Source organism: Leifsonia shinshuensis (assembly GCF_013410375.1).
Taxonomy (GTDB): domain Bacteria; phylum Actinomycetota; class Actinomycetes; order Actinomycetales; family Microbacteriaceae; genus Leifsonia; species Leifsonia shinshuensis.
In genome coordinates this window covers 2,361,858-2,419,528 of the sequence record NZ_JACCFL010000001.1, presented here as the reverse complement: position 1 = coordinate 2,419,528, position 57,671 = coordinate 2,361,858, and the positions used below count along the sequence as shown (strand labels likewise).

The following is a 57,671-nucleotide window of genomic DNA, read 5'->3' as shown; positions in this document are numbered from 1 at the left end:
GGGTCAGCACGTGGGCGAGGGCGGTCTTGCCCGCGCCGGTCGGACCGGTCAGCACGACGCGCTCGCCCGCGGCCAGCCGCAGCCGGAGGTCGTGCAGCACGGGTGCGGCCTCCCCCGGCCAGTGCGCCGTCCGGAGCTCCAGGACCACGTCGGGGACGCCCACCACCGAGAGGGTCGCGGCGTGCGGAGCGTCCACCGGGATGCCCTCGGGGAGCTCTGCCGGGACGGTGTCCGCGATCCGCTCGGCGCTTGCGCGCACCCGCCGCCAGGCGCCGAACGCGAGCGGCAGCGTGCCGAACACCTCGAACACCGCGAGCGGCAGCAGGGCCACCACCGCGAGCGCCGGCCCGTTGAGGCGCCCGGACTCCAGGGCCGGGATGCCGGTCGCCAGTGCCAGGACGGTCGCGATCCCGGCGAGCAGGGAGACCGCGCCGGCCGTGAGCCCGAGCCCGGCCGCGCGGGTGCGGACGGCCGCGGTGAGCCGCGCGCTCGCCCGGCGCACTCGCTCCCTGGCCTCCGGGAGCGCGTCGAAGGCGATCAGCAGGTCCAGGTCCGTGACCAGCTCGTGCAGGGCCGCGGCGAGCTCCGCCCGCAGCGGCGCGATCCGCCGTTCGGCCGAGCCGGACGCCCATCGGTTGACGAGCGTCCCCGCGACGAAGGCGGCGGCGAGCGTCAGCAGCAGGGCGACGCCGGCCGCCGGCAGCAGCAGGAAGGCGGCGACCGCGCTGGCGAGGACCACCACGCCGCCCGCCACCACCGGCTGGACGACGCGGAGCGCGTAGTCGGGCAGCTCGTCCGCGTCGTCGGCGAGGCGCGTGAGCAGTTCGCCGCCGCGGGCGCGGTCGTCGCGCCGGTCGCCCGCGCCGACGCCGTCCGGTCCGAGCGGGATGAGTCGGGCGAACAGGTCGGCGCGGATGTCGCCGAGCCGGCGGAAGGCGGCGTCGTGGCCGGCGAGCCGTTCCAGGTAGCGGAAGAAGGCGCGGCCGAGGGCGAAGGCGCGGACGCCGACGACGGCCATCGAGATGTACATGAGCGCGGGCTGCTCGGCCGCGCGGGTGATGAGCCACGCCGACACCCCGAGGAGGGCGACCGCGCTGCCGCCGCTCAGCGCGCCGAGCGCGATCGCGGCCCACAGCCGACGCGCGGGAGGGAGGGCGAGCCGGAGGATGCGGCGGGTCTGGGCGCTCTCGCTCGTGGTGCGGTCCGTTGTGGCGCGCACGGGGCTAGTGACGGACATCGGAGAGCCCTCCGTTCTGCAGGACACCGGAGCGCTCCAGAACCCCGTCGCGCTCGTGGACCCCCTCGTGCTCCGAGACTCCATCGCGCTCCAGGACCCCGTCGCGCTCCAGGACCCCGCCGAGCTCCAGAACCTCATCGGCGGCCGCCACGACCGCCTCCCGGTGGCTGACCACCAGCACCGCCACCCCCTCCGCCGCGACGGCCCGCAGCGAGGCGACCAACGCCCGCTCGGTGTCCGCGTCGAGAGCCGACGTGGGCTCGTCGAGGATGAGCACGCCGCACGACCGTGCGCGCAGCCGGTACAGAGCGCGCGCGACCGCGACGCGCTGCGCCTGGCCACCGGACAGTCCCGTCCCGCCCGCACCGACGAGGAGGGCGGGATCCAGCTCCGGCGCCGCCGCCGCGCGCAGTGCCTCCGCGACCGGAGCAGTGTCCGGTGCGGTCTCCCCCAGGGCCACATTCTCGGCGATCGTGCCCGCGCGCAGGCCCGGACGCTGGCCGGCCCAGGCGATGGCCTCCCGTCGGCCGGCGGCGTCCGCGCGTCCGCCGGCGGAGATCACGCCGGTGCAGGTCGCGAAGCCGAGCGCCGCCGCCACCAGACTGGACTTGCCCGCGCCGCTCGGCGCGCTCAGCGCCGCGAGCGTCCCCGGCCGCACCGCGCCCGAGAACGGTCCGACCACGGGGATCCCGTCGTAGCTCACGACCACCTCGGAGAACACCAGGCCGTCCCCGTCCGCGGCGGCCGCGGCCTCCGGCACGGCGTCCTGCGCGGCGTCGAGCACCTCGAACGCCTTCGCCGCGGCCTCCATGCCCTCCGTCGCCGCGTGGTAGCTCGCCCCGACGTTGCGGAGCGGGAGGAACGCCTCCGGCGCGAGCAGGAGCACGAACAGGCCGACGGAGAGGTCGAGCGAGCCGCCGAGCAGGCGGAGGCCGATCGCCACGGCGATGAGCGCGACCGACAGGCTGGCCGCCAGCTCGAGCACGAACCCGGAGAGGAACGACATCCGGAGCACCGTCATCGTGCGCGCCCGGTACTCCTCGCTCACCCGCCGGATGCGCGCCTCCTGCCGGTGCTGCCGGCCGAACAGCGTGAGCGTCGGCAGCCCGGCGACCACGTCGAGGAAGCCGCGTGACAGCGTGGACAGCGCCGCCCACTGCTTCTTCTGCGCGGCCTGCGTCGCCCAGCCCACGAGCACCATGAAGACCGGGATGAGCGGGAGGGTGAGGACGAGGATGATGCCGCTGGTGAGGTCCTGCCAGCCGATCACCAGCACGAGCAACGGCATGGCCACCGCGGTCCCGATGAGTTGCGGCAGGTATTTGGCGAAGTAGCCGTCGAGCGCGTCCATCCCTCGCCCGGCGACCAGAGTCAGGTCGGCGCTGCTGCGCCCGGCGAGCCCCTGCGGCCCGAGGCGGCCGAAGGCGTCCACGAGCTGCTCCCGCAGCTGCGCTACGACGGTGGCCCCGCCGCGCGCCGACACCGCCTCCGCCAGCCAGAGCAGCACACCCCTCGCGACCACCACGAGCACCAGCCAGGCGAACAGCGCGGACAGCTCGGGGAACGGCGCCCCCGCGATCGCGCGCACGACCAGCCGGGTGACCAGCCAGGCGAACGCGACGACCGCCGCGGTCTGCAGCACCGTGACGAGGGCGCCGGTCGCCAGCGTGACGCGCGTCGCGCCCGCGTAGCGGAGGAGTCGGGGGTCGAGCGGGCGCACGTCAGGCGGCCACCGGTTCGGGATCGGCGGGCTCGGCCGGCTCCGCCGGGATCTGCGAGCGCGAGACCCGCTTGCGGAAGACCCAGTACGTGAACGCCTGGTACGCCAGGATCAGCGGCAGGAAGATCACCGCGACCCAGGTCATGATCGTCAGCGTGGTCTCCGTGCTGGAGGCGTTGGCGATGGTCAGGCTGTTCTCGGGGTGCGGAACCGACGGCATCACGTTCGGGAACAGCGCGGAGAACAGCGACACCACGGCCAGCGCGATCGTGACCGCCATGAACGCGAACGACCAGCCCTCCGCCCCGCGGAGGTTCAGGATCCACGAGACGATCAGCGCGACCGCGGCCAGCGCGGCCAGGACCAGCAGCGCCACCGAGAAGTGCGCGATGACGGTCCAGGTGAGGAACGCGGCGGCCACCACGATGGTGAGGATGCCGGAGCGGACCGCCAGCCGACGCGCCCGCACCCGGATGTCGCCCTCCGCCTTGAGCGAGACGAAGACGACGCCGTGGGTGAAGAACAGCAGCAGGGTGGTCAGTCCGCCGAGCAGTGCGTAGCCGTTCAGGAGGTCGAACAGCGTCCCGGTGTAGTTGTGGCCGTGGTCGAGGGCCACGCCCTGCACGATGTTCGCGAAGGCGACCCCCCAGAGCAGCGCGGGCACGGCCGAGCCGACCACGATCATCCCGTCGAACCAGCGCTTCCACTGCGACTCGGGCCGCTGGTGCCGGTACTCGAACGACACCCCGCGCAGGATGAGCGCGATCAGGATCAGCAGCAGCGCGAGGTAGAAACCGCTGAACAGGGTCGCGTACCACTCCGGGAACGCGGCGAAGAGCGCGGCGCCGCCGACGATCAGCCAGGTCTCGTTGAGGTCCCAGACCGGGCCGATGGTGTTGATGAGCACGCGGCGATCCGTCTCGTCCCTGCCGAGGAACGGCAGCGACATCCCGACGCCGAAGTCGAACCCGTCGAGCACGAAGTAGCCGATGAAGAAGAAGGCGATGATGCCGAACCAGAGGACTGCGAGATCCATGTCGATGCTCCTAGTAGACCGTGGCGACCGGGACGTGCTTGCCCTCGTCGTCGAGGTGGTCCTCGGCGGGGGCCGGTCCCTTCTGGGCCGCGCGTTTGATGAGCTTGAACTCGACCACGGCCAGCGTGCCGTAGATCGCGGTGAAGGCGATCAGCGAGATCAGGACCTCCAGTCCGGTGGTACCGGGTGAGACGCCGTCCTGCGTCTTCATCAGGCTGAACACGATCCAGGGCTGCCGGCCCATCTCGGTGAAGATCCAGCCCACGATCATCGCGCCCAGGGACAGCGGGAACGCCCAGATGGCGACCTTCCACATCCACGCCCACGGCGGCGTCCGGCCCTTTCGGGTGAACCAGAGACCGACGACGGCGACCAGGACGTGCAGCAGGCCGAGGCCGATCATCCAGCGGAACGCCCAGTAGGTGACCCAGATGATCGGGGTGTAGTCGCCGGGGCCGAACAGCTCCTGGTAGTGGGCGTTGAGGTCGTTGATGCCCTCCACCGTGCCGTCGAGCGAGTGCGTCGACAGGAACGACAGCAGGTACGGCACCCGGATGGAGAACAGCTCGTGGACGCCGTCCGGCGTGCCCAGCGTGAAGATCGAGAACGACGCGTCCGCGCCCGTGGAGGTCTTGTAGAGCGCCTCCGCCGCGGCCATCTTCATCGGCTGCGTCTGCACCATCGCGAGCCCCAGCTGGTCGCCGCTGAACACGCTGCCGATCCCGGCGACCACCATCATCCAGAGCCCGAACTTCAGGGCAGGGCGCATGGTCTCCAGGTTGCGGTTGCGGGAGAGGTGCCAGGCGGCCACCGAGATGAGGAGGCCGGCCGAGACCATGAAGCAGCCGAAGATGGTGTGCGGGAACGCGGCCAGCGCGACCTTGTTGGTCAGCACGGCCCACAGGTCGGTGAGCTCCGCCCGGCCGCGCGCGTGGTTCAGCGTGTAGCCGACCGGGTTCTGCATGAACGCGTTGGCGGCGAGGATGAAGTAGGCCGAGAGGATCGTGCCGGCCGCGGTGATCCAGATGCAGGCGAGATGGATGCCGCGCGGCAGCTTGTCCCAGCCGAAGATCCAGAGCCCGATGAAGGTGGCCTCCAGGAAGAACGCGAGCAGGCCCTCCAGCGCGAGCGGGGCACCGAAGATGTCGCCGACGAACCGGGAGTAGTTCGACCAGTTCATGCCGAATTGGAACTCCTGCACGATGCCGGTGACGACGCCCATCGCGAAGTTGATCAGGAAGAGCTTGCCGAAGAAGTGCGTGAGCTGGAGGTAGTGGACCTTGCCGCTGCGGTACCACGCGGTCTGGAAGATCGCGACGACCGTGACCAGGCCGATGGTGAGCGGAACGAACAGGAAGTGGTAAATCGTCGTCAGTCCGAACTGCCAGCGCGCCAGCAGTAGCGGATCGAGGATCTCGTTCACGCAGCCCACCTTTCCGGTCGTTGTTCTACACCTTGTAGAAGACTACTTCTACAGAGTGTAGAACATTCACAGCCTCGTCGCGCTACTCTGGATCCGTGGCGAATCTCGGAGAACTCGAACGGGCGGTGATGGACGCCCTCTGGTCGGGCGACGCCCCGATCACCGCCAACGAATTGCGCGACAAGCTAGCGGCCACCCGCGACGACGGCAAGACCCCTGCGCTCACCACCGTGCTCACCGTGCTCTCCCGCCTCGAGCAGAAGGGGTTCGTCGACCGCGACCGCGACGCGCGCCCCCACCTCTACTTCGCCACCCTGAGCCGGGCGAACCACGTCGCCGACCTGATGCGCGAAGTCCTGGAGACCTCCACCGACCGCACGGAGGCCCTCGCGTACTTCGTCGGCTCGGTCGACGAGTCGGAGGCCGCGATGCTGCGCCGGCTCCTCGACGCCCGCAGCTGACCGGGATGCCCGTCGACTCGACCGCCATCCTCCTCGGCGTCCTGGCGGTCGCCCTCGCCTGGCCGGTGCCGCTGCTGCTGGCGCGCGCGAAATGGCCGCCCGCCGCCCCGGCGCTCGCCCTGGCGCTCTGGCAGTCCATCGCGCTCGCCGGCGGCATCTCGATGATCGGCTCGCTGCTGCTCGCCGGCCTGCAGCCGTTCGGGTACGACCTCGCGAGCCGGATCTCCGGAGCGGCCGCCACCCTGTTCAGCGGGCCGCTCCCGGCCGGCGTCTCGCTGCTGCACACGTTCTTCCTCAGCGCCGCCGTCCTGCTGACCGCGCACCTGCTGCTGAACCTCGCCCTCACCTCGGTGCGCAGCCGCCGCCAGCGCCACCGCCACATGGAGCTGCTGCGGCTGCTGAGCTCGCCGCTGCCCGACGAGCCGGCGACGCGCATCATCGACCACCCCGCCCCCGCCGCGTACTGCCTGCCCGGCGCCCGGAGTGTGACCGTGCTGTCCGAGGGGATGATCGAGCTGCTCACCACCGAGCAGCTGGACGCCGTCATCGCCCACGAGCGCGCGCACCTGCGCCAGAAGCACCACCTCCTGCTCGACGCGTTCCGCTCCTGGAAGCGCGCCCTGCCGTGGTTCCCGATCGCCACCCGCGCGCAAGACGCCGTGGCCCTGCTGGTGGAGATGCTCGCCGACGACACCGCCCGGCGGGCCTCCGGCGACCCGGTGCTGGCGGACGCCATCCGGATCGTGGACTCCACGGGCTCGGCCGGGACGGCGCTCGGCGCCCCGAAGGACCCGCGCACGCCCGAGCAGCGCCGCTCCGCCCTGATCGCCCGCGAGGAGCGTCTCACCACCGGCCACCGCACGGTCGGGACCGGCGTGCGGCTCCTGGTGGTCACGGCGACCGCGCTGCTGGTCGTGGTGCCGCCGGTGCTGGTCCTGACGAGCTGACCGGCTGCCGCCCACTAGCCTGGAGCCATGCCGGAACGACGCGGATACGCCAAGGGGATCGCCAAGCGCGAGGAGATCCTCGCGCGCGCCCTGGAGGTGTTCGCCGAGAAGGGCTACCGCAAGGCGTCCCTGCGCGAGATCGCCGACTCCGTCGGGCTCAGCCAGGCCGGCCTGCTGCACCACTTCTCCTCCAAGGAGGAGCTGTTCGCCGAGGTCCTGCGCAAGCGGGACGAGGTCGACTCCGCGGCCGGCGACCTCGGCGCGGATTGGTCGGGCGCGTTCGACGGCCTGGTGGGCATCGTGCGGCACAACGCGGAGGTGCCCGGGCTCGTGCAGCTGTACGCGACGATCTCGGCGGAGGCGGCGGACCCCGACCATCCCGGCCACGACTACTTCGTGAACCGCTACGCGCTGATCGTCGGCGGCCTGGAGCAGTACATCCGCTCGGAGCAGGCCGCCGGCCGGGTGCGCGCCGGGGTGGACCCGCGGACGCTCGCCCGCCTCGCGGTGGCGGTCGCGGACGGCATGCAGGTGCAGTGGATGCTCGACCCGAGCGCCGACATGGCCGACGCGATCGAGGCGTTCTGGTCGCTCATCCGCACGGAATAGGGCCTGAGAAGACGGATGCGGCGGCCCGGTCGCCCGAGCCGCCGCACGCGGTGTCCTGGAGAGGTCGCCCTCCCCGAGGGATGTCACCCCACCGTCACACCTTGATCGGGTGCTCCTGCAGCCACTTCTGGGCCACGGCGTCCGGCTGGGTCTTGCTGGCGCCCTGGTTCTCGCTGTTCATGGTGATGAGGTCGTCGGTGGTGAGCTCGGCCGAGACCTTGTTGAGCACCGACTTGACCTTGTCCGAGGCCTTCTTGCTGTTGATCAGCGGCACGATGTTCTGCGCCGCGATCAGGTTCTTCGGGTCCTTCAGCACGACGAACCCGTTGTCCTTGATGGCCGGGGTGGTGGTGTAGATGTCGGCCAGCTGCACGCTGCCGTTCTTGAGCGCGGCGACAGTGAGCGGGCCGCCCGAGTCGCTGATCGGGGTGAGCGTCGCTGTCACGCCGTAGGCCGACTTGAGCCCGGGGATGCCGTAGGGCCGGGTGGCGAACTCGGGGTTCGCGCCGACGGTCAGCGGCACGGTGACCTTCTTGAGGTCCTCCAGACTGGTCACGCCGTACTTGTCGGAGAACTCCTTGGTGACGTTGTAGGCGTCGGCGTCCTGCGCCTTGGCCTGGTCGAGCACCTCGAAGCCCTTCGGCAGCGCGTCGTTCAGCGCGGCGTAGACGTCCGCGCTGGACGAGGCCGTGCTGGTCTTGTTGTAGAACTGCAGCAGGTTGCCGGAGTACTCCGGGACGAGGTCGATCGAGCCGTCCTGCAGCGCCTTGAGGTACACGTCGCGCTGGCCGATGCTCGGCTTGTAGCTGACCTTGACGCCGTTGGCCGCGAGGGCCTGGCCGTAGATCTGCATCAGGATCTCGTTCTCGCCGAACGCGGCAGACCCGACGGTGATGGTGTCGCTCGAGGAGCCGCCGCCACTGCCGCTGGTGCTGCTATTGAACGCGCCGCCGCCGGACGAGCACGCGCTGAGGGCGATGAGCGCCCCCGCGGCGAGCACACCGGCCGCGATGCGGCCCTTCGTGGATCCGAACATGTGATTCTCTCTCTTCTGTGTGCGATGGGACTCTGTGGGTCGGGACGCCCCGGTCCGGGGCGGTCAGGGAATGGGCTGACGCCCGGGGACAGTGATGCCGAACGCGCGCCACGGGTCCTTGGCCCGGTCGGCGCGGACCTTCCCCGCGGCGACGCCGCGCGGGACGACGAGCTTCTGTGTGAGCGCGAACAGGCCGTCGACCACGAGGGCGAGCACGATGACGATGATCGAGCCGCCGAGCATCTCGGGGTAGTTCTGGACGGCGAGTCCGTCGAACAGGAACCGGCCGAGCCCGCCGACCGGAAGGATCGCCGCGACCGTCCAGGTCGCGATCACCTGCAGCGCCCCGGAACGGACGCCGCCGATGACGAGCGGCAGCGAGAGCGGCAGCTCGACCTTGGTGAAGACCTGCCACTCGGTCATCCCGACCGCGCGGGCCGCGTCGATGGTGCTGCGGTTCACCGACTCGAGTCCCGAGTAGGCGCCGGCCAGCAGGGGCGGGATGGCGAGGATGGTCAGCGCGATCAGCGGCGGCATCAGCGTGATGTTCGTCGTGATCAGCGCCAGGTAGACCACCAGGCCGAGGGTCGGAAGCGCGCGCAGGGCTCCGGAGACGCCCACCGCCAGCCCGCGGAACCGGCCGGTGTGCCCGATGGCGAAGCCGATCGGGAGCGCGATCGCGCCGGCGAGCAGCAGCGTCAGCAGCGTGTAGACGATGTGCTCCCCGGTGCGTGCGGGAATGCCGCCGGGACCCGCCCAGTTCACGGGGTCGAAGAGCCAGCCGAAGGCCGCCACGAAATCGGTCATGCTCCGGTCACCGCCTTCATCGCCGCCGAGCGGCGGAGCCGCCTTGTGCTCTTGTCGAGCCGGGACCACGGCAGCAGCAGGCGGCCGAGCAGCACGAGCACGAGGTCGAACACGAGGGCCACGACCATGATGAGGATGATGCCGACGGCGACCTCCTCGGGGTAGTAGCGGTTGAGGCCGTCCGTGAACAGCTGACCGAGGTTCGGGACGCCGAGCAGAGCCCCGACGCTCACCAGGCTCACGGTCGACACCGAGACGACACGGAGGCCGGCCAGCAGGACCGGCCCGGCGAGCGGCAGCTCGACCGTCCAGAACCGGCGCCAGGCCGAGAACCCGATGGCGGTAGCCGACTGGACGACGTCACCGGGCACCGAAGCGAGCGCGTCGGCCGTCGTGCGCACCATCAGCGCGACCGCGTAGATGGTCAGCGCCACGACCACGTTCACCGGGTCGAGGATCTTCGTGCCGATCAGGGCGGGCATGGCGAAGAACAGCGGCAGCGACGGGATCGCGTAGAGGATGCCACCGAGCGTCAGCAGCACCGGGCGGCTGACCCGGGAGCGGTTCGCGAGCCAGCCGATCGGGAGCGACAGCAAGAAGCCGACGACGATCGGGATGGCGCTCAACCACACGTGGGAGACCGTGAGATTCCAGACCTGGCCGAGGTTCGACCACAAGAAGCTCACGTCGGGTCCTCACCCTGCGCCGTAGCACCCGCGACCGAGACGGTCGCGGCCTTTGCTTCAACGGAAGCGGAGTCGTCCGCGCTGAGCACACCGGCGGTGCGCCCTTCGCTGTCGACCAGCACGGAGCCGGTCGGCGTGCGCTCGATGTGGAGCGCGCGCTTCCCCCGGTCGGCGCCCACGAACGACGCGACGAAGTCGTCGGCCGGCCGGGCCAGGATCTCGGCGGGCGTGCCCTTCTGGGCCACGATGCCGCCCTTGCGGAAGATCACGACCTGGTCCCCCAGCCGGAACGCCTCGTCGATGTCGTGCGTCACGAACAGCACGGTCTTGCCGAGCTCGCGCTGCAGGCGCAGCAGCTCGTTCTGGAGGTCGTCGCGCACGATCGGGTCGACGGCGCCGAACGGCTCGTCCATCAGGAGGATGTTGGGGTCGACCGCGAGCCCGCGAGCGACGCCGACGCGCTGCTGCTGGCCGCCGGAGAGCTGGCTGGGGTACTTGTCCGCGAGCGACCGCTCCAGCCCGACCGTGTCCATCAGCTCCAGCGCGCGCTCGTGCGCGGCCGTGCGCTTCACGCCTGTGAGCAGCGGGACGGTCGCGATGTTGTCGACGACCTTGCGGTGCGGCAGCAGCCCAGAGTTCTGCATGACGTAGCCGATCCGGCGGCGCAGGTGCACCGGCTTCAGGGTCTGCACGTCCTCGCCGTCGATCGAGACGGTGCCGCTGGTCGGGTCGACCATCCGATTGACCATGCGCAGGATCGTGGTCTTGCCACTGCCGGAAGAGCCGACCAGCACGGTGATCTTGCGGGACGGGATCACCAGGGAGAAGTCGTCGACCGCGACGGTCCCGTCCGGGAACCGTTTCGTGACGGAGCTGAACTCGATCATCGATCCTCAGCTCTCGGTCGGCGGAACGGGGCGGTCTCACATATCGGGGCCATCGAATCTACCCAAACAGCGTTTTGCACAATGCGCAATGAATTGAGTCGGTTTGTGGCAAGAAACCCAGCCTCCGAAACAACCCCAGACACCATGAGACAACCCTGTCCCATACCGCCGACATTCCCCGGAGAGCCTCAGCTCTTCGGGTCGTACCGCCGCTCCAGGTACTCGCGGGCCACGACGCGCGCCTCTTCGATGAAGCGCGGGTCGCCCATCGGGTCGTCGAGGAAAGCCCGGTTGATCAGGCCGTCCATGATCTCCACCACGATCTCGAGCCGGAAGGCCAGGTCCTCGCCCGCGGGCAGGCCGTACTCCTCCGACAGGATCGCGGCGAACTGCGACGCGAACGACACGGTCTGCTCCGGCTCCTCCTCGCCGGGGAGGCCCGAGCGCTCCGCATCGGTGAAGCGGATGATCCGGAAGCCCGGCTCCGTGCGGAACATCGCCACGAACGCGTCGATCGCGCACTCCACCGCGTTCCACCAGTGCGCCGGGCTCTCGGCGTGGATCGCCGCGACCACCGAGTGCCGGTAGCGTAGCAGCGCACGGTCGCGCAGCGCCTGCAGCAGGACGATGCGGTCGGGGAAGTAGCGATAGACCGTGCCGATGGACGCGCCGGCGCGCTCGGCGACCATCGCTGTGGTCAGCCGGTCGAATCCGATCTCGTCGACCACCTCCGCAGCGGCGTCGAGGAGGGCGTCGATCCGCGCAGCGCTGCGCTCCTGGATCGGCTCCGTCCGGACGAGCGGCGCTCCTGTGGTGTTCTGTGCGGCGACCAGGTCGTTGATGGGCACGAGGGCGACTCCTTCTTTCTGTTCTCCACGATACGCGTGCGGGTCCCCAGCCCGGCGACGGCATCTTCCATCGCTCTCATCGGATCATATTGTGGAAACCTCACCTTTGCTCGGGAAATGCCTCAGACACACCGAAGAATCCTCACCCCAGATCTGGGGGCTGCGTCTGAGCGAACCTTCACTCCGTGAGAAACTGGTACCTCTATGACTGCAACCCCAGCCAAGCGGAGCGCGAGCGTCGAGCCGATCATGCACCGCGCAGCGCGTGTCGAGGACGCGTTCCACGAGTTCCGCGCCCGCCGGGCGCGCAAGCACGGCTTCCTCGCCACCGTCGTGCCGTACACCGGCTACGGCTCGCCGACCTGGGTGCGCATCCTCGGCCGGGTCCTGCTGGCCAAGGAGCCGCGACCGGGCAGCCGCGCCGAGCGCAAGCACCGCAGGCGCGAGGAGTCGATCCGCGGCTGGCGCTCGTTCATCAGCGTGCCCGTCGGCGACGTCGAGGTCACGGTCCAGATCGACGGCGCGCACCACGTGGTCAAGCCGGACCGCGGCGGCGTCATCGACACCGTGCTCCCGGTGCAGCTCAAGCCCGGCTGGCACACGGTGAAGCTCACGACGCCGGAGTCCGCGCGCGTGTTCGAGGCGCCGGTCTACATCGTCGACCCCAAGGCCACCTTCGGAATCATCTCCGATGTGGACGACACCGTCATGGTCACCGCGCTCCCCCGGCCCCTGCTCGCCGCGTGGAACACGTTCGTCCTGGACGAGCACGCCCGGGTCCCCACGCCGGGAATGGCGGTGCTGCTCGAACGGCTCGCTGCCGCGCATCCCGGCGCCCCGGTGATCTACCTCTCGACGGGCGCTTGGAACGTCGCGCCGACGCTCACCCGCTTCCTCTCGCGCAACCTGTTCCCCGCGGGCCCCCTGCTGCTGACCGACTGGGGGCCCACCCACGACCGGTTCTTCCGCTCCGGCCGCGAGCACAAGCGCACCAGCCTGGCGCGGCTGGCCGAGGAGTTCCCCGGCCTCAAGTGGCTGCTGATCGGCGACGACGGGCAGCACGACGAGGTTCTCTACGGCGAGTTCACGACCGAGCACCCGGACAACGTGGCCGGGGTCGCCATCCGGCAGCTCTCCAACAGCGAGGCGGTGCTGGCCGGCGGCCGCTCGAAGGCCGAGAAGCACAGCGAGATCTCCGGCGCGCCGTGGATGTACGCCCCGGACGGCGCGGGCCTCAGCGACCAGCTGAAGGAGCACAGGCTCCTCCCCTGAGTCGCCTCGTGTCGGACGCCTGGGCCAGACTGGGTCCATGACCTCCCGCGCCGACCTGCTGCGCCTGCGCCGCCTCGCCCACGCGATCGACGGCGACCGGGAGGCCACCCCCGCCGATGTCGCTCGTCGGATGCTCGCCGTGCAGGCGCAGGACTTCGCCGCCGGCTCCTGGGCCCTTGGGGTGCGCACGGACGGCGCCACCCGCGCCGACGTGCTGGCCGACTTGGACGCCGGCCGCATCGTGCGGTCCTGGCCGATGCGCGGCACCCTCCACTTCGTCCCGCCGGAGGACCTCCGCTGGATGCTCGGCGTCACGACCGGCCGGATGATCGCCGGCCTGGCCGCCCGGCACAGGCAGCTCGAGCTCGACGCCCCGGACTTCGGGCGCGCCCGCGACGTCGTCGTCGAGGCGCTCTCCGGCGGCGGCCGGATCGGCCGCGCCGAGCTCATGGAGCTGTGGGAGGCCAACGGCATCGCCACGGCCGGCCAGCGCGGCTACCACCTGATCTACTACCTGGCGCAGACCGGCCTGGTCTGCTGGGGGCCGACGCTGCGCACGCAGCAGGCGCTCGTGCTCCTGGACGAGTGGGCGCCGCAGTCCCGGCAGCTGGAGCCGGACGAGGCGTTGGCCGAGTTCCTGCTCCGCTACCTGCACGGGCACGGCCCGGCCACCGTCAAGGACTTCGTCTGGTGGACGAAGGGCACCGTCGCCGGCGCGAAGACCGCGCGTGCCGTCCTCGGCGACGCCCTCACCACGCTGCAGGTCGACGGCGTCGAGTACCTGCTCACCGCCGAGCTCGCCGACCGCGCGGCGGGCCACCCCGAGACGCGGAGCGAGCGCGACGCCGTCCAGCTCCTCCCCGCCTTCGACGAGTACCTGCTGGGCTACCAGCAGCGCGACCTCGTGCTCGACGACGAGCACTTCCAGCGCATCGTGCCCGGCGGCAACGGCGTCTTCCAGCCGATCGTGGTGGCCCGCGGGCGCGTGGTGGGCACGTGGCGGCGCGGCTCGGCGACGCTGGACATCGAATCCTTCGCGCCGCTCACCGCGGCACAGGAGCGTGCGGCCGAGCGCGCGGGAGCCGACTACCGGCGCTTCGCCGGCTGAGTCGCCGCCGCCTCCTGGCGGCTACGCTGGAACGGTGGCTTCGAAGTTCCGGGTTCCGATCCCCCCGTCCCTGAACATCCGGGCCGCGAACATCCGGACCAGCACCCGCCCTCCGTTCCTGCAGGTCGCCAAGACCGCTACGGCCATGATCATCTCGTGGGGTCTCGCCGCACTGCTCTTCCCCGGCGAGCTCCCGGTGTTCGCGACGATCGCCGCCCTCCTCGTCGTGCAGCCGAGCGTGAACCAGTCGGTCGGCCGCGCGATCGAACGCTCGCTCGGGGTGATCCTCGGCGTCATCATCGCCTACGTGGTCGGGCTGGTGTTCGGCGCGAACACCTGGATCGTGCTGCTCGCCATCGTCGCGTCGCTCATCATCTCGTGGGCGCTCAAGCTCACGCCGGGCACGGCCAACCAGATCCCCATCAGCGTCATGCTGGTGCTCTCCCTCGGCGCGACCAACCCGGAGTACGCCCTCGCCCGGATCGTGGAGACCATCATCGGCGCGGCGATCGGCGTGATCGTCAACATCGCGATCGTCCCTCCGGTCCTCACCGGGCCCGCCCGCACCGCCGTGCTGGACCTCGGCCGCGAGATCGCCGCGACGCTCGACCGGCTGGCCGTGGCGCTGACGAGCCGGCCGTCGCCGGGCGAGCGCGACGCCCTCCTGATCGAGGCGCGCCTGCTGCGCCCGATGGAGAAGAAGGCCGAGGCGGCGCTCACGGCCGCCGACGAGAGCCTGACGCTCAACCCGCGGCAGTCCCGGCACCGCGTCGTCCTGGAGCACGACCAGCAGCTCTTCGCGCGCCTCCGCCCGCTCATCACGCGCTCGCTCGGCATGACCAGGGCCTTCCACGACCACTACGACGACAGCCTCGCCGACGAGCCGACCATCGCCGCCATCGCGGACGAGCTGGAGCGGTCGGCGCACGACCTCCGGCTGCTGTCCCGCGACCCGGACGCGCCCGTCGCGGAGCCGGGCACGGAGACGGCGGGCATCCCGGTGCTCACGGCGCCGCTCGTCATCAGCACGCCGAACCCCCGGCACTGGGTGCTGATCGGCTCGCTGATGGAGGACCTGCGCCGCATCCACGCGGAGATCACCGGAGACGACGACGCCGCCTGAACCGTGGAGCCCTGAATCGCGGGGCACGGTCGCAGGCGGCGTCGTGAACGCTGCGCGGTCCGCTCAGGCGGTCAGCGCGGCGATGGCCTCGGCCAGCGGCAGCGTGGACCGCTCGCCGTTGCGGCGATCCCACAGCTCGACCTCGCCCTCGGCGGCGCCGCGGCCGGCGACCAGCACGCGCGGGATGCCGATCAGCTCGGCGTCGCCGAACTTCACTCCGGGCGACACCTTGGGGCGGTCGTCCAGCAGCACCTCGAGCCCGGCGGCCTCCAGCGCGGCGGCGGCCTGCTCGGCCACCTCGAACGCGACGGCCTCCCGGCCGGCGGCGACCACGTGCACGTCGAACGGCGACACCGCGGCCGGCCAGACCAGGCCCTTCTCGTCGTTGTTCTCCTCCGCGATGATCGCCAGGATGCGGGTGACGCCGATGCCGTAGGAGCCCATCGTCACGGTGACGAGCTTGCCGTTCTCGGCCAGCACCTTCAGTCCCAGCGCCTCGGCGTACTTGCGGCCGAGCTGGAAGACATGGCCGATCTCCATGCCGCGCGCCAGCTCGACGGGGCCGGAGCCGTCCGGGGCGGGGTCGCCCGGCTTCACCTCGGCGACCTCGACGGTGCCGTCCCAGCCGAAGTCGCGGCCGGCGACGAGCCCGAAGACGTGCTTGCCCTCGACGTTCGCGCCGGTGATCCAGCCGGAGCCGTCGACCACGCGCGGGTCGACGACGTAACGGATGCCGGTGGCGGCCTCCTCGCCGAGCACGGGGCCCTCGGCCGACCAGGGGCCGATGTAGCCCTTCACGAGGCCGGGGTGCTTGCGGAAGTCATCCTCGGTCGCGGCGTCCACCTCTGCCGGCGCGAAGGCGACCTCGGCGCGCTTCAGGTCGACCTCGCGGTCGCCGGGCAGGCCGACGACGACGAGCTCGCGGGTGCCGTCCAGGTGCGTGAGCGCGAGGACGACGTTCTTGAGCGTGTCCGCGGCGGTCCAGGGCCGGCCGTCCGGGCGCGGGTGCTTCTCGTTCGCGACGTCGACCAGGGTCTGGATGGTGGGGGTGTCCGGGGTGTCGAGCACCTCCTGCGGCGTCAGCTTCTCGTAGCCGCGGGTGGGCGGGGCGAGCGTGGTGAAAGCCTCCACGTTGGCCGCGTAGCCGCCCGCCGAGCGCACGAAGGTGTCCTCGCCGACCGGGGTGGGGTGCAGGAACTCCTCGCTGCGCGAGCCGCCCATCGCACCGGCGTCGGCCTGCACGATGACGTAGTCGAGGCCGAGGCGGGTGAAGATCCGCTCGTAGGCGTCGCGCTGCGCCATGTAGCTGGTGTCGAGGCCCTCGTCGGTGTAGTCGAACGAGTAGGCGTCCTTCATGGTGAACTCGCGGCCGCGGAGGAGACCGGCGCGGGGGCGGGCCTCGTCGCGGTACTTGTCCTGGATCTGGTAGATCGACAGCGGCAGATCCTTGTACGAGGAGTAGAGGTCCTTCACCAGCAGGGTGAAGACCTCCTCGTGCGTGGGGGCGAGCAGGTAGTCGGCGTCCTTGCGGTCCTTGAGCCGGAAGATGCCGTCGCCGTACTCCTCCCAGCGGCCGGTCGCCTCGTAGGGCTCGCGCGGCAGCAGCGCGGGGAAGTGCACCTCGTGCGCGCCGGCGGCCGTCATCTCCTCGCGGATGATCTGCTCGATGCGCGCCTTGACCCGCAGCCCCAGCGGCAGCCACGCGAAGATGCCCGGCGCCTGGCGGCGGATGTAGCCCGCGCGCACGAGGAGCTTGTGGCTGGTCACCTCCGCGTCGGAGGGGTCTTCACGGAGGGTGCGGAGGAAGTAGTTCGTCAGGCGAGTAGGCACCGTTCCATGTTAGTGGTGCGGTGATGCGCTGCCCGCCGCGCTGCTCCCTAGTGGCCGACGGTGACCGTGGGCTCGCCGGACGCGACCTGCGCGTCCTCCATCTCGGCGGCGATGCGGTTCGCCTCCTCGATCAGGGTCGCGACGATCTCGGCCTCCGGCACGGTCTTGATGACCTCGCCCTTGACGAAGATCTGGCCCTTGCCGTTGCCGCTGGCGACGCCGAGGTCGGCCTCGCGGGCCTCCCCCGGGCCGTTGACGACGCAGCCCATGACCGCGACGCGCAGCGGCACGCTCATGCCCTGCAGGCCCTCGGTGACGCTGTCGGCGAGCGTGTAGACGTCGACCTGGGCGCGGCCGCAGCTCGGGCAGGACACGATCTCCAGCTTGCGCTCGCGGAGGTTGAGCGACTGCAGGATCTGCAGGCCCACCTTGACCTCCTCGGCGGGCGGCGCGGACAGCGAGACCCGGATGGTGTCGCCGATGCCCTCGGAGAGCAGGATGCCGAACGCCGTCGCGGACTTGATGGTGCCCTGGAAGGCCGGGCCGGCCTCGGTCACGCCGAGGTGCAGGGGCCAGTCGCCGCGCTCGGCGAGCTGCCTGTAGGCCTTCACCATGACGATCGGGTCGTTGTGCTTGACCGAGATCTTGAAGTCGTGGAAGTCGTGCTCCTCGAAGAGGCTGGCCTCCCAGACGGCACTCTCGACCAGCGCCTCGGCGGTCGGCTTGCCGTACTTCTGCAGCAGGCTGGGCTCCAGCGATCCGGCGTTGACGCCGATGCGGAGCGAGACGCCCGCGGCCTTCGCGTAGGCGGCGATCTTTCCGACCTGGTCGTCGAACTTGCGGATGTTGCCCGGGTTGACCCGGACCGCCGCGCAGCCGGCGTCGATCGCCGCGTAGACGTAGTTCGGCTGGAAGTGGATGTCGGCGATGACCGGGATCTGGCTCTTCTTGGCGATGATCGGCAGCGCCTCGGCGTCGTCCCGGCTGGGCACGGCGACGCGCACGATGTCGCAGCCGGAGGCTGTCAGCTCGGCGATCTGCTGCAGGGTCGCGTTGATGTTCGTCGTCGGCGTCGTGCACATCGACTGGACGCTGACCGGGGCGTCGCCGCCGACCAGGACCTTTCCGACTCGGATCTGGCGGGACTTGCGACGGGGTGCGAGGGTCTCGGGGACCTTGGGCATCCCCAGGTTGATTGCTGCCACCCGACAATCCTACGCGGCCGGGTGGGAAGCGGCTGGGCGTGGGGTGAACGGGATGTGTGCGGGGGTCAGCCGAACAGGTTGACCGGCTTGACGATGTCCGCGTACATCAGCAGCACGCTCATCCCGCCGAGGATGACGACGACCGCCATGGTCAGCGGCATCAGCTTGGCCATGTCGACCGGTCCGGGGTCGCGGCGCTTGAACAGCTTGGCGATCGACCGGCGGAAGCCCTCCCACAGCGCACCGGCGATGTGGCCGCCGTCGAGCGGCAGCAGCGGGATGAGGTTGAACACGAACAGCGCGACGTTCAGCGACGCCAGGATCCCGATCATCGTGTAGACCTTGTCGATCACCGGCACGCCGTCGAGCGCGGTCAGCTCCCCCGCGGCCCGGCCGACGCCGACCAGGCTGATCGGTCCGTTCGGGTCGCGCTGACCGGAGCCGAACGCGGCGTTCCAGACGTCGACCATGCGCTGCGGCAGGTGGATGACCACGCCGACGACCGCTGCGGTCTGGGCGCCCACCGCGGGCAGCACGGAGGTCACCGGCTGCGGGACGAGCTCCTGCACAGGGCCGATGCCGACGAAGCCCGCCTGGAGCGTCTCGGTCTTCCCGTCCGCGCCCTTGACGGGCTGGCCGTTCGCGTCGAGCTTGGCGACGGTGTTGGTCATAGGTGTCAGCACGACGGTGCGCTCCTGCCCGTCGCGCCGGAGCACGACGGTCAGCGGCGTGTTCGCGGATTCGCGGATGATCGCCGTGGACTGTGCCCACGACGTCATCGTCTTGCCACCGATGCTCACGATCGTGTCGCCGGGCTTCAGTCCGGCCGCTGCGGCGGGGCCCTGCGGCGCGTCCGACCCGCAGGTCTGCGACGTGCTCGTCGTCGCCACGACGCACTGGCTCACGCTCGCGATCGTCAGCGAGTTCTGCGGGGCCCCGAAGCCCATGAGCAGCACACCGAAGAGCACGACGGCGATCAGCAGGTTCATGAACGGCCCGCCGAACATGATGACGATACGCTTCCACACCGGGAGGCGGTAGAAGGTGCGGTCCTCCTCGCCCTCGCCGACGGTCTCGGCGCTGGAGGTGCGCGCGTCCTGCACCATCGCCTGCATGAAGCCGGTGGTCGCGTTTCGGCCGCTGCCGCCGTCCTTGCCGGGCGGGAACATGCCGATCATGGAGATGTAACCGCCGAGCGGGATGGCCTTGACGCCGTACTCGGTCTCACCGCGCCGGAACGAGAACAGGGTGCGGCCGAAGCCGATCATGTACTGGGTGACCTTGACGCCGAACAGCTTGGCCGGCACCAGGTGACCGATCTCGTGGAGCGCGATCGAGAGCGCGACGCCGATCAGGATGATGACGACGCCGAGGACGAACAGCAGCACGGAATCCACGTGCCCAGGCTAGCCGCGGACGCTTGGAGGGAGCCGCACGAAAGCTATGCGGGTCCGATGGCTAGCGGCCGCCCACGACTACCGGCCGGCGAGGTGCGCGTCCGCGGTCGCCCGCGCCCAGCGCTCCGCTTCCGCCAGCGACTCCAGCGTCAGCTCGGCCGCCGGCTCGTGCTCGTCCACGACGCGCTCCACCGTGTCCACGATGTCCAGGTAGCCGATCGCACCCGCGTGGAACGCCGCCACCGCCTGCTCGTTGGCCGCGTTGAAGACCGCGGGGTAGGTCGCGCCCGCCGTGCCGACGCGCTTGGCGAGGGCCACGGCCGGGAACGCCTCGTCGTCCAGCGGCTCGAAGGTCCAGGTGTGCGCCGTCGTCCAGTCCAGCGGCGCGCCGACTCCCGGCACCCGGTCGGGCCAGCCGAGGCCGAGCGAGATCGGGAGGCGCATGTCCGGCGGGGAGGCCTGGGCGATGGTCGAGCCGTCCACGAACTCCACCATCGAGTGGATGACGGACTGCGGATGCACCGTCACGTCGATCCGGTCGTAGGGGACGTCGAACAACAGGTGCGCCTCGATGACCTCCAGGCCCTTGTTGACGAGCGTGGCCGAGTTGGTGGTCACGACGAGCCCCATGTCCCAGGTCGGATGGGCGAGCGCCTCGGCGGGAGTCACGTCGCGGAGGGAGTCGCGGGAGCGGCCGCGGAACGGGCCGCCGGACGCGGTCAGCACCAGCCTCCGCACCTCGTCGGCCGTGCCCGACCGCAGCGCCTGGGCGAGGGCCGAGTGCTCGGAGTCCACCGGGACGAGCTGCCCCGGCGCGGCGGCTCGCTTGACCAGGGCGCCGCCGACGATCAGGGACTCCTTGTTGGCGAGCGCGAGCATCGCCCCGGTCTCCAGGGCGGCGAGGGTCGGGCCGAGCCCGACCGAGCCGGTGATACCGTTCAGCACCACGTCGGCCTCGACCGAGTGCAGCAGCCGCACCGCGTCGTCCGCGCCCAGCGCCGTGTCGCGCACCCCGAACCGCTCCGCCTGCTCCGCGAGGAGGTCCGCATTGCGCCCGGCGGTCAGTCCGACCACGTCGAACCGGTCGGGGTTCGCCGCGATGACGTCGAGCGCCTGCGTGCCGATCGAGCCGGTCGAGCCGAGGATGACGACGCGGCGCGCGGCCATCAGCGGCTCGTCTTCAGGATGTCGATCACGAACACCATTGTGTCGGTCGCCTTGATCTCTCCGGAACCCTGCGCGCCGTAGCCGTCGGCCGGCGGGACGATCGCGATGACCTGCGAGCCGACCTTCTGGCCCTCCAGGGCCTTCTGGAAGCCCTTGACCACGCCGGTCGTCTGGAACGACGCGACCTGGCCGCGGCTCCAGCTGGAGTCGAACATCTGGCCGTTCCGCCAGAGCACGCCCTTGTACTGGACGGTCACGGTGTCGCCGGACTGCACGGTCTCTCCGTCGCCCTGCTTGAGCACCGCGATCTTCGTCTCCGTCGGCGGGTCGGCCTTCGGGATGGTGATGCTCGGCTCGCCGGTCTTCGCGTCGTCCTTGACGGTCGGGAAGCCGGGGGTCGGGGCGACGGGGGTGCCGTTCGCGCGGGTCGGCGCGATGTCGGCGATGTCGGCGACGAAGACCACGGAGTCCTTCGACGTGAGCTTGAACTGCGAGATGTCGGCGTTGCCGAAGGCGGTCTTGGCCGGAGCGGTCAGGACGACGCGCGAGCCGACCGGGAGGCACTCCACGGCGCGGACCAGGCCAGGAACGAAGGCCTTGTCGTCCACCGTGATCGTCTGCGTGGGCTGGCCGTCGAAGCCGGCGGAGGCGGTCAGCTCCTTGCCCGTGGTGCCGTTGTAGGCGGCGAGGGCGATGTCGACGCTGGAGCCCGCCTTGGCCTCGGCGCCCTTGCCCTTGATGACCACGCTGCGCTCCACGTCGCCGGTCTTGAGGGGTGCCGGCACGGTCACGTCCGGGGACTTGAGGAAGCTCCCCGACACCTTGATCGAGTCGGACGCGGAGCCCGACTTCACGTTCTGACAGGTCGCGGCCGCAGCGGTGTTCGACGCCGACGGGGCGGGCGAGGAGGAGCTGCAGGCGGCGAGGCCGGCGACGACGAGGGCTGCTGTGAGGACGGAGAGGGATCTGCGCACGAGGAGCCAGTCTGCCCCATCCACCTAGGTCCCCGCTGAACGAGCACCTGAACAACGCCCATACGATGGAGGACATGACCCGCGACTTCTCCGTCCCCCAGTCCCGCCACGTCGTCACCGAGCTCCCCGGCCCGCGTTCGGTGGAGCTGCAGCGGCGCCGCGTCGCGTCGGTGAGCCGCGGAGCGGGGACGCTTGCGAACATCTACATGGAGTCCGGCTCCGGCGCGATCCTGGTCGACGTCGACGGCAACCGCCTGATCGACCTGGGCTGCGGCATCGGCGTGACCACCATCGGCCACGCCCACCCCGCGGTGGCCGCGGCCGCCGCCGAGCAGGCCGCGAAGCTCACCCACACGCTCTTCACCGTCACGCCGTACGAGAACTACGTGCGCGTCGCCGAGAAGCTGGCGGAGATCACGCCAGGCGACTTCGAGAAGCACAGCATCCTCGTCAACTCGGGAGCGGAGGCCGTGGAGAACGCGGTCAAGATCGCGCGCAAGCACACGGGCCGCCGCGCCATCGCGACGCTCGACCACGCGTTCCACGGCCGCACCAACCTGACCATGGCGATGACCTACCGCCCCTGGCCGGAGCGCGCCGGCATGGGCCCGTTCCCCGGCGAGATCTACAGCCTCCCGATCAGCTACCCGTTCCGCGACCCCGAGGGGATGACGGGCGAGGAGGCCGCGGAGCGCACCATCGACTACATCGAGACCCACATCGGCGCCACCGAGCTCGCCGCGCTGTTCGTGGAGCCGGTGCAGGGCGACGGCGGCATCATCATCCCCGCGCCCGGCTACTTCAAGCGCCTGTCGGAGTACTGCACCGAGAACGGCATCGTCTTCGTCGCCGACGAGATCCAGGCCGGCATCGGCCGCACCGGCACCTGGTACTCGATCGAGCACCACGGCGTCGTGCCCGACCTGATCACGACCGCCAAGGGCATCGCCGGCGGCTTCCCGCTCGCAGCGGTGACCGGCCGCGCCGAGATCATGGACACGGTCCAGCCCGGCGGCATCGGCGGCACGTTCGGCGGCAACCCGGTCTCCACCGCGGCGGCCCTCGCGGTCTTCGAGGCGTTCGAGCAGGAGGACCTGCTCGCCGAGGCGAAGCGCGTCGAGAAGGCGCTGTGGGCGCGGATCGGCGACTGGGCCGAGCGCTTCCCCGTCGTCGGCGAGGTCCGCGGCGTCGGCGCCATGTTCGGAGTCGAGCTGGTCGTGCCCGGCACGAAGAAGCCCAATCCGGACGCGCTGAAGGCGGTCCTCGCCCACGCGACCGCCAACGGTGTCATCCCGCTGGACGCCGGCAGCTGGGACAGCGTGCTGAGGCTGCTGCCCTCCGTCGTCATCAGCGAGGAGCTGATCGACGACGCGGCCACCGTCATCGAAGAGGCGCTCGGCCGGCTCGGCTGACCGGGTCCCGCCCGCCGACCGGACCCGCCCGCCGATCAGGAACGCCACGCCATGCGACTCCCCCGCCGACGGCTCGCCGCCGCGATCATCGTGACCGCGGCGGCCCTCACGGCCCTGCCCGCGCTGGACGCCGGCCCGGCCGCGGAGGCCTCCGCGGCCCCGGCGCGCACCGCGCAACCGGGCGCGCAGGAGGCCACCCGGGCGGCCACCCGGACGGCCTTCGACCCCGGCGACATCATCAGCGACGACAGCTTCTACAACCCGTACGCGATGACCGCCGACCAGGTGCAGCACTTCCTCGACGACCGTGCGTGCACGCCGAAGGACACCTCGCCCTGCCTCGCGGACTTCCGGATGGCCGTGCCGCGCACCGCGGCCTCGGCGGAGCGCTGCGCCGCGATCCCGGCGCGGAAGAACGAGCGGGCCAGCAGCATCATCGTGCGCATCGCGCAGGCGTGCACGATCAGCCCGCGCGTCCTGCTGGTCCTGCTGCAGAAGGAGCAGTCGCTGCTGACCACGCCGAGCGCGAGCGGCTACCAGAAGGCCACGGGCTACGCGTGCCCGGACACCGCCGGCTGCGACACCCGCTACTTCGGCTTCTTCAACCAGGTCTACCGGGCGGCGTGGCAGTTCCGGGAGTACACCGCGCACCCGACCGACTGGCGCTATCAGGTCGGCGCGAACCGCATCCAGTACCACCCCGACGCCACCTGCGGCGCGAGCACGGTTCGGGTCGTCAACCAGGCGACCGCGAACCTCTACAACTACACGCCGTACCAGCCGGACAAGCAGACGGTCGCGCATCCGACCGGCCCGGGCGACGCCTGCTCGGCGTACGGCAACCTCAACTTCTCGCGGCTCTACAACAGCTGGTTCGGCGACCCGCGGGCCGTCCGCTACCCCGGCCTGCAGCTGCCGTGCCTGGTCTATGCAGGCGGCTGGGGCTGCACGCCGCTGCGGCCGTTCGGGGATTGACGGATGCATGCCGGGCACGGCATACATTCGCGACTAACCTCGTTCTGTGAGTTCGACAGCACCCGATGACGGGAATGACGCGGGGACCGAGGTCCTGCCGCGCCCCGGGCTGACCTACTTCATCGGCCGCCGGATCGTCGCGCCGCTGCTGCGGCTCATCTACCGCCCGCGCGTGATCGGCGCGCGTAACGTCCCACGGCACGGCAAGATCATCCTGGCCAGCAACCACCTGTCGTTCATCGACTCGCTGGTCATCCCGATGACCTCCCCGCGGCGGGTGCAGTTCCTCGCCAAGTCGCACTACTTCGAGGGCACCGGGTTGAAGGGCGCGGTCTCGCGGTCCTTCTTCACCGCGATCGGCGCGGTCGGCGTCAAGCGCGGGGCGGGCCAGGCGGCCCAGGAGGCGCTGGAGCAGTCCCGCCGGATCATCGACACCGGCGCGGCGTTCGCGCTCTACCCGGAGGGCACCCGTTCGCTGGACGGCCGCCTCTACAAGGGTCGCACCGGCATCGGCTGGCTGGCGCTGACCACCGGCGCGAAGGTCGTCCCCGTCGGCCTGATCGGCACGAACGAGGTCCAACCGGTCGGCGCCAAGTTCCCGCGCGTCCGCCGGATCACCATCGCGTTCGGCGAGCCGATCGACGTGGCGCACTACGGACCGGCGGAGTCCGGGCGCGCCCGCCGCCAGGCGACCGACGAGATCATGGCGGCCATCCACGCCCTCACCGGCCAGGAGCTCGCCGGGACGTACAACGAGTCGCCGCCGGCGAACACGGTCGAGCGCGTCAAGCGCGCGCTGCGCCCCGAGCGCCTCTAGCGCCCGCGCCACCTTCGTGACGAATGTCGCGAATACGCGCCCCATTCACGCGATTCGGCACGAATGCCGCGAATCGGCTGGTGCGCGATTCGTGACGAATGTCGCGAATGAGGTGCCATTTCGCGACATTCGTGACGAATGTCGGGATGCGGTCGTGTCGCGATTCGTGACGAATGTCGTGCGGGTCAGGCGAGAGTGAGGATCTCCGGCTCGTGGCCGACCGGGAAGTTGACGCTCGCGGCGATGAAGCACTTCTGCGACGCCGGTGCGTGCAGGGAGGCCGCGAGCTCGGCCTGCGCCGGGTCCGCGATGGTGACCTTCGGCCGCAGCGTCGCACTCGTGAAGTGGCCGCCGCCGTCGTTGGTCTGCTCCATGACGCCCGTGGCGGCGTCGGTGTAGCCCACGACGACGAGGCCGGACCGGGCCGCCTCGGCGAGGTAGCTCAGCATGTGGCACTGGCTGAGCGCGGCGAGCAGCAGCTCCTCCGGGTTCCAGCGGTCCGTGTCGCCGAAGAAGGCGCGGTCCGCGGAGCCCTCGATCGGGTGCTTGCCCTCCGTGCTCACGGTGTGGTCGCGCCCGTAGGCCTTGTAGCCGCTGGTCCCCTCGCCTCGGTTGCCGGTCCACTGCAGGTCGATCGCATAGCGGTGCTCGAGCTTCATGGATCGATTCTCGCACCGGCGGCTAAACTGGCCAGCATCATGACTGACACCCTGAGCACGCCCACGTTCACCGTGGAGCAAGAACGCCGCATCGTCACCGCCGTCCCCGGCCCGAAGTCTCAGGAGCTGCACCAGCGCCGGCTCGCCGTCGTGCCGACCGGCGTCTCCTCGGCTCTCCCCGTCTACATCGCCCGCGCCAACGGCGCCATCCTGGTCGACGTCGACGGCAACCAGTTCGTCGACTTCGGCGCGGGCATCGGCGTGACCACGGTCGGCCACACCGAGACCGCGGTCGTCGCGGCCGCCGCCGACCAGCTGCAGGACGTCATCCACACGCTCTTCACCATCACGCCCTACGAGGAGTACGTGCGCGTCGCCGAGCTGCTCGCCGCCCACACACCCGGCGACCACGCCAAGAAGACCGTGCTGGTCAACTCCGGCGCGGAGGCGGTCGAGAACGGCGTGAAGATCGCCCGCAAGCACACCGGCCGCCGCGCTGTCGCCGTGCTCGACCACGCCTACCACGGCCGCACCAACCTGACGATGGCCATGAACTACAAGGCCATGCCGTATGCGACCGGCTTCGGTCCGTTCGCCGGCGACGTCTACCACGCGCCCAACTCCTACCCCTACCGCGACGGCCTCAGCGGCGCCGAGGCGGCCGCGCGCACCATCGCCTACCTCGAGAAGGTCGTCGGCGCGTCCGACCTGGCCTGCCTCGTCGCCGAGCCGATCCAGGGCGAGGGCGGCTTCGTCGTTCCCGCCGAGGGCTACCTGGCCGCGCTGCAGGAGTGGTGCACCGCCAACGGCGTCGTGTTCATCGCCGACGAGATCCAGAGCGGCATGGCGCGCACCGGCGCGTTCTTCGCCAGCGAGCACTTCGGCCTCGTCCCCGACCTGGTGCTCAGCGCCAAGGGCATCGCGGGCGGCCTCCCGCTCGCCGCGGTCACCGGCCGCGCCGAGATCATGGACTCCGCCCAGCCCGGCGGCCTCGGCGGCACCTTCGGCGGCAACCCGGTCGCCGCGGCGGCCGCGATCGCGGTCTTCGAGCAGATCGAGAAGGGCGACCTGCTCGCCCACGGCGCGCGCATCGAGAAGTCCCTCAAGCCGGCGCTGGAGCAGCTCCAGCAGAAGCACGACATCATCGGCGACGTGCGCGGCATCGGCGCGATGGTGGCGATCGAGCTGGTCCAGCCGGGCACCGGCGACACCACGAAGGTCCCGAACCCGGAGGCCGTCAACGCGATCATCGCCTACGCGGCCCAGCGCGGCATCCTGTTCCTCAACGCGGGGACCTGGGGCAACGTCCTGCGCTTCCTGCCGAGTCTGGCCGTGAGCGACGCCCTCATCGCGGACGCCGTCTCCGTCCTCGACGACGCCTTCGCCGCGCTGTGACGCCGGAGGTCTTCGGAACCGCGGAGGCCGTGGAGCTCGCGGTCGTCGAGCGCAGCGGCTTCGTCGAGTCCCGCCACGCGGGCTCGGCCGTCGTCCTCGGCCCCGAGGGCGACGTGGTCCTGTCGCTCGGCGCGCCGGAGAAGCCGGTCTTCCCGCGCTCGTCGCTGAAGCCGTTCCAGGCGGTCGCCGTCATGGGCGCGGGTGTGACGCTGGAGGGCGCGAACGCCGTCCTGGCGACCGCTAGCCACGCGGGCACCCCGGCGCACGTCTCGGTGGTCCGCGGGCTGCTCGCGCAGGCCCAGCTGACCGAGGACGCGCTGCACTGCCCCGCCGACTGGCCGCTCGACGGCACCGCCCGCGAGAACGCCATCCGCGAGGGATCGCAGCGCAGCCCGGTGTTCATGAACTGCTCGGGCAAGCATGCCGCGATGCTGCTCGCCTGCCAGGTCAACCACTGGCCGCTGGAGAGCTACCTCAGCCCGCAGCACCCGCTGCAGCAGCACATCCGCGACACGACGGAGCGGCTGACCGGCGAGAAGGTCGTCGCGACCGGCGTCGACGGCTGCGGCGCTCCGGTGCACGCGATGTCGCTGCTGGCGCTCGCCCGCGGCATCCAGCGGATCGGGACGGCGTCGGAGGGCTCGCCCTTCGCGCTCTTCCGGAACGCCGCCGTGCTGCGCACGGCCGTGCTCGCCAACGGCTGGGCCATCGACGGGCCCGGCCGCGCCAACACCGTCGTCATCGACGAGCTCGGGATCCTCGCCAAGCTCGGCGCCGAGGGCGTCATGGTGATGGCCGCGCCCGACGGCACGACCGTCAGCCTCAAGGTGCTCGACGGCAGCCTGCGCGCCGCGAGCATCGTCGCGCTGTCGCTGCTGGCCGACGCCGGCGCCGTCGAGCGCGCGGCGGTGGACGCCGTCGCCCCGAAGCTGGACCTCGCGGTCCTCGGCAACGGCGTCCCGGTGGGCGCCATCCGCGCCTCCTACACCGCCTGACCGCTACTGCGTCGCCCGCGCCAGCCGCTTGGCGCGGGCGGCCGCGGTGAGCTGCGAGATCAGCACCACCAGGATCGTCAGGATGAACACCGCCGACGCGATCACGTTCGCCTGCGCCGGGATGCCGCGCGACGCCGCGATGTAGATGTACATCGGGAACGTCGTCACCGCGCCGGCGTTGAAGTTCGTGATGATGAAGTCGTCGAAGCTCAGCGAGAACGACAGCAGCGCCGCCGACAGGATGCCGGGGAGCAGCAGCGGGAACGTGATCCGCCAGAACACCGCGTTCGGCGACCCGTAGAGGTCGCGCCCCGCCTCCTCCAGCGCCGGGTCGAGCGACGCGACGCGCGCCTTCACCGTCACCACCACGAAGCTGATGCAGAACATCACGTGGGCGATGATGATCGTCCCGAAGCCCTTGTTCACGCCGAGGCTGAGGAACTGGGCCGCCAGGCCCGCGCCGAGCACGACCTCGGGGCTCGCCATCGGCAGGAACAGCAGCAGGCTGGTCTGCGAGCGGAACCGGAACCGGTAGCGCATCAGCGCGATCGCGATCATGGTGCCGAGCGCCGTCGCGATCACCGTCGAGACGATGCCGATGATGATCGACGCCGCAAACGCGTCGCAGATGCCGGCCGCGTCGCAGACGTTCGTCCAGTTGCGCAGCGTGAAGCCGCGCCAGGCGATGTTGTTCTTGATCGCGTCGTTGAACGAGAACACGAACGTGTAGACGATCGGGATCAGCAGGAACGCCAGCGCCAGGAAGGCGTACACGCCGAGCCCGAGCCCCTGGAACCGGAAGCGCCTCCGCGGGGCGGCCGCGGGGGCGCCCGGCCGAGAGGTCGTCATGGTCGTCACAGCAGGTCCTCCGTCCCGCTCCGCCGCACGTAGAAGCCGACGATCACCAGGATGACGGCCATCAGGATGACCGACATCGCGGCCGCCGCCGGATAGTTCTGCAGCACCAGGAAGTTGCTCTCGATGACATTGCCCATCATCGAGGTGTCGGCGGCGCCGAGGAAGTCCTGCGACGCGTTGATGTAGTCGCCGGCCGCCGGGATGAAGGTCAGCAGCGTCCCGGAGACGATGCCGGGCATCGACAGCGGGATGGTGATCCTGCGGAACGTCTCCCAGTTGCTCGCGTACAGGTCGCGGCCGGCCTCCAGCAGCCGGGTGTCCAGCCGCTCCAGCGTCGAGTACAGCGGCAGCGTCATGAATGGGATGAAGTTGTACGTCAGGCCGAAGATGACCGAGAACGGCGTACCCGTGATGTGGGCGTCCGGCGGGAGGACGCTGATCGCCTTGAGCGAGCTCGCCACCCAGCCGTCGTCGCTCAGGATCGACTTCCACGCCAGCGTCCGCAGCAGGAAGCTGATGAAGAAGGGTGCGATGACGAGCGTCATGAGCAGGTTCTGCAGCACGGGCTTGGCGCGCATCTTCACGCCGATGAAGTACGCCAGCGGGTAACTGATCACCAGCGCCGCCGCCGTGGCGATCAGAGCGTAGCCGAACGAACGCAGGATCTGCGGCCAGTACCCCGAGATGGCGTCGGTGTAGTTCTGCCACTGGAACGCCGGGACGTACTGCCCGATGTCGCCTTCCGGCGCCGGCGCCTGGAACGAGGTGATGATGAGCGAGACGAGCGGGGTCAGGAAGAACAACACCAGGTAGAGCACGCCGGGCAGCAGCAGGACGAGCGCGATGCCCGACTTCCGACGCGCCGCCGGCTCCTGGTCGTGGGTCGCCGGAGCGCCGGTGAAGGCGGCGATGGCCATCTACGCCTCCTCCAGCTCGGAGAGCAGCCGCTCCTTCGCCTGCGCCGCCACCGCCTGGGTGTCGGTGTCGTCGGCGAACTTCCCGTCGGCCGGCGGCTCGTCGGCGAGGACGAAGGTGTGCGAGGCCTCCCACGACAGCCAGACCCGGTCGCCGAAGCCCGCCGCGGGACCGCTCGCCAGGTTCTGCGCGAACACGATCACCGAGCCGATGCCCGGAACCTCCACCAGGTACTGCGTGCTCACGCCGCTGAACGAGACATCGATGACCCGGCCGGGGCCGAGCCGGTTGGCGCCGGACGGGATGGACTGCTCCCCCGCGTGCAGCGTCAGCTTCTCCGGGCGGACGCCCACCGTGACCGTGCCGGAGCTGCGCTGGGCGCGCGACCGCGGCACCTGGATGCGGTGGCCGGCGACCTCCACCCCGAGCGTGTCGCCCGCACTGTCGAGCACGGGACCGGCGAACAGGTTGGACTGGCCGAGGAAGTTCGCCACGAACACCGTCGACGGCAGCTCGTAGAGCACCTCGGGCGCGCCCATCTGCTCGATCCGGCCCTTGTTCATCACGGCGACCGTGTCGGCCATGGTCATGGCCTCCTCCTGGTCGTGCGTGACGTGCACGAAGGTCAGGCCGACCTCCGTCTGGATGGACTTGAGCTCCAGCTGCATCTGGCGGCGGAGCTTGAGGTCGAGCGCGCCGAGCGGCTCGTCGAGCAGCAGCAGCGCCGGCCGGTTGACCACCGCCCGTGCGAGCGCGACGCGCTGCTGCTGGCCGCCGGACAGCTGCGAGGGCCGCCGCGCGGCCAGGTGGTCGAGCTCGACCAGCCGCAGCGCCTCGTGCGCCTTGGCGACCGGGTCGCCGATGCGGCGGCGGCGGAGGCCGAAGGCGACGTTCTCCAGGATGGTCATGTGCGGGAAGAGCGCGTAGCTCTGGAACACCGTGTTCACCGGCCGCTGGAACGGCTTGGTGCTGGTGACGTCCTTCCCGCCGATGAGGATGCGGCCCTCCGTCGGCTCCTCCAGCCCGGCGACCAGCCGCAGGGTGGTCGTCTTGCCGCAGCCGCTCGGGCCGAGCAGGGCGAAGAACGACCCGGCGGGGATCGTGAGGTCGAGGTTCTCGATGGCGGTGAACCCCGGGAACCGTTTCTTGATGCCGGCCAGCTGCAGGTCGGCGCCGGACTCGGCGAAGACTCCCTTCGGCATCAGGCCCCCAGGATCACTTTTTGGAACGCCGCCTGGTACTTCTGCTCCTCGGCGGGGGTCAGGCTGCGGAAGATGTGCACCTTCGACAGCGTCTCGTCGTCCGGGAAGATGAGCTGGTTCTCGGCCAGCTTCGGGTCGATCTTCACCGCGGCGTCCTTGGCGCCCTGCACCGGCGTGATGTAGTTCACCCACGCGGCGACCTCGGCGGCGACCTCCGGCTCGTAGTAGTAGTCGATCAGCTTCTCGGCGTTCGCCTTGCGCGGGGAGCCGATCGGGATGACGAAGTTGTCGCTCCACAGCGTGCCGCCGGACTCCGGGATGGCGAACTGCCAGTTGTCGCCGGCCTCGGCGTTCAGCTGGGTGATGTCGCCCGACCAGCAGATCGCGGCGAGGGTGTCGCCGGACTTCAGGTCGTTGAGGTACGAGTTGCCCTTGATGTTGCGGATCTGGCCGTCGTTGACCTCCTTGGTCAGGGTGTCGATCGCCTTGTTGTAGTCGTCGTCGCTGAACTTCTTGGAGATGTCGACGCCCTGCGCCAGCATCAGGAGACCCATCGTGTCGCGCATCTCGCTGAGGACGCCGACCTTGCCCTTGAGGTCCGGCTTCCACAGGTCCTCGATGGACTTCAGGCCGTTCGGCAGCTTCTCCTTGTTCCAGCAGATGCCGGCGAAGCCGCTCTGCCACGGCAGCGACTTGTTCCGCCCGGGGTCGAAGTCGACGTTGACCAGGTTCGAGGTGAGGTTCTTCTTGTTCGGGATGGCCGACGCGTCGAAGCTCTGGACGTAGCCGAGGCGGATCCAGCGCGCGATCATCCAGTCGGTGAGGCACACCGTGTCGGCGCCGATATCCTTGCCGAGCGCGAGCTGGTCCTTCACCTTGGCGTAGTAGGTGTTGTTGTCGTCGACCGCGACGTCGTACTTGACCGACATGCCGGTCTGCTTCTGGAAGGCCTCCAGCGTCGGGTACTTCCCGTTCGCGTCCTGGTCGAGGTAGGCCTGCCAGTTCGCCCAGGTGAGCGTCTTGTCGGTGGACGACTGGTCCTTGGCCGGGGTCGGCTTGCCCGAGGCGCCGCCCGTCGAGCACGCGGCCAGCGCGAGCGCTGCCGCGCCGGCGGTCGCACCGGCCAGCAGACCGCGACGGGTGAGCTGGTTGGCACGTGCCGACTGCACCAGCTGGCGGATCATCGGGTCGTTCGGGAGTGGCCTGTTCTTCACTGCGGAGCTCCTTCGGGTCGATCTGGTGGTGCCTGGAGGGCGATCCGCCGACGCACGTCGATGTGCCGTCGCGGTGGGTCGATCCTGGCATAGGACCGGTGCGATTCCCACCCTTGAAGGGGCGAAACGTCCATCTGGAAACATGATCGTCACGAAATCCGTTCCGTTTCGTCCGAATCACGCGGGAAACCGCACACTGCGTACGGCGCGCGGATGAGCAGCGAGACGAACTGACGAAATCCACCCTGCTTTGACGCGGAATTTACGGAATCAGCACGATCCTTCCTGGATTGCTATCGAAATCCTCCGTGAAGGAAGCTAAGGTGAAGTCGAACCATCACGTCGAAGTGTGAGGAGCTGAGGAGCCCCATGAAGGTCGCGATCCCCCGCGAGATCAAGAACAACGAATTCCGCGTGGCGATTACGCCCGCAGGCGTCCACGACCTGGTCGGAGCCGGCCACGAGGTGTACGTCGAGACCGGCGCAGGGGTGGGCTCGTCCATCCCCGACGAGCTGTACGCCGGCGCAGGAGCCACCATCCTGCCCGACGCCGCGGCCACCTGGGCGGCGGGCGAGCTCATCCTCAAGGTGAAGGAGCCGATCGCCTCGGAGTACGGCTACTTCCGCGAGGGCCTGGTGCTGTTCACGTACCTGCACCTCGCCGCCGACGAGGCGCTCACCCGCGCGCTGGTCGACGCGCGCGTCACCGCGATCGCCTACGAGACGGTCCAGCTGCCGAACCGCGCGCTCCCGCTGCTCGCCCCGATGAGCGAGGTCGCCGGCCGGCTCGCGCCGATCGTCGGCGCCAACACGATGCTGAAGCCGAACGGCGGCCCCGGCCTCCTGGTCCCCGGCGTCCCCGGCACCCACCCGGCGGTCGTCACCGTGCTCGGCGGCGGCGTCGCCGGCACGAACGCCACGTCGGTCGCGGTGGGCCTCGGCGCCGAGGTGACCGTGCTGGACACCAACATCGCCCGCCTGCGCGAGCTCGACGCCCTGTACTCCGGCCGGATCAAGACGATCGCCTCGAACAGCTTCGAGATCGACAAGGCCGTCGTCGCCTCCGACCTGGTGATCGGCTCCGTGCTCGTCCCCGGCGCCAAGGCGCCCAAGCTGGTCAGCAACGAGCTGGTCTCGCGGATGAAGCCGGGCAGCGTGCTCGTCGACATCGCGGTCGACCAGGGCGGCTGCTTCGCCGACTCGCACCCGACCACGCACGCCGACCCCACCTTCACAGTGCACGGTTCGCTGTTCTACTGCGTGGCGAACATGCCGGGCGCGGTGCCGCACACCTCCACCTACGCGCTCACCAACGCCACGCTGCCCTACGCGCGCGCGATCGCGAACAACGGCTGGCAGGCCGCGCTCCGCGCCGACGCGTCGCTGGCGCTGGGCCTCAACGTGCACGACGGCCACGTCACCAACGCCGGCGTCGCGGAGGCCCACGGGATCGTGGACGCGCCGCTCGCGGACGCGCTGGTCTGAGTCGTCCCGGCGTGGGCCGAGCGGAGTTCCGCCCGGCCCACGCCGCACGTCAGCTGACGCCGAAGCTCAGCTCACATCGAAGCTCAGCTGACGTCGAACCACTGGTCGCCGATGTCGACCCGGGTGCCCCGCTCCACGCGGTAGCGCCGGCCGGCCTCGCACTGCCGCGCCAGGCCGCCGAGCGGGCGCGCGACGGTGCCGTTCCCGGAGTAGCGGTCGCAGATCCAGAGGTCGTCGCCCTCCAGGCCGAACTCCAGATGCGTCTTGGAGACGCTCCTGGCCGGGTCGGAGATGGCCACCAGCTGGTCGACGTGCTCCCCCGGCTGCGTGATCGGGCGGCGGCCGACGAGGCCGCTTCCGCGCACCTCCACCGACTCGCCCGTGGAGAAGCTCAGCCGGTAGACCCGCGCCCGGGCCGCGGGCGGCGCAGGAGGCGCGCTCTCCAGGGCGACGACGTCGATCGCCTCGGTCGGCGGCAGGCCGTCCTCATCGAGGTCGACGTCGCCCGGGAACCGGCCGGCCACGGCGGGCTTGGAACGCCCGACCGGCGGCTTGGCGAGCGGCTCGACGATGGAGGTGTCCGAGGGCCGCGAGTCCGCGATCTCCGGCGGCCGCACGCGCGACGCCGTCACCGAACTCCCGCAGTTCCCGCAGAACAGCGTCCCCTCTGTGAGCTCCGCTCCGCACACCCGGCATCTCATCGCCTGCTCTTCCCCTCTCGCGTCCTTCCACGGTAACCGAGGGAGCGCAGCGAGACCGCCGCAAGCCACCGCTTCCACCGCGTGTCGCGCCGGTCGAGCTGGCCGCGGAGGTCGTCGACCGCCTTCCAGACCGAGTCGGCCTCCTCGCCGCTGGGGGCGATCGAGCTGAACACCGCGCGGTCGGCCACCTGCGCCAGGGCCGCGGCGCGGGTCCCGCCGATGGTGGTGGCGAACTCCAGCCGCGTCGCGGCGGGCGGCGGGTCGTAGCCGTGGTCCACCGCGGCGTCGGCGAACTCGCGCCAGCCGCCGACGATGCGCTCGGCGGCGGTCGGCGCCGACCGGCGCAACGTCCGCCGCCGCCACTTGGCGGCGATGACCGCCAGGAACGGCGCGGCGATGAGGGCCAGGACCAGCACCGTCCAGCCGATCGCCACGAGGATCGTCAGCAGGGCCTCCAGCACCGGGTTCGGCGCCTGCGGCTGCGTGCTGTCGACCTGGGCCGAGGGCGGCTCCTGGTTCTGCTGCGGCGTGTCGTCGACCGGCGGCTGCACGTTGGTCTGCGGGCGGGAGATCTCGGTCGGCTGCTCCGGCCGCTTCGGCGGCACCGGCCGCACCGGGGGCGTCGGGTCGACGGTGACCCAGCCCGCGGTGGTCTGCACTTCGATCCACGCGGAGGCGTCGGAGCCGAGGAAGGTGACCGGCCCGCGCGCGTCGGCGGGGGCGACGAAGCCCATCACCACGCGGGCGGGGAAGCCGAGCTGGCGGGCCATCAGCGCCGCGGTGACCGCGTACTGCTCCTGGTCCCCCAGCATCGGCACGTTCGTGAGGAGTTCCGTGATCCGGTCGGCGCCGTGCCCGGACCGGCTGGCGGGCTCCTCGGGGCCGACCCCGTGGCTGAGGTAGCCGTCGTTCTCCAGCCCCTTGAGGGCCGCGGCCAGCTTGGCGCCGGCGCCGGTGACGCCCGCCGTGTACTTCTGCAGCGTCGACTGCAGCTCGTCGGGCACGACGGTCGGGCGCGGGACGGCGTCGGAGCCGGGCTGGACGTTCGTCAGCTGCGCGGTGGTCAGCTTCGGCAGGGTGACCGAGTCGGCCACGTAGGTGTCCCCGGACCGGAGCGACGCCATCACGGCACCCGTCCCCGTCACGTCGTTGTAGAAGTACGCACCGGAGAGCTTCGACGCGTCCGGGCCGAAGAACTGGATCTGCTCGAGCTGACCCGAGCCGGGGATCCAGGGGCCGCGGTAGCCGCGGACGGTCACCGTCAGCTCCGTCGGCGTTCCCTTGGTGCCGCCCTGGTCGAGCCGGTACGGCAGCCGGACGAAGGAGCCGGACGCACTGGTCACCGCGTCGCTGCCGACCGAGTAGGTCACCCCGTCGTAGGTGTCGAGGGTCGCGATCCGCACCCGGCCGTCGGCGGGCAGACCAGACACGCTCAGCATCGGGTCGGACGCGGCGGACGGCTCGAAGTAGGACCGGAACCCGGTCAGCGGACTGGGATAGGCCCGCGGATCGAACGGCTGCTCGACCGCGGTCCGCACCACCTGCCTGCCGCTCGCCGGCGGCACGAGGACCGCCGCACCGATCCCGACCGCCGCCGCGACCGCCAGCATCACCGTCGCCCCGGTGGCCGTCAGCACCGCTGTCGACCCGCGCTCCCGCCGGGACTCGACCGTGAGGCCGCTCTGCCGGCGGAGCGTGCGCACCGAGTCGGTCCTGCGCCGCAGCCGGAGCCGGATGTTCCAGACCAGCAGCAGCGCGAACAGCCCGAGCACCAGCCAGGACGGCACGGCCGCCACGGCCGGGCCGAGCGCGATCCCCGCCACCAGGACCACGACGGGCGGGATGCCGGCGAGCTCGGGGAGCGTCGACCGCAGCGCGATGGTCGTCGTGACCGTCGCGGCCAGCAGCACCAGGATGAACGCCGGGACGAGCAGCGCCTCGTAGGAGCCGACCGGCACCGAGATGGTGACCAGCTCCTTCCAGGACAGCCAGGTCGCCTGCACCAGGTCCAGGAAGCCCTTGCCCGTCGGCAGGAGGCCGCCCGCCGTCGCCTCGCCCGGCACTGCCAGCTGCACGCCGGTGCCCAGGTAGACCAGCAGGACGACGCCCGCCACGACGATGCTGGGCCAGCGGAAGGTCGCGCCGAGCACGCCGATCGCTCCGCCCAGCACGAGCGTCGCCACGAGCATCGTCACGAACGCCGTCGACTGGTAGACCGGCCAGAACGACCACGCCGCCAGCGCCACCGCGCCGAGCCCGAACGCGGCGTCGACGGCGGCGGAGCGCCACGGCAGCCGGCCGATCACGTCGCGAGCCGCTTCGCGAGGCTGCGCTGGAGGTCCTCCAGGTAGCCGATGGTCAGCACGCTCAGGTCGGCGACCCGGCGCAGAGTCGGGACGGCGCCCTCGTCGCACACGATCGCGACGACGTCGACGCCGAGCGGGAAGTGCGCTGCGGCGGCGCGCAGCTGCGTGGCCGTCACCGTCGACCCGCACAGCAGGAACGCGATCGAGGTGCCCGCAGCGTCCTCGCTCGCCACCTGGGCGAGCTCGGGGAGGCGCAGCGCCGACTCCGCCGTCTCCACCCCGGCCAGGTCGTCGAGCAGCCGGCCGCGGCCGACGGTGCTCAGCCGGCGGGCGCTGAACAGCACCCGCTTGGCGAACTGGGGGGTCTCCGCGCTCGCCACGACCGAGACGGTGCGCGAGTCGAGCATCGCCCGGACGCCGAGCGAGCCCGTCGCGCTCACGGCGAGCTCGAACTCCTCCTCCGTCGCGTAGTCGGCCTCGGACAGGCTGAGGGCGACCAGCAGGTGGCTGCGCCGGGTCTCCTCGAACTGGCGGACCATGTAGCTGCCGGTCTTCGCGGTGCTCTTCCAGTGGATGTTGCGCCGCTCGTCGCCCGGCATGTACTCGCGCAGCGCGTGGAAGGCCACGTCGCTCTGGGTGAGGTCCCTGGTCGGCGCGCCCTCCAGGTCGCGCACGAAGCCCGTGCTCATGCTCGGGATGGCGATGGTCCGCGGGTGGACGAAGAGGTCCAGCGACTCCGCCCAGACCATCTCCCTGCGCAGCAGCCCGACCGGGTCGGCGCGGACGGTGCGGACCGGTCCGATGGGCACGATCCCCCTACGGCTGGTCGGCACGACGAACACGTCGGAGTGCTCCTCGCCGCTCGCCAGCGCGGGCGCGGCGAACTCGGCCAGCCCCGTACCGACCGGGATCTCCACGCGCACGCCCGGCAGGCGCCGCCTGGCCGGGTTGCGCACCGTCACCTCGCCCGGTGCGCGGTCGCCGACGACCACCCGGTTCGTGGGCAGCGTCAGGCCGACGTCGTACGCGATCCGTCCCGCGAGGTAGAGCGAGGCGATCGCCAGCAGGGCGCCGGCCATCCAGCCCGCCACCACCGCCTCCGTCCAGCCGAGCGTGTAGCCGGCCACCAGCGCGAGCACAGTGACCGCGAGCATCGACCAGCCCAGCGGCGTGACGACGCCGCCGAGGGTCCGCGCGGCCGTCGCGACGGTCCGCCCGACGGCGGAGCCGGAGCGGACGACCCCGACGATGAGGTCGGCGAGCACGCCCTCGCGCTCACCGACGATCCGGGCCCTGGCGTTGGTGAGCTCGACCTGGGTGCGGCTGACGGTGCTGGTCACACGGCGGCCCGATCGCTCGGCGGCGGGACCTCGATGAGGAGCTGGCCGACGACGCTGGAGGCGGTGACGCCCTCGAACTCGGCCTCCGGGTCGAGCACCAGGCGGTGCGCGAGCACGGGCTCGGCCAGCGCCTTCACGTCGTCCGGGGTCACGTAGTAGCGGCCGGACGCCGCCGCGAGGGTCTTGGCGGCGCGGACGAGCGCCAGCGCGCCGCGCACGCTGACGCCGAGCCGGATCTCGTCGGCGGAGCGGCTCGCGTCGACCAGCCGGGACACGTAGTCGTTGATCGTCGGGTCGACGTGGACGCCGCGGGCGAGGTCGGCCATCTCGATGACCGTCTCGGCGGAGATGATCTCGGGCACGACGATCTCGTGGGCCCGCCGCTCCGCGCCCTCCAGGATCCGGAGGGTCGCCTCGTGGTCGGGGTAGCCGATGGACGCCTTCATCAGGAAGCGGTCGAGCTGCGCCTCGGGCAGCCGGTAGGTGCCGGCCTGCTCGATCGGGTTCTGCGTCGCGATCACCATGAACGGCTCGCCCACCTGGTGGCGCACGCCGTCGACCGTCACCTGCTGCTCCTCCATGACCTCCAGGAGCGCGGACTGGGTCTTGGGCGAGGCGCGGTTGATCTCGTCCGCCAGGACGATGTTGGCGAACACCGGGCCGCGGTGGAACTCGAACGCCCCGGTGCGCTGGTCGTAGATGTTCACGCCGGTGATGTCGCCGGGCAGTAGGTCGGGGGTGAACTGGACGCGGTTGGTCGTGCCGCGGACGCTCTCGGCCATCGCGCGCGCCAGCGAGGTCTTGCCGGTGCCCGGGTAGTCCTCGAGCAGCAGGTGCCCCTCGCTCAGCAGCGCGACGAGGGCCAGGCGGATGACATGCGACTTGCCCAGGAGCACACGGTCGATGTTCTGCACGAGGCGGTCGAACACGCCCGAGAACCAGCCGGCCTGCTCGGGGGTCATCGTCATGCTGTCGCCTCTCTCGGTGTGCGTGGGGTGCGCGAGCAGCGCGGCGCCTGCGCGCGCGCCGTCCTCAGTATGCCTGCCGTCGGTCATGGCATGCCTGAGGCTGGATACGGGGTGCGGTACGTGTCGTTGTTCGCGGAGACCGTCACCGTCAGGACCGGGTCGCCTCCACCGGGCGGAGCGACGCAGACCGCGGTCTGGCCGACCGGCGGCATGTCGAACTCGGTGGTGCCGTCGCAGGTGTACGTCACCCGGGTGTAGCCGGACCCGGTCGGCCAGCTGGTCCAGGTGAACGTCCGGGTCGTCGGGTCGTAGCGCGCGCCGCCGATCGCCGAGCTCACCGCGACGCCCATCCGCTTGATGAAGGTCTCCGGCGAGCAGAGCTGCGAGCCGTCGGGATAGGTCTCGCAGATGCTCGTGATGCTGAGCGTGAGGCCCGTCCCGTAGTGCGCTCCGTTGCCCGCGTTGACCATGCCGCTGGTGCCGCCCAGCTGGCCGTTCTCGACCACGCCGTTGTCGCCGAGCAGCTGGTAGTTCACCACCGGGCTGCTGCCGCTGCCGTTCTGGTACGAGACCGACGCCTGGAAGTCCCACGTGTTCGACGAACTCGGCACCGGGCCGCTGATCGCGACGTCGCGCACCGATCCCGGGGCCAGGCGCTGGGTCGCCGAGATGACGGCGCTCGCGGTGCAGCCCTGCCCGTTGTAGGCGTAGACCACGAAATTGTAGCTCTGGTTGGGCTGCAGCCCGGTGAAGGTCGCGCTGCCGCCCTGGGTGTGGATGAACGACGACGACTCGGGGTCGACGTGCAGCACGGGCGCGCCGGACTCGACGCCGGTCACACTGCAGCCGGGCTGCGCGCCGCCCTGGAAGACGCCGGCGTAGTAGTCGGTGATCGCCTTTCCGTTGGCGCCGAACACGCTGGACCAGGTCAGGGTGGCGCTCGACCCGTTGGTGTTGTTGGGCGTCGCGACGGGCGCGACCCCGGTCAGCACGGGAGCGCCGGCCGGCACGCCGCTCCCCGACGTCTGGTTCCAGGTCGTCCTGCCCTGGTAGAAGTCGTTGCGGCTGGCGACCGTGAAGCCGATCGCGGCGCCGTTGGCGATGCCGGGGTCGGTGACGTTGAGCGCGTAGCTGCCGCTGTCGCCGGGAGAGACCTGCAGGGCGTTGGTGATGCCGCCCACGGTCACGAGGTAGGACGTGATGGGGCTGGCGCCCGGTGCGTTCGCCGGCCGGTTCCAGGTGATCCGGAGGCCGTTGTTCAGCGGCGTCGAGTTGAGGTTCGCCGGCGCGTTCGGCACCACGTCGGACCAGACCGGCTCGACGTAGTTCGTCGGGTCGGAGAGCCCGAGCGCGTTGCGGGCCTGCACGGACAGCACGACGGCGTTCGCCCGGCCGTTGCCCGGCGTGGTGATCGCGCACACCGTGGTCGTGCACTGCGTCGTGCCGAGGACCGCGCCCGTCGCCGCGCTCGTCATGGTCACCTGGAAGCCGGTGATCGGCGAGTTGTTGAAGGCGCCGGGCGTCCAGCTCAGCGTCAGGCTGCGGTCCCCGATCGCGCCGATCTGGACGTTCGAGACCGGCGCCGGCCGGTCCTGCACCGAGACGGTCACGGTCCCCCAGGTGTAGCGGTCCGGGTCGTTGGTCGCGTCGGCCACCTCGTACTGCAGCGTGGTGTCCTGCGGCGCCGCCGTGCTGGACACGGTGATCTGCAGCACCGAGTTGTCGGCGCTCGGCGTGATGGCGACGCCGTCCGGCAGCGCGCCGCCGAGCCCACGGACCGCGATCACGCGCAGCGGCTTGCCTGGGAACGGGTTGGTGGCGGCGTCGTTGGCCAGCACGTCCACCGTCGTCGTCTGCCCGCGCGGCGCGATGACGCGGTCCGGCTGCGGGCTGGCCAGCGGCCGGGTGGACGGCACGACGTTGAGGTCGATGCGCCCGGCCTGGCCGGCGTTGACGGCGTCCTTGACCCCGATCGAGATCGACGGCTGGCTGCCCTTCGGCACGCCCGCGCCCACCGAGATCGTCAGCTTCTGATCGGAGAGCGACAGCGAGACGCCGTCCGGCCGCGGGTTCTGGATCGAGTACTGGAGCTCGTTCTGGTCCTTGGCGTACGGGTAGCTGGTCAGCTTGGTCAGGTCGACCGTCTTCGACTGCCCCGGCTCGAAGTCGATGAGCGCGCCGGTGAACACCGGCGGCTGGTTCTCGCGCGGCGTCACGTCGATGGGCAGCACGATGGTAGCCACGTTCCCGTTCGGGTCGGTCGCGCTGTTGCCGTCCGTCACCTGGAAGGAGATGCTCGCCGGGCCGAAGTACCGGGCGGAGGACGTGTACTGCAGGGTGTCGGAGTTGACCACGAGGTCGTCGCCGTTGGCGTGCGACGCCCGCACGGTGGCGGCGTCGGTCAGCTTCACCTTGCGGCCGCCGACGGCCACGATGTAGTCGTTCAGGTGGATGGTGAGCGTCTTCTCGCTGACCACCGAGAGCTTCGGGGCGCCGCGCTTCAGCTGCGGCAGAGCGTCGTCGTAGCCCGGCACCCGCACGAACCCGTAGCCGGCGATCGACTCGTCCTCGGGGTTCGCGACCTTGAACGGAATGATCTGGCTCTTCGCCGTGATCGTGACGTGGACGCGCTTGCCCTCGGTCACCGTCGCGGTGCTGCCGTAGCCGGGGACGACCGAGAGCGTGAGCGTCGACACCGGGCCGTCGGCGAAGAACACGTTGGACAGCACGTTCACGTCCACCGTCTGCCGTCCGAGGATGTCGGAGAGGCCGAGTTGCGTGTCGCTCACGACCGGGCGCGCGGGCGGCGCGTTCTTGTCGACGGTGACCCGCAGGAACGCCTGGCTGGTACCGCCGTGGTCGTTCTGGATCGTGTAGAGGAAGCCGTAGGCGCCCTCCTGCTGCGGAGCCGTCACCACGACGATGTCGCCCTGGATCTTCGCCTTGGCCTTGCCGTCGAGCGAGGTCACGGCGGTCACGCTGAGCGGGCTGCCGTCCGGGTCGGAGTCGTTGGCGAGCACCTGGACGTTCAGGGTCTTGCCCGGCCGGGTCGTGACGTCGTCCTCGACGGCGACGGGGTTGCGTGCGCCCTCCACCCGCGGTGCGATGCCCACGCGCACGGTGCCGGTCGCCCGCGCGCCGAGCGCGTCGACGACGGCGTAGGTGAAGGTGTCGGTGCCCGCCGCGTACGCGCCGGCCTGGAAGTCCATCCAGTCCGGGCCGGAGGCGACCACGGCGCCCTTCTGCGGGTTGGTCTCCTGGCCGATGAACTGCACGGAGTCGCCGTCGGGGTCGATCCCGGAGAGCGGGATGGTGATCCGCACGGTGTCGCCGGCGAGCACCCGCGCCGTGACCGTCTTGGGCACGGGCGGGTTGTTCGTGGCGACGTCGCGCTCGCGGACCGCGATGTTCACCTCGGCGGTGGCCCATTGCCCGTCGGCGCCGTACACCCGGTACGCGGCGACGTAGTTGCCGGGCTTGGACGGCGCGAGGTAGCGCAGGTGGTCCCCCGTCGCGAACAGCAGGCCGGCGCCGGGCGGCAGCGGGGTAGCGAGCTTCGGGTCGAGCGTGAGCTTGTCGCCGTCCGGCTGGATGTCGTTGGCGAGCACCGGGATGTCGACGATGTCGTTCACCCGCACGGCGGCGGAGTCCGGCACGGCGATCGGCGGTTGGTGCACCGTCAACGGCGGGAGCTGGATCACCGTGACCGTGCCCTCGGTGTCCGCCAGGCCGTTGCTGAGCCGGTAGTGGAAGTCGATCGGGGCGGCCAGCGGCCGGGTCAGCGTGACCCGGAGCGTCCGCTGCTGCAGGGTCTGCACCTTGACCCCGGTCGAGAGGGCCGGGTCGGTCACCCCGGTCACCAGCAGCACGCCGCCGGACGGGTCGATGTCGGTCGAGAGCACGTCCACGTCCTGCGTGGACTGCTCGCGGATGAAGGCGGTGTGCGGCACCGCGATCGGGGCCGTCTTCGCCCCCGGCGGAGCCTTCACCTCGATCCTGACCAGCCCGGTCGTGGTGACGACGCCGTCGGTGACCGAGTACTCGATGTTGTGGGTCCCGGCCTGGTCGGACTGGAACCGGAACGTCCCGCCCTGGTAGTCGGGCGTGATCGTCGCGTCCGCCTTGGACGGCACGGTGCTCAGCCGCACCACGCCGTTGCCGCCGCGCACGTGGTCGAGCGGGCGGATCGTGGTCTCCTGGCTCTGATACGTGACCACCGCGAAGGGATCGGCGATGATCGGCACCTGCCCCGGCGGCTGGACCGTCACCGCGAGCTGCCCCGTCGACTCCGCGCGCCCGTCCGAGAGCACCAGCGTGACGTCCTTCAGGCCGCCGCCCTGGCCGTGGTCGGAGAAGGCGACCTGGCCCTGCGGCGTGAAGGTCACACTGTCCGGGGCGGGGACGGAGGCTCCGGCGAGGTAGAACGGGTCGCCGTCCGGGTCGTAGCACTCGCCCAGCGTGGAGGTGGTCACCCGGCCGCCCGCCTGCACCACGGCCTTCGCCGGGCGGACGCACACCGGAGGCGAGTTCTCGTCGGGCGTGCGGACCGTCACCGTGACGTGCGCCGTCGCCGTGCCGCCGCGGCCGTCGGAGATCGTGTAGTCGAACCCGATCGAGCCGCTGGCCGTCGGCGGCAGCGTGATCTGCAGCAGCTGGTCGGAGTTGGTCAGCTCGATCGTGCCCTGATCCGCGGGGATGGCCGTGAACGAGTCGATCGTGAGGACGTCGCCGTTGGGGTCGTAGTCGTTCAGCAGCACCGGCAGCGGGGTGACGCGGCCCGGTCGCGCTCCGAAGTGGTCGTCCACCGCGACGGGCGGCTCCTCCTGCTTCGCGTACTGCGGGGTGGTGTCCTGCTTGGACTGGTCGACCAGCTCCTGCGTCGTCTTCTTGGCGACCAGCTCGTCCCAGTTGTCGATTCGCGTGTTCCCGCTCTGCACGGCCCACGAGACGCCGGACCTGGCGTCGTTGAGGACCACCCGGTCGCGGTTGACCCGGAACGACAGCACCGCGCCGGCCGGCACCTGGCTGAGCGTGCTGCGGGTGCCGGAGGACGGCGTCGAGCAGGTGCGCCAGGCCGCGCCGGAGTTCCAGGCCGTGTAGACGCAGCCGCCGAGGGCGACCGGCGCGGCGGGGGCGCCGGTCACCGTGCCGAGCACCCGCTTGGGCGCCGTCCCGTCGAGCGGGACCTGCACCAGTCCGCTCGCGGTCGAGATCCAGACCGCGCTGCCGTCGGCGGACGGCTGCTGGATGACCGCGTCGGAGTCCTCGCCGAGCGCCGCGGCCAGGTCGATCGACCGGCCGGAGACCCAGAGCGTCTTCTGGTCCGGGTCGAAGAGCACCCATTGGCCGCCCGCCGAGGTGAGCTGGACGTGCGCGCCGTCGCCGCGCGCCGGCACCTTCTCCGTGCTGCTCGCCGGCTGGTCGCCGCCGAGATCGACCCGGATCAGGCTGCGGTTGGCCGGCTGGTAGGCGAACAGCACGCCGGACGGGTCCATCGCGCCGACGGCGCGGCCGCCGAGGTCGATCGTCGGCGCCGAGCCGGAGTTGAACTGGTCGAGCTGCCGCACCGACGTCAGCCAGAGCTGCCCGGTGGTCTGCGACAGCATCGCGACGTGGTCGCCGGAGACCGCGACCTGCGGCGACCGCGGCGGCAGCGCCACCGACTTGCCCGCCTGGGCCGTCGCCGGGTCCACGACGGCCACGGTGTTGGCCTCCTTGTCGAGGAGCAGCACGTTCTGGCCGTCCTGGACGACGTCGAGCGCCTCGCCCGTGCCGGCGACGATCGAGTTCAGCGAGTCGATCTGCGTGTTCGCCCGGCCCAGCGCCTTCTTCGCGTCGCTGGCCACCCAGACCGCCGCGTCGTTGAGCTGCAGGTGCTGGGCGCTGTAGCCGCCCGACACCACCGCGAGCGTGGCGACGACCGCCGCCACGACGGTGCCGCTGAGCGTCGTCGCCGCGATCGACTTGTGCGCGAGGAGCCAGCTGCGGATCACGGCGAGCCGGTCCTCTGCACGCACTTCTGCCCGCTCGGCGCTCCGGTCTTGCCGTCCCGGTTGACCGTCACCGTGACGCACACCGTCTGGCCGGGCTTGGCGTCCACCCGGAACTCGGTCGCGCGCTGGCTGCTGGGCGGCTGGTCGTCGACCGTCACCTGGTAGGTGTCGGTGCTCTCCAGCCCCGGGTCGCTCCAGGTGAAGACGATGGTCCCCTCGCTGACCCGTCCGCTCAGGTCGCGCACCGTCGGGATGTCGGTGGAGGCGCCGGCACGGACGAGCACCACGCCGGCGGTCACGGCCAGCACGACGACCAACGTGGCGCAGGCCACCAGTGCGGCGATGAGCGCGCGCGACACCCGCGCGGGCGCGGCGGCCTGGTCGGTGGGCGAGCTGGCTCCGCTCTCGCGGACGATCGTGCGGGTGGGGGCCCGCGTGGCCGCCACGGTCGCGGGGGCGGCGCGACGGCGGCGGCGCCGTGCCGCGCCGGGGTCGACGGCGATGACGCCCTTGACCCGGGTGCGTTCCTCCGGGTCGTCCGCCGTGGCCAGCGCCCAGTCGTCCATCGCGACCTCGATGGGGGTCTGCGGCAGCCCGAGCTCGGCCTCCACCGACTGCAGCTCGCGGATGAACTCGAGCACAGTGCGCTGGCGCGCGGACGGCTTGCGGGACATCGAGCGCAGCAGGATTTGCTCGAGCCGCGGCGGGACGTCGGGGCGGCCGATCGGCTGCGGGCGGCCCTTGGTGATGCGCTGGATGAGCTCGGCGGAGGTGTTCTCCTTGCCGGGCTGCTCGAACGGCGACCGGCCGGCGAGCAGCGAGTAGATGGTCGCGCCGAGCGACCAGACCTCGCTGGCGATGGTGCCGCTGGTCTCGTCGAGGAGGACCTCCGGCGCCGACCACGGGATGGAGAGGCCGATCGCCTCGGTGACGTCGGCCTCGCTCAGGGTCGCCGCGATGCCGAAGTCGCTGAGCACCGGGTGGCCGTACGCGGTGGTGAGGATGTTGGACGGCTTGATGTCGCGGTGCAGGACGCCGGCGCGGTGCGCCGTCTCGACGGCGCTCGCGATCCGCACGCCGATGCTCAGCACCTCGGGGACCGGCAGCGGCTCGGTGCGGTAGCGGTGGCCGATCGCCGACGAGCACAGCTCCATCACCAGGTAGGGCCGGCCGTCGGCCGAGACGCTCGCCTGGTACACCGTGAGGATCGAGGGGTGCGTGCTGAGCTGGGCCATCAGATTGGCCTCGGCCTGGAACATCTGCTTGACCTGGCTGGTCACGACCTCCGCCAGCATGACCTTCACCGCGACCTGCCTGCGCGGCATGTTCTGCTCGTAGAGGAACACGTCGGCGAAGCCGCCCGAACCGAGCACCCTGACGTACGAGAAGCCAGGGAGGTTCGGCGGCTGTGAAGGCAAGCGCCGAGCCAAGCAGCTCCTCCCGTCATCGGCCGTTCGCGTTCGCGGGGGCGAAAGCGTCTGTCAATTGTAGGCAGGCCCCGCAGCGCCCCAGGGGGCCGGAACCCGCACTGGGGACAACTCGAACACCCCCAACTCGGGGGGCAACGACGGCGGGCGCACCCTCCTGTGCAGGAGGTCCGCGTCAGTGCCGGCGAGCGGCCCGGCGGGGGAAGCCCTCGCGATGCGAGCCGCTCTCCGGAGTGGCCAGCACGTCGACGACGACGACGGTCACATTGTCGCGGCCGCCGTTGCCGAGCGCGGCGTCCATCAGCTGCTGCGCCGCGTCCAGCGGGGACGAGCCCTCGCCGAGGTAGTAGCGGATGCCGTGCTCGGTGAGCTCTTTGGTGAGGCCGTCGGAGCAGACCAGCAGCCGGGAGCCCGCCACGATCGGGAACAGGAAGTAGTCGGGCACCGGGTCCTCGTTGAACCCGACCGCGCGCGTGATGACGTTGCTGTGCGGGTGGACCTCCGCCTCCTCCGGCGTGATCGCGCCGGCGTCGAGCAGCTCCTGCACGATCGAGTGGTCCACCGTCAGCTGCTCCAGGGTGCCGTCCCGGAAGCTGTAGACGCGCGAGTCGCCGATGTTGAACACCAGCCAGTACGGCGCGCCGTCGGCGAGCGTGAGCGCGATGCCGGTCACCGTCGTTCCGGTGCCGAGGTCGGTCTGGCCGACGCCGCGGCCCATGTCCCCCACCGCGTCGCGCAGCGCCTCGGTGAGCGACGCCTCCGTGACGAAGTCGGCGCGCACCTTCTCGGCGAGCCGGGTCACGACCGCGGTGCTGGCGAAGTCGCCCGCGGTGTGGCCGCCCATGCCGTCGGCGACGGCGAAGATGGGCGAGCGCGCCAGCAGGCTGTCCTCGTTGACGCTGCGCCGGTAGCCGGTGTCCGACAGCGCCGCCCAGGAGAGGCTGATGCGCGCGTCTGCGCCGCCCGGCACGACCACGGTGTGGCGCCGGTTGGTGCGACCGATCTGGGTCACTCGCGTCCTTCTTCTCGACGGTCCGCTTCCGGCTGCGGCAGCGGGTGCTCCGCGGCGCCGCCGACCGGGAGGGCGGTGATCTCGATGATATTACCGTCGCCGATCTCCACAACCGTGCCCGGCAGGACCACCGACGACTCCCCGGGCCGCAGTCGCTCCGCGGCCCTGCCCGGGCGTGTCAGACGCGTGCCGTTCGTGGAGCGCAGGTCGGTGACGACCACGGCGTCCCCCGAACGCTCGATGCGCAGGTGCGTGGAGGAGACCTCCTGCTCGGGCGACTGCACCGCGACGAGCCGCGGCGTGACGCCGGACTCGACGCGCTGGAGCGCGGGCCGGCGGCCGATGACGATCGGGACGTCGAGCTCCATCATGTCCCCCGGCACGACCCGGACGCCGAAGCGCGGCGCCGCGGCGGGGATCTCGTCCGTCTCCGGCGCCGACGCGGCCCCGGCCGGTCGCCGCCCCAGGCCGCCTCCGGGCGTGTCGCCCAGGTCAGGGCGCTCGGTGGCGACGCCGGGCTCCTCGATGTCGATCGCGCCGGGGAGCTCGTGCGCGACCGGGACGGGCTGCACGACGGGCGCCGCCTCCGGCGACTCGGCGAGCCCGGCCAGGGCGGAGGCGGAGGCGTCGGCCTCGGGCCGGGAGAACAGGCTGGAGCTGCGGTTGCGCTCGCGGATGATCGTCTCGTCGAGGTCGGTCTGCGCGTCCTCCGCCGCGGGCGGCGCCGGCTCCTGCGTGCGGTCGACCCGCTCCACCGGCGTGCTCGACCAGCTCAGCAGCTCGCCGTCCACCACGCCCAGCCCGATGGGCAGCGAGCCGATCGCGATCCGGGCCACGGACGCCGTCGGCAGGTCGTCGCCGCCGATGGCGAGGCCGGTGACGTTGCGGAACTCGGCCAGCACCCAGGGCTGGACGCCGCCCGACCCGAAGCGGCGCGAGCCGCCGACGGAGTAGACGTCGAGGGCGGCCGATCCGCGCACCACCGCGGTGACGACCACCTCGCCCGCCGCGTTCGGCTCGCCGAGCTCGGCGACCGCGAACGACCGGACGCTGTCCGGGCCGGCCAGCGGGAACGCGCCGACCACCGACTCGATCGTGGCGAGGTCGGAGTCCGCCAGCCACCAGACCGCGTCGACGATGCTGTCCGCCACCGTGCTCTCGACGCAGGCGACGAACCGGCGGCCGGCGATCAGCAGCCAGCGCGAGGGCCCGGCGGTCGGGGCGTAGCGGGTGAAGCCGGGAGTCACCTCGGGGTCCTCCTGGTCGGCGACGGACCGGGGCTGCTCCCCGATGCAGGACGTATGCGGTCGTATCGATGTTAGACCAGGCGGAACGGCGTCCCGGCGCAGCGCACGGCGTCCTCACCCGGCTCGACCACCGTGCCGACGAGCACCGAGGGGTCCGTGGACACCATCGCGCGCCCCGCCTCGTTGACGAGCACGACCGGGCGCCCGGCGGCGAGCATCGCCGGGAGCAGCTCCCGCTCCAGGCGCTTGACATAGACGTCGACGCCGACCACGCCGATCATCCGGTCGTCCCGCTCGACGGGCGAGGTGACCGTGACGATGTAGTCGCACGCGCACAGGTGGTCCACGTACGGGCCGGTGATGTGGGTGCGGTGCGTGGTCTGCGGGATGCTGTACCACTCCAGCGAGCGGAAGTCGCGCAGGTAGTCGGAGTACGACCGCGAGGCCAGATCCAGCCTGCTGGGCTCGGTGGTCGAGCCGAACACCGGGTTCTCCTCCAGCGGTCCGAGCCACCAGGAGAAGTGCAGGTCGTCGCCACCGGTGAACTCCGGCGCCGCGATGAAGCCGGCGCCGACGAGCAGCGGGTCGTCCTCGCGCAGCAGCGGGATCACCAGGGCGCCCACGGTCGCGTCGACCGCCGCGGCCGAGACGGGGGCGTCGCCGTCCTCATCGCCGAGGATGGTGTCGCGCCAGCCGGCCAGCGCGTCCTGGATGCGGGCGAACAGCGCGCTCACCCGTTCTGCGGCGGCCTCGACGCCCGCCGCGGTGTCCGTGCCGACGCTGTCAGCCATCGATCGTCCCTCCGGTCTCGATCCGCGCCTTCGCCGACAGCAGCCAGCGCGCGACGCCCGTGAGCAGGGCGCTGACCTCGGCGCGCGCCGCGCCCGCGTCGCCGGCGGCGACCGCGGCCGCGATCACGCCGGCGGAGGTCGCGGCCCCCGCGCGCAGCGCGGCGTCGCGCATGCCGAGCCAGAGCAGCGGCCCGAACTCCGCCTGCAGGCGGATCTGCTCCCGCACCAGCCGGGTGGACTGGCTGAGCACGGCGAGCTCCAGCAGGAACCCGCCCGCGTTCCGCCGCGCCGCGGCCGGCCCGGTGAAGTCGGCGGCCGCCAGCCACGCCGCCAGCCTGGCGTCGTCGGCCGGGGTGGAGCGCTCGGCCGCGCGATCCGCGCAGCCGGCCGCGATCGCCGTCACGTAGACCGCGAGGTCGCTCAGCTCCACCTGCGAGAAGCCGCGGAGCCGGGTGGCGAGCAGCGCCTCGTCGCCGTCGCCCGGGTGCACGACGAAGGAGCCGCCGTCGCGGCCGCGCCTGGTCTCGACCAGCCCGGCCTCGCGCAGCATCCCGAGGCCCTCGCGCGCGGTCACCAGCGCGACCCCGAACCGGCGGGCGAGCTCGGCCTCGCTGGGCAGCCGCTCCCCCGGCGTCAGCACGCCGAGGACGATCGCGTCGGCGAGGCGCCTGGCCACCTGCTCGGCGCGGCCCGTGTCGGAGAGCTGCGCGAAGACGGCGTCCCTGGCCCCTGGCGCCGACCGGGTCGTTCCGGCAGCATCGCGCGTGGAGGTGGTCACGCCTCCACGATAACCCCACCCAATCATTCGGTATAGGATGAATTGCAGACGGACGTCACGCGACCGTCCGAGCGAAGGAGCGAGCATGGCCGACGGCATCCTCTCCGGCCTGCGCGTCGCCGACTTCTCCCGGGTGCTGGCCGGTCCGTACGCGACGATGATGCTCGCCGACTTCGGCGCCGACGTCGTGAAGATCGAGAGCCCGGCGGGCGACGACACCCGGTCCTGGCGGCCGCCGGTGGACGAGGCGGGCGAGTCCACGTACTTCGCGTCGGTCAACCGGAACAAGCGCTCCGTGGTCTGCGACCTCGGCACACCGGACGGCCTCGCCGCCGCCAGGCGCCTCGCCGAGACGGCCGACGTGCTGGTGGAGAACTTCCGCCCGGGGGTGATGGAGCGCTTCGGCCTGGACGAGGACTCCCTGCGCTCGGCGAACCCCGGTCTCGTCTACTGCTCGATCACCGGGTTCGGCCGCGCCGAGGGCGCCGCGCTGCCCGGCTACGACCTGCTCGTCCAGGCCGTCGGCGGCCTCATGAGCATCACCGGAGCGCCGGACGGCGAGCCCAGCAAGGTGGGCGTCGCCCTGGTGGACGTGCTGACCGGCCAGAACGCGCTGTCCGGGATCCTGCTCGCCCTCCGCGAGCGCGACCGCACCGGGCTCGGCTCGCGCGTCGACGTCGACCTCCTCGGCTCCCTGCTCGCCGCCCTCACCAACCAGGCGTCGAGCACCCTCGCCACCGGGCGCTCCCCCGGCCGGCTCGGCAACGCGCACCCGAGCATCGCGCCGTACGAGCTGTTCCGCGCCGCCCACCGCGAGCTCGTGGTCGCCGTCGGCAACGACCGGCAGTTCGCCGCGTTCGCGACCGTGCTGGGCGTGCCCGGCCTCGCCGCCGACCCGCGGTTCGCCACCAACGAGGAACGGGTGCGCCACCGCGCCGAGCTGCGCGCCGCCCTGGAGCCCGCGCTCGCCGCGCGCCCCGCTGCCGGATGGGTCGCCGCGTTCACGGAGGCGCGCGTGCCGGCCGGACTCGTCAACAGCGTCGGCGAGGCGTTCGCGTTCGCGGCCTCCCTCGGCCTCGATCCGGTCACGACGACCGTCGACCAGGAGACCGGGCGCGTCTCCCGGCAGCCGGCCACGCCGATCCGGCTGCGCGCGGCGCCCGCCGTCCACCGCACCCCGCCGCCGCCGCTCGGCGCGCACGACCCCCACTGGCTGGACGTGCCCGCGTCCACGGAAAGGACCACGCCATGACCACGCAGACCGCCACCGCCGCGGCCGCCCTCGACGAGGCGTTCAGCCTCGACCACCTGCTCGGCCAGGAGGAGCTGCGCTGGCGCGACTCCGCCCGCCGATTCGCCCGCGAGCGCATCGCGCCCGTCATCGAGCAGGACTTCGAGGACAAGCACTTCCGCCGCGAGTTCGTCGCGGAGCTCGGAGCGCTCGGCTTCCTCGGCATGCATCTGAAGGACCCCGGCTGCGCGGGCGCCGGCGCGGTCGCCTACGGCCTGGTCTGCCACGAGCTGGAGGCCGCGGACAGCGGCTGGCGCACCTTCGTCTCGGTGCAGGGCTCGCTAGCAATGAGCGCGATCTCGAAGTTCGGCTCCGACGAGCAGAAGGCCGAGTGGCTCCCGCCGATGGCCCGCGGCGAGCGCATCGGCTGCTTCGCGCTCACCGAGCCGCAGGGCGGCAGCGACCCGGCCGCGATGACCACGACCGCCCGGCGGGACGGCGATGACTGGGTGATCGAGGGCGCCAAGCGCTGGATCGGCCTGGCGGCGCTCGCCGATGTGGCGGTGGTGTGGGCGGCGACCGAGGACGGTGTGCGCGGCTTCGTCGTCCCGACCGGCACGCCCGGCTTCACCGCGACGGCCATCGACGGCAAGCTGTCCATGCGCGCGTCGGTGCAGTGCGACATCGTCCTGGACGGCGTGCGGCTGCCGGCGTCGGCGATGCTCCCGGGGGCGCGCGGGCTGTCCGGGCCGTTCTCCTGCCTGAACGAGGCGCGGTACGGGATCGTCTGGGGCGCGATGGGCGCCGCGCGCTCCTGTCTGGAGGTCTCGATCGAGCGGGCGACGTCCCGCGAGGTGTTCGGCCGGCCCATCGGCGCGACCCAGCTGATCCAGCAGAAGCTCGCCGACATGCTGGTCGAGTACGAGAAGGGGATGCTGCTCGCCCTGCACCTCGGCCGGCTCAAGGAGGCGGGGAGGCTCACCCCGACGCAGATCAGCGTCGGCAAGCTCAACAGTGTGCGGGAGGCGCTGGCCATCGCACGCGAGGCCCGCACCATCCTGGGCGGCGACGGGATCACGAACGCGTTCCCGGTGATGCGGCACATGGCGAACCTGGAGTCGGTGCGGACCTACGAGGGGACGGACGAGATCCACACCCTCGTGCTCGGGCGTGCGCTCACCGGGCTGGCGGCCTTCTGATGGGCGACGTCACGACCACCGTGTCGGTCGACGCCGCGGCCGCGGCCGCCGCCTCTGCCGCGCTGCTCCCCCGGACGCGCGAGGAGCGCGCGGGCTGGCTCGACGCGCTCGCCGACGCCCTCGACGCCGACCGGGCCGCCCTGGTCGCGCTCGCCGCCGAGGAGACCCACCTCTCGGAGGCGCGCCTGGACGGCGAGGTCACCCGCACGGCCGCCCAGCTCCGCTTCTTCGCGGGCGTGGCGCGCGAGGGCGGCTACCTGGAGGCGACGCTCGACTCCCCCGACGCCTCGCTCATCCCGCCGCGCCCCGACCTCCGGCGGATGCTGCGGCCGATCGGCCCGGTGGCCGTGTACACGTCCTCGAACTTCCCGTTCGCGTTCTCCGTGCTCGGCAACGACACGGCGTCGGCGCTCGCCGCGGGCTGCCCGGTGATCGTCAAGGCGCACCCGGGCCATCCGCGGCTCTCCCGCTACACCGCCGAGCTCGCGCAGAGCGTGCTGCCCGCGGGCTGGTTCGCCCTCGTGGAGGGGATGGACGAGGGCGTCGCGCTCGTGCAGCACCCCGCCGTGCGCGCGGCCGGGTTCACCGGATCCGAGCGCGGCGGCCGAGCGCTGTTCGACCTCGCGGCCTCGCGGCCCGACCCCATCCCGTTCTACGGGGAGCTGGGCAGCGTCAACCCCGTCGTCGTCACCCGCGCCGCCGCTCGCGAGCGCGCGGCCGAGATCGGCGCGGGCCTCGTGGGCTCCTTCACGCGCGACGCGGGCCAGTACTGCACCAAGCCGGGACTGGTGCTCGTGCCGTCCGGCGAGGGCGTCGCCGACGCGGTGACCGCCGCGCTCGGCTCGGCCCCGGCATCCCGGCAGCTCACCGACGGGATGAGCGCGGCCTACGCCTCGGCCGTCCAGGCCTTCGGCGCGGACGACGCCGCGACGGTGCTGCTCGGCCGGGACGAGCCGGGCACGTCGACGCCCGCGGTCGTCCTCGTGGACGCCGCGGCGCTCCTCGCCGAGCCGGAGGCGTTCCTGGAGGAGCACTTCGGGCCGGTCACCGTGCTGGTGTCGTACCGCGACGACGAGCTCCCGGAGCTGATCGCGGCACTGCGCCCGTCCCTCACCGCGACGATCCACCGTGCCGCGGGCGAGGACGTCTCGGGACTCGCGGCCGCGCTGACCCCGATCGCCGGGCGCCTGCTCTTCGACGGCTGGCCGACCGGCGTCGCGATCGGCTGGGCGCAGCACCACGGCGGTGCGTGGCCCGCGACGACCGCGAGCGTCCACACCTCGGTCGGGGCCACGGCGATCCGCCGCTGGCTCACCCCGATCGCCTACCAGGACGCCCCGCAGGACGTCCTCCCGCCCGAGCTCCGCGACGGCAACCCGCTGGCCATCCCGCGCAGAGAGTCCTGACCAACGCAGCCATCGCTTCCTCACTTTCTCCCGCTCGCCAACGGCGTGTCGCGGTAGGAAGTGAGGAAGCGATGGTCTGCGAGCGGGGTTACTCGGTGGCGGGGGCCGGCTCCGCGGAGGCGGCCGGGGCTGTCGTGCCGTTCCGGCGCGCCCGCAGCAGCTCGGCCACGCGGATGGCGTCGCCCGCCGGGGCGTCCGACGCCCGGTCCGGCCGCGCCAGGAACAGGTACAGCAGCCCGGCTCCCGCGACGATCCCGAGCCCGATCAGCACGATCCAGTCGTTGAACCAGTTGCCCGTGCTCGTCGGCCAGGCGAGCAGGATCATCGCGAAGATGCCGTACGCCAGCGCCAGGATGTTGACGACCAGCCCGGCGCGGCCCAGCGAGAACGGCCCGGCGGGACGCCAGCCCTTCAGCCGCTGCCGCAGCGACGCGAGCACCACGGACTGGAACGCCACGTAGATGCCGAGCACCGCGAACGCGGTCACCTGGGTGATCAGCCCGTCCGGGCCGAGGTAGACGATCAGGCTGATCAGCACCGGGATGCTGCACGCCACGATCAGCGCGTTCACCGGCACCTTCGTGCGCGGCGACACCCGCGACAGCCAGCGGTGCGCCGGGATCATCCCGTCGCGTGCGAACGAGAACAGCAGCCGGCTCGCGGCCGCCTGCAGGCTGAGCACGCAGGACAGGAACGCGGTGACCGCGACCACGAGGAAGATCTTGGCGCCGACGTCGCCGAGGGCGGACTGCAGGATCTCCGGGATCGGGTCGACGTCTTTGCCCGCGACGATCTTCGCCAGGTCGGGCGCGGCCAGGATGTAGCCGCCGAACGCGAACAGCGCGGAGACGCCACCGACCAGGATCGTCATCATCATGGCGACCGGGATGCGCCGGGCCGGGTTCGCGACCTCCTCGGCGACGTCGCCGCACGCCTCGAAGCCGTAGAAGAGGAACAGCCCGGCGAGCGCGGCGCCGAGGAACGCGAACAGGTAGGAGCCGTGGCCCTGCACGCCCATCGTGTCGAAGAACACCGAGAACGGGTGCTTGCGCTGGAAGATCAGCAGGTAGAGGCCGACGGCGATGACGCCGATCAGCTCCGCCGACAGTCCGATACGCGCGACGGTCGCCAGCGTCTTCGTGCCGGTGAAGTTCAGCGCGAGCGCCACCACCAGCAGCAGCACGGTCAGCCCGAAGGTGACCTCCTTGGTGGCGGGGAGGCCGAACAGGCTCGCGAGGAAGCCGCTGCCGTACGACGCCACCGCGGTGATGGTGACGATCATCGCCCAGATGTAGACCCAGGCCGCCATCCACGCGTACCGCCGGCCCCACAGCCGCCGCGCCCACGGGTAGATGCCGCCGTGGATCGGGTACTGCGAGACGACCTCGCCGAAGACGAGCGAGACCAGGAACTGGCCGGCTCCGACGATGAGGATCCACCAGATGGAGGGCGGTCCCCCTGTCGCCATCGCGACCGCGAACAGCGAGTACACGCCGACGAGCGGCGAGAGGTACGTGAAGCCGAGAGCGAAGTTGGCCCACAGAGTCATGGACCGGTTGAAGGAGTCCTCGTACCCGAGGACGGCGAGGTGCTCGCCGTCCTCCAGATGGGCCGAGGACGAGGGTTCTGCAGACATCGAATGCCTTCCGGATCAGTCGCACACGACGATGTGTGTGCAGGCAGCGTAACCGAGGCCCGGCCCGCATACCTCTAGGAACGGATGTTTAGGGCCGGACGGCGTGTCGCGTAGTGTTGCCCGCGATGACCTCCGACCGGCCCGCGCCGCGGCTCAGCGCCGCGCTCGTCGCCGTCGCCCTCGTCGTCGCCGTGGTCGGGAGCCTGGGCGCCCCGCTGATCACCTCCGTCGCGACCACCCTGCGGGTGCCGCTCGCGGCCGCTCAGTGGACGCTCACCGTCACGCTCTTCGCCGGCGCGATCGCCGGGCCGCTGCTCGGCAGGCTCGGCGCCGGTCCGCTTCGCCGGGTCACGCTGCTCGGCTCGCTCGCCGTCGTCGTGCTGGGCGGGGTCCTCACGGCGCTCCCGCTGCCGGGCGGCGCCGGCGCGGCGTTCGGGGTGCTCGTCGCCGGACGCGGGCTCCAGGGGCTCGGCCTCGGCGCCGTCGCGCTGCTGATGAGCGTCGCCCGGACCGAGCTGCCGGAGGCGCGCTCGGCGAGCACCATCGCGGCGCTGTCGGTGGCGTCCACCGTCGGCATCGGCGTCGGCTATCCGCTGGTCGGACTCATCGACCAGCTCGCGGGCCTCCGCGCGGCGTACGCGTTCGGACTGGTCCTCTCGGTCGCCTCCCTCGTGGTCGCATGGCGGAGCATCCCGCGCGACGCCCCCGGTCCGACGCCGCGGCTCGACATCGCGGGGGCCGTGCTGCTCGGCCTCGGGACGCTGGGCGTGCTGCTGGTCGTGGCGGAGCCCGCGGTCTGGACTCCGCCGATCGTCGGCGCGGCCATCCTCGCCCTCTCCGCGCTCGTGCTCGCCGCGTGGGCGGTCGTCGAGTTGCGCGTCCCTGCGCCGCTGGCCGACCTCCGGCTGCTCGGGAGGCCGGCCGTGCTCCGGGCGAACTCCGCGATGCTCGTCTCCGGCGTCGGGATGTATCTGATCTTCAGCCTGCTCACCCGCTTCCTGCAGACCCCGGCCGGCTCCGGCTACGGGTTCGCGCTTCCCGGCGTCGCGGCAGGAGCCGCGCTCATCCCGTTCTCGGCCCTGGGGTTCGTCGCGGGACGTGTCGCCCCGCGGATGGTCCCGCGCACCGGCGCGCGCGGCGTCTTCGCGCTCTCCGCCGCCGCGGTCGCCGCGGCCGCCGTGCTGCTGGCGGTCGGCACCGGCTCGCTCGCCGCGGTGCTGCTGGCCATGACCGTCCTCGGCTTCGGCGTCGGCGGCGTCTCGGCGGTGATGCCGCGGCTCGTCCTGGAAGGCGTCCCCGCCGCCGAGACGGCGAGCGTGCTCTCGATCAACCAGATCGTCCGCAGCGTCGGCTTCAGCATCGGCAGCGCGCTGGCCGGCCTGCTGCTCGCGGCGGCGACGCCCGCCGGGGCGCTGGTGCCCCCGGCGGGCGGCTATGTCGTCGCGTCGCTCTGGGTGCTGCCGCTGCTCGCGGTCGGCACCCTCATCGTCGCGGTCAGGCGCTGACGCTCACTCCCCGATGTACGACATGACGTGCTTGATGCGCGTGTAGTCCTCGAAGCCGTACATCGACAGGTCCTTGCCGTAGCCGGAGTGCTTGAAGCCGCCGTGCGGCATCTCGGCCACGATCGGGATGTGGGTGTTGATCCACACGCAGCCGAAGTCGAGGCCCTTGGCGAAGCGCATCGCCCGGCCGTGGTCCTTCGTCCACACCGACGACGCGAGGCCGTAGCGCACGCCGTTCGCCCAGCGCAGCGCCTCGGCCTCGTCGGTGAACTTCTGAACGGTCTGCACCGGCCCGAAGATCTCGTTCTGCACCGCGTCGTCGTCCTGGCGCAGCCCCGAGACGATCGTGGCCTCCCAGAAGTAGCCGCGGTCGCCCTGACGGCGACCGCCGAGCTCGATGTTCGCGTGGTCGGGCAGCCGGTCCACGAAGC

At 71.6% G+C, this 57,671-nt stretch carries 47 protein-coding genes (2 of these 47 cut by a window edge); 16 read left to right on the top strand and 31 right to left on the bottom strand.

Annotated features, from left to right (window positions below):
* The 4 genes in view from cydC to HNR13_RS11680 are tightly spaced (at most 10 nt apart) and all read right to left on the bottom strand, a layout consistent with a single transcriptional unit that may run on beyond the window.
* Positions 1-1,237: the 5' portion of a thiol reductant ABC exporter subunit CydC gene (gene cydC, locus HNR13_RS11695; RefSeq protein ID WP_179605928.1), read on the bottom strand. It extends 503 nt beyond the left edge of the window; 1,237 of the gene's 1,740 nt are visible here — the first part of the coding sequence; it begins with the start codon at positions 1,235-1,237; its stop codon lies beyond the left edge, outside the window.
* On the bottom strand, positions 1,224-2,957 hold the full coding sequence (gene cydD / locus HNR13_RS11690; protein WP_179605926.1) for a thiol reductant ABC exporter subunit CydD: 1,734 nt from the start codon (positions 2,955-2,957) through the stop codon (positions 1,224-1,226). The genes cydC and cydD overlap by 14 nt, the downstream gene beginning before the upstream one ends.
* Before the next feature lies 1 nt (position 2,958).
* Positions 2,959-3,993, bottom strand: a complete 1,035-nt coding sequence (gene cydB / locus HNR13_RS11685) for a cytochrome d ubiquinol oxidase subunit II (RefSeq protein ID WP_179605924.1) — start codon at positions 3,991-3,993, stop codon at positions 2,959-2,961.
* A 10-nt stretch (positions 3,994-4,003) separates the two neighbouring features.
* The gene (locus tag HNR13_RS11680; protein WP_179605922.1) at positions 4,004-5,416 is read right to left on the bottom strand and encodes a cytochrome ubiquinol oxidase subunit I; all 1,413 of its coding nucleotides are present in this window, start codon (positions 5,414-5,416) and stop codon (positions 4,004-4,006) included.
* A gap of 95 nt (positions 5,417-5,511) precedes the next feature.
* On the opposite strand from HNR13_RS11680, the gene HNR13_RS11675 reads away from it, so the two are divergent.
* From HNR13_RS11675 to HNR13_RS11665, 3 genes are read left to right on the top strand one after another with little or no spacing between them, the layout of a single operon-like run.
* Positions 5,512-5,877: a BlaI/MecI/CopY family transcriptional regulator gene (locus HNR13_RS11675; protein WP_179605920.1), complete on the top strand. Its 366-nt coding sequence runs from the start codon at positions 5,512-5,514 to the stop codon at positions 5,875-5,877.
* A 5-nt stretch (positions 5,878-5,882) separates the two neighbouring features.
* A complete protein-coding gene (locus tag HNR13_RS11670) occupies positions 5,883-6,824 on the top strand; it encodes a M56 family metallopeptidase (RefSeq protein WP_179605918.1) in 942 nt (313 codons plus the stop codon).
* Positions 6,825-6,851: 27 nt separating this feature from the next.
* Entirely contained in the window at positions 6,852-7,433 is a 582-nt protein-coding gene (locus tag HNR13_RS11665; RefSeq protein WP_218881219.1) for a TetR/AcrR family transcriptional regulator, read from the top strand.
* A 94-nt stretch (positions 7,434-7,527) separates the two neighbouring features.
* On the opposite strand, the gene HNR13_RS11660 is transcribed toward HNR13_RS11665, so the two are convergent.
* From HNR13_RS11660 to HNR13_RS11640, 5 genes are all read right to left on the bottom strand, one after another.
* Positions 7,528-8,469, bottom strand: coding sequence for an ABC transporter substrate-binding protein (locus HNR13_RS11660; protein WP_179605916.1), 942 nt, complete (start codon positions 8,467-8,469; stop codon positions 7,528-7,530).
* 63 nt (positions 8,470-8,532) lie between these two features.
* Complete coding sequence (locus tag HNR13_RS11655; RefSeq protein ID WP_179605914.1) at positions 8,533-9,276, bottom strand: ABC transporter permease; 744 nt, start codon at positions 9,274-9,276, stop codon at positions 8,533-8,535.
* Positions 9,273-9,962 carry an ABC transporter permease subunit gene (locus tag HNR13_RS11650; RefSeq protein ID WP_179605913.1) on the bottom strand — a complete coding sequence of 230 codons (690 nt, stop codon included), beginning with the start codon at positions 9,960-9,962 and terminating at the stop codon, positions 9,273-9,275. The genes HNR13_RS11655 and HNR13_RS11650 overlap by 4 nt, the downstream gene beginning before the upstream one ends.
* Entirely contained in the window at positions 9,959-10,849 is an 891-nt protein-coding gene (locus tag HNR13_RS11645; protein WP_179605912.1) for an ABC transporter ATP-binding protein, read from the bottom strand. The genes HNR13_RS11650 and HNR13_RS11645 overlap by 4 nt, the downstream gene beginning before the upstream one ends.
* Before the next feature lie 188 nt (positions 10,850-11,037).
* Entirely contained in the window at positions 11,038-11,697 is a 660-nt protein-coding gene (locus HNR13_RS11640; RefSeq protein WP_179605911.1) for a TetR family transcriptional regulator, read from the bottom strand.
* A 204-nt stretch (positions 11,698-11,901) separates the two neighbouring features.
* Between HNR13_RS11640 and HNR13_RS11635 the strand changes: the two genes are divergently transcribed.
* Genes HNR13_RS11635 through HNR13_RS11625 form a run of 3 tightly spaced genes read left to right on the top strand, consistent with a single transcriptional unit; the run spans position 11,902 to position 15,200 of the window.
* A complete protein-coding gene (locus HNR13_RS11635) occupies positions 11,902-12,969 on the top strand; it encodes an App1 family protein phosphatidate phosphatase (protein WP_246312750.1) in 1,068 nt (355 codons plus the stop codon).
* Between the two features lie 37 nt (positions 12,970-13,006).
* Positions 13,007-14,077: a winged helix DNA-binding domain-containing protein gene (locus tag HNR13_RS11630; protein ID WP_179605910.1), complete on the top strand. Its 1,071-nt coding sequence runs from the start codon at positions 13,007-13,009 to the stop codon at positions 14,075-14,077.
* A gap of 34 nt (positions 14,078-14,111) precedes the next feature.
* A complete protein-coding gene (locus HNR13_RS11625) occupies positions 14,112-15,200 on the top strand; it encodes an FUSC family protein (RefSeq protein ID WP_343063534.1) in 1,089 nt (362 codons plus the stop codon).
* A 63-nt stretch (positions 15,201-15,263) separates the two neighbouring features.
* On the opposite strand, the gene HNR13_RS11620 is transcribed toward HNR13_RS11625, so the two are convergent.
* The 5 genes from HNR13_RS11620 to HNR13_RS21605 all read right to left on the bottom strand — a co-directional run bounded on the left by HNR13_RS11620 (position 15,264) and on the right by HNR13_RS21605 (position 21,773).
* Positions 15,264-17,030, bottom strand: a complete 1,767-nt coding sequence (locus HNR13_RS11620; RefSeq protein WP_179605909.1) for a proline--tRNA ligase — start codon at positions 17,028-17,030, stop codon at positions 15,264-15,266.
* Positions 17,031-17,077: 47 nt separating this feature from the next.
* On the bottom strand, positions 17,078-18,214 hold the full coding sequence (gene ispG, locus HNR13_RS11615) for a flavodoxin-dependent (E)-4-hydroxy-3-methylbut-2-enyl-diphosphate synthase (protein ID WP_179609390.1): 1,137 nt from the start codon (positions 18,212-18,214) through the stop codon (positions 17,078-17,080).
* An 86-nt stretch (positions 18,215-18,300) separates the two neighbouring features.
* Positions 18,301-19,632: a site-2 protease family protein gene (locus tag HNR13_RS11610; protein ID WP_179605908.1), complete on the bottom strand. Its 1,332-nt coding sequence runs from the start codon at positions 19,630-19,632 to the stop codon at positions 18,301-18,303.
* A gap of 78 nt (positions 19,633-19,710) precedes the next feature.
* Positions 19,711-20,799 (bottom strand): 1-deoxy-D-xylulose-5-phosphate reductoisomerase, encoded by a 1,089-nt coding sequence (gene dxr, locus HNR13_RS11605; protein ID WP_179605906.1) that lies wholly within the window; start codon positions 20,797-20,799, stop codon positions 19,711-19,713.
* Positions 20,799-21,773 carry an FKBP-type peptidyl-prolyl cis-trans isomerase gene (locus HNR13_RS21605; protein WP_179605904.1) on the bottom strand — a complete coding sequence of 325 codons (975 nt, stop codon included), beginning with the start codon at positions 21,771-21,773 and terminating at the stop codon, positions 20,799-20,801. Before HNR13_RS21605 ends, dxr begins: the two co-directional genes overlap by 1 nt.
* 65 nt (positions 21,774-21,838) lie before the next feature.
* On the opposite strand from HNR13_RS21605, the gene HNR13_RS11595 reads away from it, so the two are divergent.
* The 3 genes from HNR13_RS11595 to HNR13_RS11585 are packed head-to-tail and all read left to right on the top strand — an operon-like array spanning position 21,839 to position 24,977.
* A complete protein-coding gene (locus HNR13_RS11595; RefSeq protein WP_179605902.1) occupies positions 21,839-23,185 on the top strand; it encodes an aminotransferase class III-fold pyridoxal phosphate-dependent enzyme in 1,347 nt (448 codons plus the stop codon).
* 51 nt (positions 23,186-23,236) lie between these two features.
* On the top strand, positions 23,237-24,160 hold the full coding sequence (locus HNR13_RS11590; protein ID WP_179605900.1) for a hypothetical protein: 924 nt from the start codon (positions 23,237-23,239) through the stop codon (positions 24,158-24,160).
* A gap of 46 nt (positions 24,161-24,206) precedes the next feature.
* On the top strand, positions 24,207-24,977 hold the full coding sequence (locus HNR13_RS11585; RefSeq protein WP_179605898.1) for a lysophospholipid acyltransferase family protein: 771 nt from the start codon (positions 24,207-24,209) through the stop codon (positions 24,975-24,977).
* Positions 24,978-25,162: 185 nt separating this feature from the next.
* Here HNR13_RS11585 and HNR13_RS11580 read toward each other — a convergent pair whose 3' ends face one another.
* Positions 25,163-25,636 carry an OsmC family protein gene (locus HNR13_RS11580; protein WP_179605896.1) on the bottom strand — a complete coding sequence of 158 codons (474 nt, stop codon included), beginning with the start codon at positions 25,634-25,636 and terminating at the stop codon, positions 25,163-25,165.
* 39 nt (positions 25,637-25,675) lie between these two features.
* Between HNR13_RS11580 and gabT the strand changes: the two genes are divergently transcribed.
* Positions 25,676-27,031, top strand: coding sequence for a 4-aminobutyrate--2-oxoglutarate transaminase (gene gabT / locus HNR13_RS11575; protein ID WP_179605894.1), 1,356 nt, complete (start codon positions 25,676-25,678; stop codon positions 27,029-27,031).
* A complete protein-coding gene (locus tag HNR13_RS11570) occupies positions 27,028-28,026 on the top strand; it encodes an asparaginase (RefSeq protein ID WP_179605892.1) in 999 nt (332 codons plus the stop codon). The genes gabT and HNR13_RS11570 overlap by 4 nt, the downstream gene beginning before the upstream one ends.
* 3 nt (positions 28,027-28,029) lie before the next feature.
* Here the strand turns inward: HNR13_RS11570 and HNR13_RS11565 are convergent, their stop codons facing one another.
* Genes HNR13_RS11565 through HNR13_RS11550 form a run of 4 tightly spaced genes read right to left on the bottom strand, consistent with a single transcriptional unit; the run spans position 28,030 to position 32,215 of the window.
* Positions 28,030-28,875: an ABC transporter permease gene (locus tag HNR13_RS11565; protein ID WP_246313072.1), complete on the bottom strand. Its 846-nt coding sequence runs from the start codon at positions 28,873-28,875 to the stop codon at positions 28,030-28,032.
* A 5-nt stretch (positions 28,876-28,880) separates the two neighbouring features.
* The gene (locus HNR13_RS11560) at positions 28,881-29,801 is read right to left on the bottom strand and encodes an ABC transporter permease (protein ID WP_179605890.1); all 921 of its coding nucleotides are present in this window, start codon (positions 29,799-29,801) and stop codon (positions 28,881-28,883) included.
* Positions 29,802-31,001 carry an ABC transporter ATP-binding protein gene (locus HNR13_RS11555; RefSeq protein WP_179605889.1) on the bottom strand — a complete coding sequence of 400 codons (1,200 nt, stop codon included), beginning with the start codon at positions 30,999-31,001 and terminating at the stop codon, positions 29,802-29,804.
* A complete protein-coding gene (locus HNR13_RS11550) occupies positions 31,001-32,215 on the bottom strand; it encodes an extracellular solute-binding protein (protein ID WP_179605887.1) in 1,215 nt (404 codons plus the stop codon). Before HNR13_RS11550 ends, HNR13_RS11555 begins: the two co-directional genes overlap by 1 nt.
* 369 nt (positions 32,216-32,584) lie before the next feature.
* On the opposite strand from HNR13_RS11550, the gene ald reads away from it, so the two are divergent.
* Positions 32,585-33,700, top strand: a complete 1,116-nt coding sequence (gene ald / locus HNR13_RS11545; RefSeq protein ID WP_179605886.1) for an alanine dehydrogenase — start codon at positions 32,585-32,587, stop codon at positions 33,698-33,700.
* A gap of 83 nt (positions 33,701-33,783) precedes the next feature.
* Here the strand turns inward: ald and HNR13_RS11540 are convergent, their stop codons facing one another.
* From HNR13_RS11540 to HNR13_RS11495, 10 genes are all read right to left on the bottom strand, one after another.
* Positions 33,784-34,332 (bottom strand): hypothetical protein, encoded by a 549-nt coding sequence (locus HNR13_RS11540; RefSeq protein ID WP_343063533.1) that lies wholly within the window; start codon positions 34,330-34,332, stop codon positions 33,784-33,786.
* Positions 34,333-34,397: 65 nt separating this feature from the next.
* Positions 34,398-36,707, bottom strand: a complete 2,310-nt coding sequence (locus HNR13_RS11535) for a transglutaminase-like domain-containing protein (protein ID WP_343063532.1) — start codon at positions 36,705-36,707, stop codon at positions 34,398-34,400.
* Complete coding sequence (locus HNR13_RS22035) at positions 36,704-38,047, bottom strand: DUF58 domain-containing protein (protein WP_179605884.1); 1,344 nt, start codon at positions 38,045-38,047, stop codon at positions 36,704-36,706. The genes HNR13_RS11535 and HNR13_RS22035 overlap by 4 nt, the downstream gene beginning before the upstream one ends.
* Entirely contained in the window at positions 38,044-39,015 is a 972-nt protein-coding gene (locus HNR13_RS11525; RefSeq protein WP_179609385.1) for an AAA family ATPase, read from the bottom strand. Before HNR13_RS11525 ends, HNR13_RS22035 begins: the two co-directional genes overlap by 4 nt.
* Before the next feature lie 83 nt (positions 39,016-39,098).
* Positions 39,099-45,032: an Ig-like domain-containing protein gene (locus HNR13_RS11520; RefSeq protein WP_179605883.1), complete on the bottom strand. Its 5,934-nt coding sequence runs from the start codon at positions 45,030-45,032 to the stop codon at positions 39,099-39,101.
* Positions 45,005-46,426, bottom strand: coding sequence for a serine/threonine-protein kinase (locus HNR13_RS11515; RefSeq protein ID WP_246312749.1), 1,422 nt, complete (start codon positions 46,424-46,426; stop codon positions 45,005-45,007). The genes HNR13_RS11520 and HNR13_RS11515 overlap by 28 nt, the downstream gene beginning before the upstream one ends.
* A 184-nt stretch (positions 46,427-46,610) precedes the next feature.
* Entirely contained in the window at positions 46,611-47,447 is an 837-nt protein-coding gene (locus tag HNR13_RS11510; RefSeq protein ID WP_179605881.1) for a protein phosphatase 2C domain-containing protein, read from the bottom strand.
* Positions 47,444-48,694 (bottom strand): FHA domain-containing protein, encoded by a 1,251-nt coding sequence (locus HNR13_RS11505; protein WP_179605880.1) that lies wholly within the window; start codon positions 48,692-48,694, stop codon positions 47,444-47,446. The genes HNR13_RS11510 and HNR13_RS11505 overlap by 4 nt, the downstream gene beginning before the upstream one ends.
* Before the next feature lie 71 nt (positions 48,695-48,765).
* The gene (locus HNR13_RS11500; protein ID WP_179605879.1) at positions 48,766-49,485 is read right to left on the bottom strand and encodes a cache domain-containing protein; all 720 of its coding nucleotides are present in this window, start codon (positions 49,483-49,485) and stop codon (positions 48,766-48,768) included.
* Positions 49,478-50,263, bottom strand: a complete 786-nt coding sequence (locus HNR13_RS11495; RefSeq protein ID WP_179605878.1) for a GntR family transcriptional regulator — start codon at positions 50,261-50,263, stop codon at positions 49,478-49,480. The genes HNR13_RS11500 and HNR13_RS11495 overlap by 8 nt, the downstream gene beginning before the upstream one ends.
* 85 nt (positions 50,264-50,348) lie before the next feature.
* Between HNR13_RS11495 and HNR13_RS11490 the strand changes: the two genes are divergently transcribed.
* From HNR13_RS11490 to HNR13_RS11480, 3 genes are read left to right on the top strand one after another with little or no spacing between them, the layout of a single operon-like run.
* Complete coding sequence (locus HNR13_RS11490) at positions 50,349-51,515, top strand: CaiB/BaiF CoA transferase family protein (protein ID WP_179605877.1); 1,167 nt, start codon at positions 50,349-50,351, stop codon at positions 51,513-51,515.
* Positions 51,512-52,693 (top strand): acyl-CoA dehydrogenase family protein, encoded by a 1,182-nt coding sequence (locus HNR13_RS11485; protein WP_179605876.1) that lies wholly within the window; start codon positions 51,512-51,514, stop codon positions 52,691-52,693. Before HNR13_RS11490 ends, HNR13_RS11485 begins: the two co-directional genes overlap by 4 nt.
* Complete coding sequence (locus tag HNR13_RS11480; protein ID WP_179605875.1) at positions 52,693-54,099, top strand: aldehyde dehydrogenase family protein; 1,407 nt, start codon at positions 52,693-52,695, stop codon at positions 54,097-54,099. Before HNR13_RS11485 ends, HNR13_RS11480 begins: the two co-directional genes overlap by 1 nt.
* 88 nt (positions 54,100-54,187) lie before the next feature.
* On the opposite strand, the gene HNR13_RS11475 is transcribed toward HNR13_RS11480, so the two are convergent.
* The gene (locus HNR13_RS11475) at positions 54,188-55,735 is read right to left on the bottom strand and encodes an APC family permease (protein WP_179605874.1); all 1,548 of its coding nucleotides are present in this window, start codon (positions 55,733-55,735) and stop codon (positions 54,188-54,190) included.
* 125 nt (positions 55,736-55,860) lie between these two features.
* Between HNR13_RS11475 and HNR13_RS11470 the strand changes: the two genes are divergently transcribed.
* A complete protein-coding gene (locus HNR13_RS11470) occupies positions 55,861-57,240 on the top strand; it encodes an MFS transporter (RefSeq protein ID WP_179605873.1) in 1,380 nt (459 codons plus the stop codon).
* A 3-nt stretch (positions 57,241-57,243) separates the two neighbouring features.
* Here HNR13_RS11470 and HNR13_RS11465 read toward each other — a convergent pair whose 3' ends face one another.
* On the bottom strand, positions 57,244-57,671 hold the 3' end of the coding sequence (locus tag HNR13_RS11465; protein WP_382312953.1) for a gamma-aminobutyraldehyde dehydrogenase. Its footprint extends 1,030 nt past the window's final position; the window shows 428 of its 1,458 coding nt (coding positions 1,031-1,458); its start codon lies off the right edge, out of view — the gene reads right to left on this strand; its stop codon occupies positions 57,244-57,246.

Coding starts and splice junctions, on each gene's coding strand:
- HNR13_RS11660 (WP_179605916.1), bottom strand. CDS start 8,469: ATGTTCGGATCCACGAAGGGCCGCATCGCGGCCGGTGTGCTCGCCGCG.
- HNR13_RS11635 (WP_246312750.1), top strand. CDS start 11,902: ATGACTGCAACCCCAGCCAAGCGGAGCGCGAGCGTCGAGCCGATCATG.
- cydB (WP_179605924.1), bottom strand. CDS start 3,993: ATGGATCTCGCAGTCCTCTGGTTCGGCATCATCGCCTTCTTCTTCATC.
- HNR13_RS11490 (WP_179605877.1), top strand. CDS start 50,349: ATGGCCGACGGCATCCTCTCCGGCCTGCGCGTCGCCGACTTCTCCCGG.
- HNR13_RS11475 (WP_179605874.1), bottom strand. CDS start 55,735: ATGTCTGCAGAACCCTCGTCCTCGGCCCATCTGGAGGACGGCGAGCAC.
- HNR13_RS11560 (WP_179605890.1), bottom strand. CDS start 29,801: ATGGCCATCGCCGCCTTCACCGGCGCTCCGGCGACCCACGACCAGGAG.
- HNR13_RS11645 (WP_179605912.1), bottom strand. CDS start 10,849: ATGATCGAGTTCAGCTCCGTCACGAAACGGTTCCCGGACGGGACCGTC.
- HNR13_RS11590 (WP_179605900.1), top strand. CDS start 23,237: ATGCGACTCCCCCGCCGACGGCTCGCCGCCGCGATCATCGTGACCGCG.
- HNR13_RS11670 (WP_179605918.1), top strand. CDS start 5,883: ATGCCCGTCGACTCGACCGCCATCCTCCTCGGCGTCCTGGCGGTCGCC.
- HNR13_RS11525 (WP_179609385.1), bottom strand. CDS start 39,015: ATGACGATGACCCCCGAGCAGGCCGGCTGGTTCTCGGGCGTGTTCGAC.
- HNR13_RS11485 (WP_179605876.1), top strand. CDS start 51,512: ATGACCACGCAGACCGCCACCGCCGCGGCCGCCCTCGACGAGGCGTTC.
- HNR13_RS11480 (WP_179605875.1), top strand. CDS start 52,693: ATGGGCGACGTCACGACCACCGTGTCGGTCGACGCCGCGGCCGCGGCC.
- gabT (WP_179605894.1), top strand. CDS start 25,676: ATGACTGACACCCTGAGCACGCCCACGTTCACCGTGGAGCAAGAACGC.
- HNR13_RS11665 (WP_218881219.1), top strand. CDS start 6,852: ATGCCGGAACGACGCGGATACGCCAAGGGGATCGCCAAGCGCGAGGAG.
- ispG (WP_179609390.1), bottom strand. CDS start 18,214: ATGCCCAAGGTCCCCGAGACCCTCGCACCCCGTCGCAAGTCCCGCCAG.
- HNR13_RS11470 (WP_179605873.1), top strand. CDS start 55,861: ATGACCTCCGACCGGCCCGCGCCGCGGCTCAGCGCCGCGCTCGTCGCC.
- ald (WP_179605886.1), top strand. CDS start 32,585: ATGAAGGTCGCGATCCCCCGCGAGATCAAGAACAACGAATTCCGCGTG.
- HNR13_RS11630 (WP_179605910.1), top strand. CDS start 13,007: ATGACCTCCCGCGCCGACCTGCTGCGCCTGCGCCGCCTCGCCCACGCG.
- HNR13_RS11580 (WP_179605896.1), bottom strand. CDS start 25,636: ATGAAGCTCGAGCACCGCTATGCGATCGACCTGCAGTGGACCGGCAAC.
- HNR13_RS11500 (WP_179605879.1), bottom strand. CDS start 49,485: ATGGCTGACAGCGTCGGCACGGACACCGCGGCGGGCGTCGAGGCCGCC.
- HNR13_RS11555 (WP_179605889.1), bottom strand. CDS start 31,001: ATGCCGAAGGGAGTCTTCGCCGAGTCCGGCGCCGACCTGCAGCTGGCC.
- dxr (WP_179605906.1), bottom strand. CDS start 20,799: ATGGCCGCGCGCCGCGTCGTCATCCTCGGCTCGACCGGCTCGATCGGC.
- HNR13_RS11565 (WP_246313072.1), bottom strand. CDS start 28,875: ATGACGACCTCTCGGCCGGGCGCCCCCGCGGCCGCCCCGCGGAGGCGC.
- HNR13_RS11595 (WP_179605902.1), top strand. CDS start 21,839: ATGGAGGACATGACCCGCGACTTCTCCGTCCCCCAGTCCCGCCACGTC.
- HNR13_RS11655 (WP_179605914.1), bottom strand. CDS start 9,276: ATGACCGATTTCGTGGCGGCCTTCGGCTGGCTCTTCGACCCCGTGAAC.